This window comes from Aquimarina sp. MMG016 (genome assembly GCF_018100805.1).
In the GTDB taxonomy this organism is placed as follows: domain Bacteria; phylum Bacteroidota; class Bacteroidia; order Flavobacteriales; family Flavobacteriaceae; genus Aquimarina.
Window position 1 is genome coordinate 115,343 of the sequence record NZ_JAGJEA010000009.1, and the last position, 57,671, is coordinate 173,013.

Below are 57,671 nucleotides of genomic sequence, written 5' to 3' on the forward strand. Positions count from 1 at the left end.
ATAAGCTGGTAAACGTAAAGTCTCTTATTTTCATATAAGGTACCAAGTTACCGTTAATCCGTACTTGTTTGCCAAGAGTTTCTAGATTATTTAGCATTATAATAGGACTCTCATTAAACCTAAAATTCTTCACCGGATGCTTTATTTTTCCGTTCTCTATATAGAATGTTCCATCTCTAGTAAGTCCTGTATATAATAAAGTTTGAGGATCTACACTTCTAATATACCAAAGCCGTGTAACCAGGATTCCTTTTTTAGTTCCCTTAATCAGATCTTCTAGTGAAGCATCACCACCTTGCATAATAAAACCATTAGGAAATGGAACAGGGTCTACTCCTTTTTTCTCAGCCCAATAACGGCTATATGCCAAGTTTTTTACAACTCCATTTTCTATCCAACTGGTTTTCTTCAAAGGTTGTCCAGAGCCATTCCAAGTACCAGTAGGCACTTCTGGATTCAAAGGGTCTGACCATATATTTACACGTTCATCTACAATCTTCTCACCCATCTTGGTTCCTCCTCCTTCTTTGGACATAAAGCTCCGTCCTTCGTCTGCAGTACGTGCATTAAATGCAAAGGCCATATTACCCAAAAGACCAACAGACGCTGCTGGTTCCAGGATCACCGTATATTTACCAGGTTCTATTGCTTTAGCTTCTTTAGACATAACTGCTTTCTCTATGGCTACATTAGAAGCTTCTACTGCATCAAATTTACTGATATCATTAAAGTCTCTGGTTACCCAACCAGATCCAGTACCATCATTACTGCGCATAGTGACAGTAAAATTAGCGCTTGTCGATTTATTATACGCAAACAGGCCATTAGAATTCATCATTGCACTAAAGCCATATGAGTCGTTAAAAAAGCCTGCTGCTGTTACTTTTTTAGCTGCTGCTGGTTCAATACTACTATTAGCAACTTGCGCACGATAATCAGGTGTAATTTTTGCCGTAGCATCATCATATGTAATAGATGCATCATATTTTTGTGGACCTAGAGGTGCCATAAACTCAGGGTTTTCCGGAGATAATTTTGCCAATTCCTCTGCTCTTTTCACTACTTTCTTTAAAGATTCATCATCAAATTCATCGATAGTTGCTGTTCCGGATTTCTTTCCAAAATTAGATTGAACCACTAACGTTTGATTGGATCGGTGTCCTGCTGTAGACACAGTATTTCTTGCGTAGCGGATGTTACCGCTTTCGCTTCCGCTTAAATTTATTTCGCAAGCATCTGCAGTAGAAAAGCTCAACGCCTTTTCCATAATCTGCTTTGCTTCTTCTTTAGAATATATTGCCATGATTTTTTTATTTGAATAAGACAGTGAATTAGATTTTTCTACCAGTGTTGATTACATTTACACCATTAAAACGTGTAGTAGAACTTCCGTGAGATACAGCACTTATTTGCGAAGGCTGTCCTTTTCCATCAAAGAATGATCCGAACATTCGATAATCATCTTTGTCACATATCTTGGCACAAGAATTCCAGAATTCTTGTGTATTAGATTGATACGCCACATCATCAAGCATACCTACAATCTTACCATTTTTAATTTCATAAAATACAGTTCCTCCAAATTGGAAATTGTATCGTTGTTGATCAATAGAATACGAACCTCTTCCTGCAATGTAAATTCCTTTTTCTACATCTTTGATCATATCATCAATAGAATATTTTTCTTTACCAGGCTCCAAAGAAACGTTAGGCATACGCTGGAACTGCACATCATTCCAACTCTGAGAATAACAACATCCGTGTGATTCATTTTGATCGATCATATGAACCTGATCTCGTATTGCCTGATAATTGGTCAGAATACCATTACGAACCAAATCCCATTTTTTGGTTTTTACTCCTTCGTCATCATATCCGACAGCTCCCAGTGATCCTACCTGGGTTTTATCAGCTACAAGATTTACAATCTCGCTTCCGTATTTGAAGTTTTTAGTTTTCCACTTATCTAATGTAGCAAAACTAGTTCCAGCATAATTAGCTTCATATCCTAATACACGATCTAATTCTAGTGGATGTCCAACAGACTCGTGAATTGTTAAGCCTAAATGATTCGGTTCCAACACTAAATCATATTTACCGGCTTCTACTGACTTAGCTGTCAATCTTTCTTTAGCTTGTTTAGCAGCAACGGTAGCATCTTCAACAATATCGTAACTATTACGGTATAGATTTAATCCAGCAGGACCTTTCAGTTTTTCTGAAGCTAAACCGTCCATATATTCATACCCCATTCCCATAGGGGCACTCATCGCTTGACGTGATTTAAACTTACCAGTTCCCTTATCTATAGCTGTCACCGTGAATGTCGGCCAAATACGATGTACATCTTGATCAATATATGATCCATCTGTTGAAGCAAAATATTTTTGCTCATTTACCATAAATAATGCTGAATTCACATAATTAGCCCCATTCTTTAAAGCCGCAGCATTGGCAGAAAGTAGAAGATCTACTTTTTCTGAAACTGGAACATCTTTAAAATCTTTAGTGATAGGAGTTTTCCAACTTACCTCACCATGCGATTTTACTGGTGCCAATTTCACTTCTTCTTTTTGAATTTTAGAATTTGCCTTTGCAATTGCTACTGCTTGATCAGTCGCTTTCTTAATTCCATCTTCAGTAACGCTATTGGTAGATGCAAATCCCCATGTACCATTAACAATTACGCGAATTCCTATACCAAACGATTCTGTATTCACTACATTTTGTACTTTATCTTCTCTAGTGAATACATATTGATTAAGGTATCTTCCTATACGAGCATCTGCATAGCTTGCTCCTAAGGATTTTGCAGTATTGAGTGCTACATCTGCCATCTTTTTCTTAATGGCTATGTCCATTCCCGGATTAAGCAGTGCTTCTGCGGGAATATCATTTCCCAGGAGTAATGATGGCATCATCAAAGCGCCCGCTCCTAGTCCTGTGTATTGAATAAAATCTCTACGTTTCATAAACCTCTTTTTTGATTGAGTGAATATTAAAATAAGTCTGATGAACTTTACCCCTTATGTATTATGATAAGGGTTATGATCTATATGTTATTATTCACAAAGTTTAGTTACAAGACTAACCTCTGTTAGCTTTAAAAATAGAAAAATTATAATAAAGGAACATATTTTAAATCCATAGAAAAACCTTATTGTTAAAGTATAAATTCAGAGAAATAAATAAACTTCAAAACACATATAAACCACTGAATGTCAGAATTATAAACTAAAACTTGTTTTTGAATTACATCTAACTAATTAAGTGTTTTTTAATCAAAAACGTACTAAACAATCGTAAACATAAATTTTTGTTAAACTTTTAAGACATATATCAAACAAACCCATAATCAATAGCTTTTCTATAAACCACATCAATCCGACTTAAGTAAATCATAATTTTTTAACACGTATTTCTGTTGCTTCAATTTTATTTGATTTTTTGATGCCATACTAATAGATTGGTTAGGGCTTCTTTTAGATTAATCACAAAACCACTATGAGTAACATTCCCTAAAAGCCTATAAATAAGTGATTAATATGTTCGATATCTTCCTTGAGAGTATTCTTACCGCTCACATTATAAATTTTACCGTTGATCATATTTTGATTTCAGAATAGCTATTGTCATACTACTTTTACCTCAGTAAAGAAAACAAAACAGTAGTATTATGGAAAGTAAAGCAAAAATCAAATTCACAAAAAAAACAGCCTATCTAATCATTGGGGTTTCTATAGGGGCAATTCTTCTTTTTGAAGCTGGGTATGCATTTGGAAAATTCTTATATCACTTTACAAACTAAAATCATTAATCAAAAAAACAAACATTATGAAACATGCAGAGTACATTATCGAAAACAACAAAGTAGAAGTATTTAATACATTATTAGGAAAAGAATCTATCTTTTTAAATGGAACTAAAGTATCAGAAAAATATTCTTTACTTGGGAGTAATCATTATTTCAAAATAGGAAATGACAACTATTCCATAAGACCTTACCCAACATTAGAAAAAATATCAGGAGTAGGATTTATGATACATAAAAACGGGTTACCGATCAAGATTAAAAGCATTTTCAAAATAAAAAGGATAAAAAATACTCTTCGATTATTCACTTCGGTCCTTTTGGGAATCATTATAGGGTTATTATCAGGCGGTGCAATAGGATTTGGAATCGTAAAATTATTCTTTCACTAAAAACAAATACATCATGGTAACTTTAGCAAAAATAATCGTAACAATTATCATCAACATATTATTCTAAATCATAATCGATCATTCTCAGTATTAAATTATATTTGAAAATTATCAAAAAATCTGATGAATACTATCTTATCAAAACACAAGTGGAGCATTATTTTCTGGACTGTACAAATTCTTGGTTGGGGTGGCTTACTATTATTTAGTTTTTTAGTAACTCCTAATACCAATGGCTATCGATACAGTGATACTAATATTATGGGGATGATAGCCTCATTTGTGGCCGGTACATTCACCACTGGTTTATTACGTCTATATTTAAAACGTGTCATCATATTTAGTGAATTTGATTTTAAACAGCTTATAAAATTTGTATTCAGTGCCACTCTTGCTTCATTTTTATATTTTTTCATCACATTTGGAACAGGGTTTATAATGGGATATACCGACACTTCTCATAGTCAGGTAAAAGTTCCTGAAATTCTAGATGTAGGCATAGCTTTTATTATTTTCAGTTCTTTTATAGTCATATTTGGATGGTCTATTCTGTATATGGTGATTAAAATTATTATCAATCTTAGTGCAGATCAACTGGAGAAATCAAAACTGAATGCCTCTTTAAAACAAGCTAAGCTTAATACCTTAAAAAGTCAAATCAACCCACATTTTATGTTTAACAGTCTAAATAATATAAGAGGGTTGATGTTAGAAGATGTGGATAAATCCAGGGAGATGCTTACTAAATTATCAGAAATGCTTAGATATTCATTGACCAAAAATGATGTCAATGCAATTTCACTTGAGGAAGAATTAGAAATGGTGGATAACTATATTGATTTATCCAAAATTCAGTTTGAAGATCGTTTAGAATACAGAAAAGATATACATCCTGAAACACTTACGATTCCAATACCTCCAATGATTATTCAATTATTAGTAGAAAACGGGATCAAACATGGAATATCTAATCTAAAAAGTGGGGGCAAAATAGTTGTTAAAACAAAACTTATAGAGGGCATATTACTGATCAAAGTTATAAATAGCGGTATATTATCTATTTCAAAAAACACTACCCGATTAGGTTTGCAAAATATCCAACAGCGATTACAATTATTATATGGGAATAAAGCTTCTTTTTCTTTAAATGAAATTGAAAGTGAAGTTGTAGCAGATATTAAAATTCCAATAGCACATGACAAGCATTAAAACTGTAATTATAGAAGATTCTAGGTTAGCTCGCAATGAGCTAAAGGAACTTATGAAAAACCATGAAGAACTCCAACTTATTGGTGAAGCGGAGAATGTTGACAACGGATATGAGCTCATTACAAGCGTTCAACCAGATCTTATGTTTTTAGATATTAATATGCCGGAAAAAGATGGGTTTGAATTACTGGAGATGTTAGACAATGTACCTATCGTAGTTTTCACAACGGCTTTTGATGAATATGCTATCAAATCTTTTGAATATAACGCATTGGATTATCTCCTAAAGCCTATAAATCCCAATCGATTTGCTACAGCAATTGATAAGGTAAAAAACAAACTTATAGATAATGGATCGGTAAACCTTCAGCATGAAAAACGCGACGAGAACAGTCAGATATTTATTAAGGACGGAGATAAGTGCTGGTTAGTTAAGATTAGTGACATTTCTCTCTTTGAGATTGTAGGTAACTATACTCGGGTATATTTTGAAGATAACAATCCTTTGATTTATAAATCGCTTAACCAGATCGAAACAAAATTACCTGATGAAAAATTCTTTAGGACAAACAGACAACAAATTATTAATTTACAACATATTCACGACGTTGTTCCTTGGTTTAATGGTAAACTAAAGCTTACGATGAAAAATAATATAGAAGTCGAGGTTTCCAGAAGACAATCTTATAGTTTTAAAGAAAAATTAAGTTTATAGTTTCACTAAACAAAACACAATTTATCTAAGGAATCGTTAATTGTTTTGTTAAAAGCTAAATAAACTTCTTATATTAGCTTCAATATTCAAAGCCCAAGATTTCATTACTATAAAAGCTAGCATTTTTATGATAGCTTATTTACAAACTTAAAGTTACAATTCACAAGGCATATCAATTCATTGATAGAGAGTCCCTTTGTGTAAAAATATTATTACAAACATATTGTGATATAATTTAATTGTAACTAATGAAATTATCAAGTACCTACATCTGTATTATTTGCTTACTACTTAGTATAAGCTGTGCCAAGGAAAAAAAATCCGAGAAAGAATCGATTACCATAGGTACTAAGAAGAAAGAAAAAACAGTTAAACCAAAAGAAACTTCTTCAGTTCCTATAATGTTGGACAATAAAGGTATTGGCCCTATAAAGTCAATTACTTTTGATAATAATATTGATCAAAATTTAGCTACCAGAGGCGAACAACTCTTCAAGTCAAAATGTGTAGCATGTCATAAAGCAAATAAAAAATTTATTGGCCCTCCTATGGTAGGGATTTATCAAAAACGTAGTCCGGAATGGGTCATGAATATTATCATGAATCCTGATGAAATGCTGAAGAAAGATCCTGTGGCAAAAGCATTGTTAAAAGAATATAATAATACAATAATGCTAAATCAAAATATTCCTGAAGAAGAAGCCAGAGCTATGGCCGAATGGTTTAGAACACTCAAATAATAACTTATAAGCAAATCATCTTTTATTATGCAAAAAGAACCACAATATGATGCAATTGTAGTTGGAACAGGTATTAGCGGCGGTTGGGCTGCCAAAGAACTTTGTGAAAAAGGTCTCAAAACATTAGTCCTAGAAAGAGGTCGAATGGTAAAACATATTGAAGACTACACTACTATGAATGATGATCCCTGGGATTATGAACTTAAAGGAGAACCCTCTAAAAAAGAAATTGCAGAGCAAGAAAAACAACACCGTACAGGTTATGTAACCGATAAAGCACATCGTCATTTCTTTGTTAATGATTTAAAACATCCTTATAACGAAACCAAACGTTTTGATTGGATAAGAGGGTATCACGTAGGAGGTAGATCTTTAATGTGGGGGCGTCAAAGTTACAGATTAAGTGATATTGATTTTGAAGCCAATAAAAAAGAAGGAATAGCCATTGATTGGCCTGTACGTTACAAAGATATTGCACCCTGGTATGATAAAGTTGAAGAGTTTATTGGTGTAAGTGGTGAAAACTTAGGCTTAGAACAATTGCCCGATGGTAAATTTTTACCACCAATGGAATTAAATTGTGTTGAGGATCATTTAAAATCTAATATATCTGATAACTATATTGACCGAGTACTTACCATAGGAAGAACAGCACATATTACGGGTACCAAAACTTTTGATGGACGAATGAACTGCCAATACCGTAATCGTTGTATGCGTGGTTGTCCATTTGGAGCCTATTTTAGTAGTAACTCTTCTACTCTTCCGGCCGCTGAACGAACCGGAAACATGGAATTACGCGAAAATTCTATTGTTCATCAAGTGATCTATGATGATAAAACAAGAAAAGCTACTGGAGTCAAAGTAATTGATACTATCACCAAAGAAAAACACGAATTTACTGCCAAAGTAATTTTTCTATGTGCTTCATCAATTGCATCAGCAAGTATTCTCCTTCAATCTACATCAGAACGATTTCCAAATGGAATGGGTAATGACTCTGGAGAATTAGGTTGTAATATTATGGATCATCACTTTAAGGCAGGTGCCATTGGAACCTATAATGGATTTGAAGATAAATATTATAAAGGCAGAAGGCCAAATGGTTTATACATCCCAAGATTCAGGAACATAGGTGGTGAAACTGATCAAAAAACTTTCAAACGGGGGTATGGATATCAAGGAGGTGCCAGTCGAGAAGATTGGCGAGAAACCATCGCAGAACTAGGGTATGGTGCCGAAATGAAGGATGCCATCTTAAAACCTGGTAAATGGAGAATAGGATTAATGGGATTTGGGGAATGTCTGCCATATCACGAAAACAAAATGACATTAGATTATAATCAACTTGATGAATGGGGATTACCCACCATTACTTTTGATGCAGAGTTTAAAGAAAATGAACTCGAAATGCGTAAGGATATGGTAAACCAAGGAATGGAAATGCTAAAAAAAGCAGGGTTTACAGACATTGAACCCTGGGATGATATTGGTGCTCCAGGATTGGGAATTCATGAAATGGGTACAGCTCGTATGGGAAAAGACCCTAAAACATCAGTACTTAATGAAAACAATCAAATTCATGCAGTGCCTAATGTATATGTTACCGATGGTTCATTTATGACATCTTCCAGTTGTGTAAATCCATCTCTTAGCTATATGGCTTTTACCGCCAGAGCAGCTGAACATGCTGCAAAACAAATTCAGAAAAACGCTTAATACTATCACAATGAATAGAAGAGAAGCCATAAAAAATATTGGATTAACAGCAGGATATATTGCTGCTACCCCCACAGTACTTAGTATCTTACAAAGCTGTACCAAGGAAATAAAATTAACCTGGGTTCCTGAATTATTTTCTGAAGATGAAGCTAAAATCTTAGATCAATTAGTAGATCTTATTATACCTGAAACAGATACTCCAGGAGCAAAATCACTTAATGTACCCATGTTTGTAGAAAAATTCATTAATAATGCTATAAAAGATGAAGAAACACAGATGTTCAAAAACATAGCGGGTATTGTTACCAATGAATTTGACGTTAACGAAGATAAACCGGTTAAGAAGATAAAGATTGAAGAGTATGATGCTCTGTTGACAAAATATCTTCGTACATCCAAAGAGCAACAGAAAGCATATCAAAAGGAAATGGAACAAATGAAAGGGCCGGAGGATTTTGAAAATATCTCTAAAGATGCCAAAATATTTCTATACCTATCTGTCGTTAGAGATCTTTCTATTTGGGGATATAAAACTCACGAAGAGATCGGAGAAAATGTTCTTGCTTACTTGCCAGTTCCCGGCGAACAAATTGGGTGCGAATCAATAGAAAAACTTACAGGTGGAAAAGCCTGGTCACTATAAACAGTAAATCATGCTAAAAACAATCACTAAAGCTATTGTCATAACCTTGATAATATGTTCCTGTAAAAACAGCGCTTCAGAAAATACTGAAGCACAACAAGAAAAAGAAAAAATAGCTGTGGCTGAAACCAAAAATGACAAACCATTCTTTAAATTATCATTAGCGCAATGGTCTCTACATAAAGAAATCCTATCCGGTAAAATGAATCCTTTGGATTTTGCACAAAAAGCTAAAGAACTAGGTTTTGAAGGAGTCGAATATGTAAATCATCTCTATTCCAAAGAATTAGAGAAAAACCCCAATCCAGAGATTGGAATGCGACAACTGTTAGAAACCTTAAAATCTAAAAGCGAGGAACATCAAATTCAAAACCTAATCATTATGGTTGACGGTGAAGGTGATCTTGCAGTTACTAATGAGAAGGAACGTAATCAAGCTGTTCAAAATCATAAAAAATGGGTAGATGCTGCTCAGTTCTTAGGCTGCCACTCTATCCGGGTCAATCTATTCGGTACCAATAATCCTAAAGAATGGGTAGAAGTTGCTGTGGATGGATTAGGTAAATTATCTACATATGCTGCAACCAAAAATATTAATGTAATTGTAGAGAATCATGGATACTTATCTTCTAATGCAGCATTACTTATAGAGGTGATTAAAAAAGTTAATAAGCCTAATTGTGGCACACTACCAGATTTTGGAAATTTTTGCTTGGAACGTGAAGGAGGTAAAAGATGGGAGGCTAAATGTATTAAAGAATATGACAAATATAAAGGTGTTGAAGAAATGATGCCTTATGCTAAAGCTGTTAGTGCGAAATCCTATGATTTTAATGCTGAAGGCAATGAAACCAAAATTGATTATAAAAAAATGCTAGAAATTGTGAAAAAAGCAAAATACAATGGTTTTATTGGTGTAGAATATGAAGGGGAAAGATTAGGAGAAATAGAAGGTATTAAAGCTACCCGTGATTTATTACTAAACACAGCGAAACAAATACAATAACGAACATATATATGAAGACTACAACTCAAGTCCAACTTTCCCTAATGATGTTTTTAGAATTCTTCATCTGGGGAGGATGGTTTGTAACCTTAGGGAGTTATTTACCGAACTCTCTAAACACTAGTGGCGCAGAAATTGCAATGGCATACTCAACCCAATCTTGGGGTGCCATTATTGCGCCATTTATTATTGGTCTGATTGCAGATCGGTTCTTTAATGCCGAAAGAATTTTAGGAATTCTCCATCTCATTGGGGCTTTTTTAATGTATCAAATGGCTAACGCTACAGATTTTGGTGCTTTCTACCCCTATGTTCTAGGGTATATGATCGCTTATATGCCAACACTAGCATTAGTAAATTCTGTATCTTTCAATCAGATGAATGATCCTGCTAAACAGTTTTCATTTGTTAGAGTGTTTGGTACTATTGGATGGATTGTAGCTGGGTTATTAATAAGCTATGCCTTTCATTGGGATTCTGAAGAAGGTGTTTCTAGTGGAATGCTAAAAAATACATTCCTGATGACAGCAATAGCTTCAGCTTGTTTAGGAGTTTTTAGTTTTACGTTGCCCAAAACACCTCCAAAGGTTGGTAAAAATCAAAAAGTAACAATCTCAGAAATTTTAGGTTTAGATGCTATAAAACTATTAAAGGATAGAAACTTTTTGATGTTCTTCTTAGCTTCTATATTAATATGTATCCCTCTAGCTTTTTACTACCAACATACGAATCAATTTTTAAGTGAAATCAAAGTGACCGACCCTACAGGTAAAATGACTATTGGTCAAGCTTCAGAAGTTGTTTTTATGCTACTTCTTCCCTTTTTCTTTAAGAAATTTGGATTCAAAAAAACATTATTGGTAGGAATGTTAGCTTGGGCAGTTCGATATATATTATTTGCCTATGATAATGAAGGAGAATTGGCCTTTATGTTAATTATTGGGATCGCTCTACACGGTATTTGTTACGATTTCTTCTTTGTCTCCGGTCAAATCTATACGGATAGTAAGGCAGGAGAAAAGTTCAAAAGTGCAGCACAAGGATTGATTACCTTAGCTACTTATGGATTAGGAATGTTAATTGGGTTTTATGTGGCTGGACAAATTACCGATGCAAATGCATATCTAAAAGGTGATGGTCATGATTGGCAAAGCATTTGGATCTTCCCAGCTATATTTGCGACAGTAGTAATGCTTCTTTTTGCAGTATTTTTCAAAAACGAAAAAATAGAATATAAGGAATGAAGTAAAAAGTATCCAGTTTACAGTAAGCAGTAATTATTTATACCATAAAATACTGCATACTATCAACTGCTTCCTACAATCAAAATAATATAATGATTCTATAAGTTTTAAATACTAAGTATTAGTTTTAATTAAAATAAAATTAAAGAAAAATGACCCGACTTAAAATGGGAATGGTAGGTGGAGGAATTGGTTCCTTCATCGGAGATGTACATAGAAAAGCCGCCAGTATTGATGGAATGATTGATTTGGTATGTGGTGCATTCTCTAGTAGTGAAGATAAAAGTATTGCTTCCGCGGAAGTGCTAGGAATTCCAAAACATAGAACTTATGGTAGTTTTGAACAGATGATTATTGAAGAAGTTAAACTTCCTGAAGAAGAGCGTATGGATTTTGTGTCTATTGTGACCCCAAATCATATGCATTTCCCTCCTGCAAAAATGGCCTTGGAACATGGTTTTCATGTAATTTGTGATAAACCTATGACGTTAACTTTGGAAGAGGCAGTTGAACTGGAAAAGATTGTACAATCTTCAGGAAAGGTTTTTGCGCTTACACATAACTATACAGGATACCCTATGGTCAAACAAGCTAAAGCTATGATTGCTAAAGGAGATCTTGGAACAATTCGTAAAGTAAATGTGCAATATCTTCAAGGCTGGTTGGCAACAGCCGTAGAAAAAACTGGGCAGAAACAAGCTGCCTGGAGAGTAGATCCTAACAAGTCAGGAATCGGAGGTGCTCTTGGTGATATCGGAACACACGCTGAAAATCTAGTAGAATATATTACCGGAATCCAAATTAAAGAGTTAGCTGCTGATCTTTCTGCTTATGGTGAAGGCAGAACGCTGGATGATGATGGTAATATATTATTACGCTTTGATAATGGAGCCAAAGGAGTTATGACCTTTTCACAAATTGCAACTGGAGAAGAAAATAATCTGGGAGTAAAAATCTATGGTACTAAAGGAAGTGTAACATGGTACCAAGAAAATCCAAATGAATTAGTAGTAAAGTGGCTTGACCAACCTAAGCAGGTATATACTCCTGGAGGAAATGGCGGTTATCCCGAAGCATCAGAATATGTTCGTATTCCTGCGGGACACCCAGAAGGATATTTAGAAGGTTTTGCCACCATTTACAGAAGTTTTGCAAAAGAATTAAATCAAATAAAAGATAGTAAGTCTGGTTCTACTCTACCCGATTTTCCAACTGCACAAGATGGTGTGCGAGGAATGAAATTCATTTATGCCGCAGTAGAGAGTAGTAAAAATAATGCAGAATGGACTAAATTAATATAAGTAAATAAAAATCTAAATTCTGTCTTCTCGAGCCGAGTCGAGAGATAAGAAAATGTATTACATTTCGACTCCGCTCAATGTGACAGATTAAAACTATTCAAATGAAAACAATCAAAGGCCCTGCAATATTTCTTGCGCAATTTATGGATGAAAAGGCTCCATTCAATTCATTAGATGGTTTATGCAAATGGGCATCAGACCTTGGATATAAAGGTATTCAAATCCCTACCTGGGAAACCAGATTAATCGATCTTGATAAAGCTGCTGAGAGTCAAACTTATTGCGATGAGTTAAAAGGTAAAATTGCAGACTATGGATTAGAAATCACAGAACTCTCTACACACTTGCAGGGACAACTAGTAGCTGTTCATCCAGCATATGATATTATGTTTGATAATTTCGCACCGGATGATTGTAAAAACAATCCAAAAAAACGAACTGAATGGGCTATCAGACAAGTGAAAAATGCTGCAATTGCAAGTAAACGACTAGGAATCAATGTACATGCTACATTTTCGGGAGCTTTGTTATGGCATACCATGCACCCCTGGCCACAACGACCTGTCGGATTGGTCGAAATGGGTTTTGAAGAACTTGCAAAACGTTGGCTTCCTATTCTGAATCATTTTGATGAACAAGGCGTGGATGTATGCTATGAAATCCACCCTGGAGAAGATCTGCATGATGGTGTTACTTTTGAACGCTTTCTGGAAGCAACAGGGAATCATAAACGAGTAAATATCTTATATGATCCAAGTCATTTCGTTTTACAGCAACTAGATTATATCGAATATATAGATCACTATCACGAGTTTATAAAATCTTTTCACGTCAAAGATTCTGAGTTTAACCCTACAGGAAAAAAAGGTGTATTCGGCGGGTATGGTGATTGGATTGATCGTGCCGGGCGATACCGTTCTCCTGGTGATGGACAAATAGATTTTAAAACAATATTCTCTAAACTTACAGAATATGGTTGTGATGTCTGGGCAGTAATGGAATGGGAATGTTGTATTAAATCTCCTGAACAAGGAGCCCGAGAAGGTGCTCCATTTATACAAAGTCATATTATTGAAGCTACACAAAAAGCTTTTGATGATTTTGCTGGAGCAGATATTGATAAAGAACAGCTCCAAAAAATATTAGGATTATAGCCAACTAAAAACGAAAACCGAAAATGAAGAAATTATCTTTTTTACTACTATTAACTTTAATAGTTTACTCCTGCAAACAAGAAAAAGAGCATACAGATCAAACTGCAATACAGAAAGAAAAACCTGTTCAAGACAATACTAAACCGGAAAAAGAAATTACAGATCCAAAGGAAACCGAAGTTTGGGAACCTGAACCAAAAGCAATCTCTTTTAATGAAAACAACGTTCCATCGGACGCTATAGTATTATTTAACGGTTCTAATTTAGATTCCTGGGTTTCTACAAAAGACCCTAGTGCAACAGCTGGTTGGACTATCAATCCTGATAAAACAATGACTGTAAAACCAGGAACAGGAGATATCCAGACTAAGCAAAACTTTGGAAGTATTCAATTGCATCTAGAATGGAGTGCTCCAGATGTTATTGAAGGAGAAGGACAAGGAAGAGGAAATAGTGGTGTTTTCTTTCAGAATAAATATGAGGTACAGATTCTAGACAGTTATCAAAATCGTACATATGCTAATGGGCAGGCTACTTCAATATACAAACAACATATCCCATTAGTAAATGCAACTAAAGCTCCAGATCAGTGGCAGACTTATGATATCATATTTCATGCTCCTGAATTTGATGCGGATGGTAATAAAACGAAATCCGGATCATTTACGGTAATTCATAATGGAGTACTAGTGCAAGATCATATAGAAATTTTAGGCTCTACAGAATACATTGGTTCACCTAAAAATGAAGCTCACGGAAAAGGTCCTATTAAGTTACAAGATCATAGCAATCCTGTACAATACAGAAATATTTGGGTAAGAGAATTATGATGGAATGGTCTCAAAAAAATATTTGGATTATGGTGATTGCAGCTGCAATCACCATAATTGGTTTATTGACCGGATGGTATCTTTTTATCTTTATAATATTACCCCTAGGATTTCTTTTTAAAAGGAATAAATAAAAAATTACTATTCCTCTATAAACTTAGCTACTACTTCAGAAATATCTTTTTGTTTAGTTTTTATATCCATCCCGAATAAAAATTTATATAGTGGTTTTTCATCCACCGATTTTTTAAGCGAAAGATCTGTATTTCGGTTATAAATATCATCCCACTCTTCTCTAACTGAAGCCCAAAACTTTTGATTGTCCTGCCACCATATCCTTGCAAGTTGGCATTTTTCATCTGCTACTTTAGTATAAATATTATATCCTTTTTCTTTTGCCAGTAGTATATCTTCACCTCCATTCTTACGAATCACTTTATCATTATCTTGTTCGTGTATCCATCCATAATCAGTAATTTCATGGCGATTTCCTCTTACCATCACATTATAATCGCTACGCTTAGTATATTCTCTACGAGGTAATGGCGCATCCGTTTTATTCTCCCAATAGTGACGACCATCTACATGTACCCAAGTAGCAGAACCAGAATATCTAGGACTATCATCTACCTGATATACTTTTTGAGTCCACTGCCCTTTTACATCTTCAGGCATCAGAGAAGTATATTTCCATACATTGTCTTTGTGATAGTGATGTACATCAGTGTTCTCATATAGCCAGTCTTGCCTCCAATGCTTTACAATCATAGAATCTCTTACGATTAATAAATGTTGAATAGATAACTTATCCTCTTTGTCTTCAATTAACTCAGCCCATTCCAACCCTCCTGTAGCGTAATCTTTTGATTTGATATAATCTTCTTTAGGTGAAAATGTTTCCGAATATTTAAATGTCACTTCATAACATCCACACATTGATTTAATGGCTTCTACATCCTGTTTTTTCTTGTCTTTTTGTGCAGAAGTACTGAATGAAATCAATGCCAATAGCCCTACAATTACTTTTTCAATTTTCATTATATGATGATTTATATGGTTAAAAATACAAGGACAAAATTAATTAATTTTATTTAGATTTAATAAAAATAACATTTTATATTTGTTCCAATACTTAATTATTAAGATTCAGTCTAAATAACATGAAGAGAACGGTTATCTTTTTTTTAATCTTAAAATCAACACTTTATAGTCAGGAAGTTTTTATTAAAAAAACTTCAGACTCTTTGTCATCACAACAATTAGAAGAAGTTGTAATCAGTGCTACTCGCACAGAAAGACAGCTTTCCTCTCTCCCACTTCCAGTTACTTTAATTTCTAAAAGTCAAATAGTAAGAAGTGGAAATATTAGACTAAACGAAGTATTAAATGAACAAACCGGAATCATAATGACTCCTGATGCTACTATTGGTTCTAGTGATGGCGTACAAATTCAAGGTATCGCCTCTGATTATATTCTTGTATTAATCGATGGTGTTCCTGTTATAGGAAGAAGTTCGGGCAACCTTGACTTAAGTCGATTTGCTATTGGTAACATAAAGCAAGTTGAAGTGGTCAAAGGACCATCATCCAGTTTATTTGGTTCCGAAGCACTAGGTGGTGTAATTAATATCATCACCGAAAAGCCCAAATCAGATAAAATCAGTGGTCAAGCATCTCATCGTTATGCTACTTTTAATGGGCAAAACACTAATGTAAGCATCAATCAAAAAATTAACAACATTGGATATTCTCTCTTTATAGATAGATTAAGTACCGATGGTTATGACTTAACCCCCGAACAAGAAGGACAAACCATTAACCCTTCTTACAATTACACATTTAACGGAAGGTTTTTCTTTGATATTTCTAAAAAGCTTAAAGCTTTTACTTCGGGTCGCTATTTCTTTCAGGAGTTTGATGTTTCTCCTAATACCAGTGAAGAAAAAGACCTCAATGCTCATTTAAGATTTGATCATAATCCGACAAAAAAAATTGCATTACAATATGAATTGTATTACACCAACTATATAACTGACGAACAAACATTGGATTCTATAAGTGATGAAATTCTATTTGAAAATGATTTTAATCAACGATTATTAAGACCGGAGATAAGATTTAATTATAATGTAAGGACCAACAATACTATAACTTTTGGAGGAGGTTATAATTTTGAAAGCCTAAAGCGCACTCTATTTGCAGATAATGTCACCTTTGATTCTCAATACATTTTTGGACAATATGACTTCAAGCCCTTTGAAAAACTTAATATCATTGCGGGAGCTAGATTTGATAATCATAGCGTATACAATTCGCAATTAAGTCCAAAAATTTCATTTAAATATGATTTTACATCTAATATCTCTATAAAGGCATCGGTCGGCTCAGGTTTTAAAGCTCCGGATTTTAGACAACTCTATTTAGATTTCACAAATGCCTTAGGTGGTGGGTATACTGTATTTGGTAAAGAAGTAGAAGCTGCCGGTATTCAGCGATTGATTGATAATGACGAAGTTAATGAAAGCCAACTCAGAGTAGATATTTCTGAGTTAGGAGAACCTTTGGATGCTGAAAGTTCAATTGGATACAACCTGGGGTTTGTATATAAAAAGGGAAAAACAAAAGTAGATATCAATTTCTTTAGAAATGATTTTAAAAGCTTAATTGACACTCGTATTCTAGCTCCAAAAACAAATGGACAAAATGTATTTGGATATATCAATCGTAATGAAATATATACTCAAGGATTAGAGGTAGATCTAAAACACGAGCCATTTCAAAACCTCTCACTTTCTGCAGGTTATCAATTACTATATGCTTATGACAAAGAGGTAAAAGAAGAAATTAAAAATGGAAAATTTGCCCGAGATCCTTTAACTGGGCAAGATATAAGACTAAGCCAATCCGACTACTTTGGATTAGAGAATAGATCAAGGCATACTGCTAATTTCAAAGTTTTTTATACAATTCCAAAATGGAATGCAAATGCAAACCTAAGACTCGTATATAGGAGTCGATTTGGTCTTACAGATTTCAATGGAAATGGCTTTCTGGATACATTTGACAATTCTTTTATTAAAGGTTTTGCTTTGGTAAACTTAGCCTTAAGTAAAACTTTTTATACACATTATAAATTTCAGGTCGGAGCAAATAACCTATTTGATTACAAGGGAACAAGCCCTTTTTCAAATGAGCAAACCGGAAGAATACTAGTAAACCCTGGCCTTCAACTATTCGCCAGATTTAATTATCAATTTTAACTTAATATCTAAAAATCAAAGCAATGAAAAAACTATCATTCTTATTTTTCACACTTACACTAACTTTCATTTCCTGTAGTGATGATGATGACAATGCACCGGTATTACCTCCTGCAATTGAATCTAAACAAATTACTAATATTTTTGCACCACAAATCGGTGGTCCTGGCTCGGGACAGGATGCATCAGGAGAATTTACAAAGTTTGACTTTAAAACTGGTGAAGTAACCACAAGTGATACAGATTGGGATATCGCTTTTAGAGCAACCGCAATTGCCATAAATGGTGGAGTTGTTACAGGTTCTGCCGATGAACCTATACGTAATGGAAATGCTGGTGCAGCTATTGTCGAAAATACTTTCGCCAGTGTTAATAGTGCTGATGGATTGACATTTAATCAAGATGCAGACGGCGCTTTTGCCATTCCTACAGGGAGCGATAATGGCTGGTATAACTACAATTTTATGACAAATGTAGTATCACCAATTCCTGGAACAGTACTAGTTTTTAGAACCCGGGATGGAAGGTACGCCAAAGTTCAAATAGCGAGCTATTATAAAGATGCTCCTACTACTCCAAACGGATCTACTGATGAGTCGAGGTATTATACCTTTAATTATGTTTATAACCCTAATGAAGGTGATAAAAACTTGTAATAATGAACATCAAAATAGTTAGTATTATATTCATCGTTCTGCGCCTTAGTCTAGGCGGAATAATGATTTACGGTGGAATTCAGAAATTCAAGAATCCTAACCCTACTCCAATTGAAGTTATTGAAAAAGCCAAAAAGTTTCAGGAACCAAATCAGATAAACACGTTACAAAAAGTATTGTATATCAATGGAATGAAACAAACCGGATATTTCTGGCAGGTATTAGGTATTTGTGAATTGTTATTTGGTTTACTACTGATTCTTCAAAGTACTGGGTTTATCGGTGCACTATTATTATTGCCTATTACCTTACATATTTTTTTATTTCATCTGTTCCTAGAACCTGATGAAATCGGAGAACTATTGCTAACAGGAAGCTATCTTTTGGTTAATATCTTACTAATAACCAAAGAGTATCCAAAATGGAAAGGATTGTTGAGAGTCAAGTTTATTTAGAATTAGCAGAAAAAGGAAGTGTTTTTAACAATTCTACAAAGGAATTGTAAAATAAAAAGTACTTCCTTCTCCTTCTTTTGATTCTAACCATATCTCTCCACCATGGGATTCGACAATCTTTTTACAATGTGCTAGCCCGATGCCCGTTCCCTGATATTGTTCTCTAGAATGTAGTCGTTGAAATATAGCAAATATTCGTTCCTGATGTTCTTTAGGAATGCCAATACCGTTATCTTTTACTGAGAACTGCCAAAAACCATTAACCTTAGATGAAGAAATATCAATTTGTGGAATGGTATCCTGATCTCTAAATTTTATCCCATTACTAATTAGATTTTGGAACAACAACCGAAGCTCTATTTCTGAACCATTAACATTTGGGAGGTTTTTGATATTAATCTTTGCTTGTGTTCTTTCTATTACATTTTTTAGATCATCTTTTAATTCTTCTATGACCTTGTTACAGTTTACTTTTACATACTCTTTACTTCGTCCCAATCTAGAGTATTCTAGTAAAGCATCAATAAGGTTTTTCATACGAATACTTGCATCTTTTATAAAGGCTAGACTTTCTTTACCAACATCATCAAAACTATCTCCATAGTCCTCTGCTATCAAACCTATAAAACTCGAAATCGTATTAAGAGGTTCTTGTAAGTCATGACTAGCTATATAAGCAAATTGTTCCAACTCCTTATTTTTGGTTTCCAACTCCAAGGATTGTGCATAAATTGCCTGGTTCTTTTTCTCCAATTCCTTGGTAAACCTCTTTTTAGTAAGATATCCTCTATAGATAAAAAAGCTTGCTCCAAGAATAATTAGAACCAGAGTAATAAGTAATAGATTAATCTTTTTTTGTGTATCAATTTCAGAACTTTGTCGTTTTAAAACATCTTCCTGTTCTTTGATTTGCTTGCTCTGTTGTTTTAAGAACTCATTCCTCTTTGTAATTTCCTCATTACCAGCTATAATTTTTTCCTCCTGTGTTTTTATAAATGCTATTTGTTCCTGAATGTTTTTTTCAAGTTCTGCTTCTATTAAAACCTTTTCTTCATATTTTTTTTGCTGTATTTCGCTTTGAGTATAGAGGTTTTCTATTTCTCTATTTCTTTCTGTAATTTGTTCCTCTCTGGTATAAATTTCGTTCTCTTGATCATCTATTTTCTCTAGTTGATCTGTTATCTTATCTTTTTGAGATTTTATTTGTTTCTCTTTATTTCTAAGTATTGAATCTTGCCTCTTTTTCTCCTGCTGTGCTTGAGTCAAAGACCTTTCTGTTTTTCGGTATAGACGTTTCCACTTTTCTGATGAGGTAACCGCATACCTTTTAAGCGAAGGTGCAATAGCAAACCCCTCTTTCTCCATTCTTGTAACATTGATTTCATACTCAAAAGAATCTTCCACATTAACCATATTGATCATTGAGCTATTGAAATTATAATCCTCACTAACCAAAAGAATATTTTTATCAGAAATTTTATTTAAAATATAATTAATACTATAGTTGTATTTATTATTGACATATAGCAGCTGAATATTTTTTACATTTTTTATTAATTGAAATCTTACTATTTCTACGGGCTTGCCATGTATCTTTCGTTTTTGAGACATTGCTTGCAAATCCAGAATAGTGCGATCCGGACCAAGAACTCCTATTTTAAAGGTTTCTAATTCTTGTAGATTCTGCCATCCTACTTGTTGTGCGAAGTTAAAAACAAAGATAGTTCGCTGTAGTCTTTTTACTTCTGCATCAGAACTACCCTGAGCATTTATTTTTAAAGAAAATAGAACTACAAGTAAGTAAGGGAGTATAGAATTCAAATACAGTCCGAAAATCGATCTATTTTGGTATCTCTTGATCATAACCTAAGCAATAATCGCAAATAATAGTTTGCTCCATTAACACCAAATTGCTGTACTCTTCTACTATACCTGAAATTACCATCTTCTGTATTAGCCGAATGTTTATGTTTATCAGGAAATACATCAAAGATATTATTTCCTCCTAATGTACATTTAATAAAATCATTAAACTGGTAGGAAACAGCCATATCCGTTACTATTTTAGGAGAAAAAGTCTGATCTCTAGTTTCTACATTTCCTGTAAAGTCATTTAATACCCAATTAGCAGCATTTCCATCATCTGGATGAATGAACTTTACTTCTCCAAAAAGTGTATTTACCATTTGCACTCTAAACTTATTCCAATCATATGAAAGTAATGAGTTCATTTTATAATTTGGTTGAGCATACTCAACACGTGCGACCTCTTCTCTATTAAAAAGCACGTTTTCTTGTCCAATTAAGGCTGATGAAACTTTGATAGGTCCTTTTACTCTGGTTCTTGTAATATTAACACCTAAAGAGGAGTTAAATTCTCCGGTACCCAATGCGGTTTTAAAGAATAAGGAGGCGTCTGCCCCTGATGTCTTAGAATCTATTGCATTAGTAAAAAATTGAGCTGCTCCTACATTGAATGGTTCTAATAACGTTTCATATCCTTCAGCAAATCTTCCTGAGAGAACAATTCTATCTTCTATATTTATCAAGTAATAATCGACACTATATGTGATATTTTCATTAAGCTTTCCACTAAAACCAGCACTAAAATGGCTTGACAATTCTGGTTTTAATTTCCCTATCTGAAAAGCTTCTGTAGCAATAGCACTTTCATTATTAAACGTTCCTACTTGTACACTTTCTCCATTTACAAATTGTGTACTAATATTTTGAAAGAATACTTGGTGTAAAGACGGAGCTCTGAACCCGGTGGAGAATCCAGCTCTAATGCTTATTTCTTCTTTAATTCGATATCGACCAGATAATTTCCAGATAGCTTGACCTCCAAAATCATTGTATGACTCATACCTTCCTGCCCCTCTCAATAATAATTTATCCGATAGATTAGCTTCCACATCTAGATAACCGGAAATATTAGTTCTAAAACGATCAAGCTCATTTTCGGGTTGAAAACCTGGAAAAACCTGAGATCCAATTACTCTGGGTAATTCCAATCCAATTTCATTGATATAAGTACTTCCGCCATCAATATAAGAAGCTTCTTCTCCTGCAACAATCTGATAGTTCTCAACTCTTAGTTCTGCTCCAAAGGCAACATTAACTCCGCTAAGCCAATCAAAGGTTCTTGAAATATCCAGATTAGTAGTATTTTGATTATAAACAAAACCACCTGCATAAAAAGTTCTGGGAGAAGCAATTCCTAATGAGGCATTATTAGAATTATTAACCGTATAATCTAATGTATTCGTACCTATTGCGTGACTGAAATCGACATTCCAATCATTTTTAATTCCTTTTATACCTGCGGCAACAGCATCATCTTGTATATCTGTTAAGATTTCTGGAGAAAATCCATTAGGAAACAACTCTAAAACTACCCTGTTTTCGTCTTTGGGAAAACGATAAAACCCTTTAGCTTTGCCTTCTCTATAATTTCTCCCGCCATGCATATAAAAGGTTGCATTGTCAGACATCTTTATTTCTCCATTAAAAGATAAGGTAAGGTTTTGGGTTTCGGCACTTCCAATTTCCATAACCCGTTTACCAGAATAACCTGTTTGTCCAAAAAAATTATTTTGATCAATTAATATTTGATCCTGCGTAGGATCATTAGAATAAATGGACCCTGTATAATTACCTGCTCTGTTAACTGCATCTCTTTCTCTATATTCTGCAGTAACATTAATATACCCTTCTTTTCCTATTTTAAGGCCAAAATTAGCAGATGAGTATACGTTTAGACCGTCTCCTTCGGTATTGACACCTACTCTATTATCTAACTGGATAATCTCTGTCTGTTTTTTCAATATAATATTAATCACTCCCGCTATAGCATCTGAACCATATTGTGAGGTAGCTCCATCTCTAAGAACCTCTATTCGATCTATTGCGGCAATGGGTATTGCATTAAAATCGGTACCTACAGATCCTCTACCAACTGTACCATTTACATTTAGCAAGGAACTGCTATGCCTTCTTTTACCATTAACTAATACTAAAACCTGATCTGGTCCCAATCCCCTGAGCGTAGCGGGATCAATATGATCTGTGCCATCTGCAATCGTTTGGTTTGTTGAGTGAAAAGATGGAATCATATAATGTAGAATATGACTCAATTCTATCTGAGATGAATTTGTTAACTGTTGGGGGGAAACTATATCTACTGCAGCTGTATTTTTGAGAAGCGATTTTGGTTTTGCCCTTGATCCTAATGAAACAGGTTGATCCATCGAAAATCCGGTTTTTAAAACAAAATCTACTCTAACAGTATCCCCCACTTTGACTGATACAGTCTTGGATACGGATGTATACATTACAAATCCTGAGGTAACTACATATTCTCCTTCATCAACATCAAAAATATAATTACCATTTACATCTGTTGTCGTGGTCTTATCATTGCCTTCTATAACCACTCTAGCTCCCGGTAGATTTCCAAATTGATCTGAGACATTTCCTGAAATTACTGCTCTAGATTGTGAAAAACCCAAAGAAACGAAACAAAGAAATATTAAAACAGTAAGATATGATCTATACTGAGCAAACAAAATAAGGGGGATTTTTTTTGTAGCGATTGTAATTTGTTTATGTATTAAACCTTAATTTATTCTGCTTATAAAGCATATTTAAAGGTATGACAAGTTTATCCAAGATATAAACATTTTGATGTTCTCCTTTTAAAGATTAGGAGGCCATATTATCTAATGTAGAGCTTGTAATTGTATCAGCGCTTCCAAAAAAATTGTTTACTATTTTCTGAACAATATTTTTGGTAAGCATTTTTTCTTCAAACCCATGTATTTCAGGAATACTTTCTACTAGTTTTTTTTCTTCTTGATTCAACTCTGCTCCTAACATTAAAATAATAATAGATTTTTTAAACTTATCATCCAACTTTTGATAATTGGAGATAAATTCCCAACCATTCATTACTGGCATATTAATATCTAAAAATATAACTTCGGGAATCATACCTTTTTCAATATAATCTAATGCATCTTTTCCGTTCTCAGCAATTACAACTTTCTCCACACATGCTACTTTTTCAATAATGGTTTTATTAAAAAAATTAGTAGCCTTACTATCATCAATCAGCAAGAAATGTTTCAATTTCTCCATTTATCCAGAATATTAATCACGTTATATATCAGACAATTACAAGTTAATCGCGCAAAAGTAAGATTTCACTTTCATATAAAAAAATAATTACCATTATGTCCATATCTAAACAATCAAAAATGATCTTTCAACACATTATCTAACAAACCTAAAGATAAGGGTTTATTAATAAAATCATCCACTGAATGATTTTTAGCGGATTCTCTTACATCGTCCGGGTTAGAAGATGTGGATAAAAGAATTACTTTAATGCCCTGAGTTACCTCTTGGTCTAGTTTTGAAAATTCAGTTAAGAATTCCCAGCCATTCATAGCCGGCATGTTAATGTCCAAAAAAATAAGGTCGGGTTTTGCTGCTGTATTATCTTCTACAGCAGATAGATATTCGAGAGCTGCCATTCCGCTTTGCACAGTATTAACTTGCTGAAAGCCTTCGTGTTTGGTAACAACTCTTTCATTAAAGAAATTTGTAGCTTTATCGTCATCTATTAATAAGACGCAATTTACCAATTTACTCATATGATTTTTCCAATTACTCTTTAAAGAAAATAAACTTTTTTGGAATAGTAATAATAAAACTATAGTTAATTAAATAGTTTTCGTTTAAAATCAAGTTTTTAACGATTAAATGTTTACTAACCAACTATTAATATGTGTTTTGCTTCTATTAAATTCTGAAATAATCATTATCGTATATTTTTGCTTTGATCAACCTTTAATAAAGGTTAATTAAAAAATAAATGTAACTTTGATAAAAACCAGACGACTTATATCTTACTAATTGTCTGCAAGGGATTCATGATTGAAAAAATAAAACATAAACAGAAAGACTCATCACTTCATTATGAGTTTTATAAAACAACTATTGATATACCTAAAGAAGATTGGAATGTTGTAAATTCTAATCACAATCTATTTCTCTCGATAACATATCTTAAAACTCTGGAAGATACCCTTGCCGAAACTATGAGTTTTAGATATATTATTTTTTATAATAAAAACACACCTGTAGCAATTGCCGCTACCCAACTCATAAAATTTAATTCGGCTAAGCTAAAAGTGCAAGAGTTTCCATGTAAAATAAGCGATGCTATTAGAAATATATTGATGAGAAACCTGGATGTAAAAGTTTTGGTGTGCGGAAACCTTTTTTCCTGTGGTGAACATGGTTTTATGTATAATTCTAATCTTATCAGTTCCAAAAGGGCTTTTGAAAACTTATCCAATGCTTTACGTCAAATAAGAAAATCAGAAAATTCTGATAAACCATCTTTTATTTTGCTCAAAGAGTTTTGGCCAGAATCGTTTAGTCACAGCGATTATATAAAACAACAAGATTTCAGAGAGTTTACAGTTGATGTTAATATGGTGTTACATCTTAATCCTGATTGGAATACTTTTGACGATTATCTGGGTAGCATGAGAACTAAATTTAGAACCAGAGCCAAAAAAGTTTTTAAGAAGTCTGAAATAATTATGGTCAGGGATTTTACTCCTGAAGATATAGAAACATATAAGGAGGATATCAACAGACTCTATTTATCTGTAATTGAAAAGGCAGATTTTAAGATTGGTAAATTAAATGCATCTACCTTTAAGAGCCTAAAAAAATCTCTACATCAAGACTTTATTTTCAAAGGGTATTTCCTGGATCAAAAATTAATAGGATTCACCACCTCCTTTATCCTGGAAAACGCAGTAGATGCTAATCATATAGGAATAGATTATCAATACAATAAATCACATGCTATTTATCAAAAAATGTTATATGACTATGTTGATTTGGCTATTTTAAAAAAGGTTAAACAACTTAGATTGGGTAGAACAGCCGAGATCATCAAAAGCTGTGTAGGAGCTAGACCGGTGGAAATGAAATTATATGTGCGCCACGGTAACTCTATTTCTAATGCCATTTTAAAACCTTTGGTTGAACTCATTTCACCAAGTGAATATGAGGTCAGAAACCCTTTTAAACTTCAATTAGATTAGGTCTTTATATGGATTCATTAACCCAGATTGTATTAGGTGCTGCCGTAGGAGAAGCTGTGCTCGGTAAAAAAGTAGGTAATAAAGCTATGCTTTGGGGTGCAATAGCAGGGACCATTCCCGACCTGGATGTTATATCCAAGCTTTTTGTAGATAATGTTACTGCTAATGAATTACATCGCGGATTTTCGCATTCGATTCTGTTTAGTATTATGGCTGCCCCCATATTTGGATGGCTAATTGCCAAAATATATAATAATGGAGAAACTGATTGGAAAGGTTGGTCTAAACTAATGTTTCTCGGACTCTTTACACATCCTATCCTTGATGCTTTTACTACCTGGGGCACACAATTATTCTGGCCATTAGAGTATAAAGTTGCTATTAATAATATTTTTGTAGCTGATCCATTATATACTGTTCCTTTTCTGATATTTGTAATTATTGCCATGTTTTATAAACGTACACACCCTAAAAGACGGAAGTTTAACAATCTTGGGCTGTATTGTAGCAGTGGGTATTTACTTCTTACATTATTACTCCAGCAAAGCGCCAAGGCAAATTTTACAACAAACCTAGAAGATCAGCAGCTACAATATAAAGAAATACAAACCCGTCCGACACCCTTAAATAGTATTCTCTGGACTGCTAATATAGAAACCGAAGATTCTTTTTTGATTGGTTATTATTCCCTACTGGATGAAGACAATAAAGTAGATTTTTCTGAATTTCCTAAAAACCACCATTTGTTGGGTGAAATGAAAAATGATTCTCTAGTACATAGACTTATTAAACTTTCTGAAGGTTGGTATACTATTGAGAAAAATCAAGATAAGATTTTCTTTAATGATCTTAGATTTGGACAATTAGGAATGGGGCAAGAAGCTAGTCGATTTGTATTTAGCTATGAATTATACTATAATCCAAAAGGTGAGCTCAAAGCAAAGGAAAGAGAACGCAATATGGATGAAGCTTCTCCTCTTTTAAAAAAATTATTTGACAGAGTCCTTGGCAATAAGTCATAAAAAAGGATCCAAAACATTAGACCCTTTTTATACATATTATTTAGTGTTACTATTTATCCAAATTGACAAATTACTCCACCCATCAACATAAGGCAAACGATCCAATATCCAACATTAATAGCGATATACTTAAATCCTTTTCTTTCGAACATTGCATTAGTCCCCATTACAGGCAGCACTACCATTAACCCAACCATAAATCCATGCAACATTCCGTGTTTAAAGGTTCTAAATTCATTACCATACTTTGTCATAAAGTCCTGAGCATATTGATATGTTTCTGTACCTTCTTTCATCAAATCCGGATCATTCATTAATGACGAAAAGAAACCAAATTGGTGAATTACAAAAGTGTTTAATATAAACGCCAGGAAAAAACTAAGTAAATAACTAAGAATAAATATTAAAGGCATATTACCTCCTTTCAGGTCTTCTTCTGTAAAGCCGCAAACATTCATCCAAGCAGTTCCAAAAACTTTTGGGTTATACCAGATAAACCCTAACACCATGGGGATAAGAGCTGCAGCTGCAGTAATTAGAAAATTAAATTCCATATCAGTTTGTTTTAAAGTTGTTAATCAAATATAAACAAAATGTTAATTGTTTTTACAAAACCCAGTATAACAACCTAATAGAGAAGATGATCAGAATAACTCCGGTAACCTTAAAAAAAGTGCTGAGTCGTTTTGGAGAGATAAACCTCTTTACTTTCTTTGAAAGAAACACTTTCAGTAGATCAGTGGTTAAGATTCCTAATAAAACTGAAGTTAAAAAAACAAACAATACCCCCTGATCTGAATATTTTGATTTTCCATATTGGAAAACTCCTATCCATACCGCAAAAACAAATGGATTAAAAAAGTTGACACTAAATCCTTTTATAAAAAAAACATGTAACCCTCTAGTGTTCATAGAAACATTAGCTGTAATTACAGCTTTCTTAAACAAGTAATTAACCCCTAATCCGAAGACAATAACACTACCTATGACGCCTATCCAAAACTCATTTTGTTCTATAGTAATAAATTTAGAAAGTCCATAATAACATAGCAGTACACAAATAATATCACTCACTATAATCCCCAAGGCTACTGCAATACCTTCTTTAGTACCATATTGAAAACTACTATTCAATAATAAAAAGAATACAGGGCCGATAAAAATGATCATCCCCAATCCTATAACATAGCCTTCGATAAATGACATATATGTCTTACTTATGGATTACCAGACAAATATAGTTTTTTTGGGAGTTATTGGTTTATCTTCTTTTTATAATGCGAGCAATCTTGGAAGCTGAATCTGAAGTAATTTTAACTAAATACAATCCTGCCCGCCAGTTAAATACTGAAACGGGTTCTGATCTATAATCTTCAATAGTCTTTATTTTCTGAGCTCCAACATTAAAAATTTCTAACCTATATGTTTCGTTATCAACAAGTCCCCATATCACAAACTGATCTAATACCGGGTTAGGATACAATGTAAATCCATCCAATATATTATTGTCTTCTACATCTAATATTTGATTAGAAAAAGGCTCCTGATGAAATCCCTGAATCAGGATACTATTTCCATCAGTAATTGTAGTTACGGCTTGTTCTCCAACCGTAAAGTCTACGATTACTGATCCATCTGTTATAGTAGTTCCTGCTGCGCCAATAACTTGTCTCTCTATGGTTTGTGCCTTGACCAATGTGACTCCTAATAATAAGGCGATGATTGTCAATTTCATATTCATATATTACTTTATTATTCTTTAGTACTAAATCCGTTAGAAGAAAGTTTCTCTTTTTCCTTTTGTAATACATTATTGACTAAAACTGTCAACTCTTCTATTTTCTGCATCTGAAATTCTAATGCTTTTATTTTAGTCTCTTGTTCCTTATTGACCTGAATTAACAGAGCAGTTAATAATTGATAATTTACATATTTATATCCTTTGTCATCACTATACACGGCTTCTGGCAATATAGATTCTATTTCTTGCGCAATAACCCCCACTTGTCGATTAGGGTCTCTTTTATCTTTCCAATCATAGTAATACCCATTGATTTGATCCAATTTACTTAATGCGCCACTAATAGGAACTATATTTTCTTTCCATCTTTTGTCTGAAGCTCCAGCTTCCGGTATAACCCACTCCAATGCTCCCGCTCCATTTACACCAATCGTTTGTCCTGGAGTAGGGCTATTTGCAGGAAATGTATACCCTGAATCATCATTATTAGCATCAATAGTTAATGTTCCATTAATCTCTGTATTTCCATTTTTCAAAATAACCAAAGCATCACTTCTATTGCTCTCCATATCTCCATTACCAATGGTAAATAAACGATCGGTTGCTACCCAGAAAGTGGTAGTTTGTCCTGTAGCATTGGTATTATATGTTCCTAACACGGTTTCCGCATAAGAAGAGGTATTGCCATTAAAGCTAATTGATTTTGAATAATTTGCGTTTGCTTCAGTATTAGTACCGAAGGCAAATGAAGCAAATCCAGAAGCATTTGTATTACTACCACCAGCAAAAGAGAATTCTCCTGAGGCCACATTTTCCGAACCTATAACCGTTGAAGCATTTCCAGAAGCTATATTTATATCTCCTACTGCAAAGGCGTAATTACCTGAAGATACTGTATTATATCCAAGTGCTATCGACTGATCACCTCTATTTACATCATCCCAAGCTGTACTTGTTACTCTACCTACTCTAAAAGCTCCCTTAGACTTATCAAAAAACATTCTGTAGTCGTGATCAGTATTTGCGTCATCCTCTAATTGTGAAGAACCAAATACAAAATCATCTGTTTCTTCAGTCTGCGAAACATTAGAAGTGACTCCAGAAGTAGTCGAGAACGCTCCCGAACCTCCTAAACCTAATGTATTAGGATCTGTCCAGGTACCAATCCCGTCTGCATCCGACACCAATACTCTGCCATTACCAATATCTGTAGTCCCAATTCTAATTTTTCCATTTACATCTAGTTTTACATTCGGATCCTGATAGGGTTGACTTGTAGCTATCCCAACACGACCTTCTGCGTCTATATGGATATCGTGCTGTAAACGTTCTGCTGACCCTTCTTCGATATAAATGTTGTTATTCTCAGTTTCATCTTCAGAGATTACAAATTGATTATCCTGTATTCTTATATTCCAGGTAGCTGTAGGTACTCCTATTTCAATATTAGAAATACTGGATGCATTGGTATTTTGTATTCTTAAATTAGAAAAAGTATCTGTATCTGTTATTAATACATCACCTCCTGCATTAAATGATATTCCAGCATCAGAACCATCAGGACTGATATAATTGGTTGTCCCTAAATTAATGTTTTGGGTTACCATATGATCTCCCAGATTATCTCCTTCTTCAACCGTATCAGCATGCATGGCATATGGAACTGAAGTCAAAATTGTTGAACCTAATAAACTATAATTAGATCCACCTGTTTCATCTATTGAAATCTCTAATTTATAAGGACCATCAGACCAATCAATTCCGGATAACACTCCTGTCCCTTTTAATTGAAAACTATTACCAATTCTTAGACTTGCCAATCCGTTTTCGGTAGTTGTAACATTTTGTGTTTCGGTAAAAACTGCAGCACCTGTACTGTTTTTAATAATTTCGAATTGAAAACTTACATTTTGATTGGCGATGACATCACCATTATTATCTTTTATTACTGCTTGGTAATTGAATAATTCTGGAGATTGAGCCTGCGCAACTATTCCACAAATTATTGTTAATATTAGTAGTACTTGTTTCATAAATACGGTTTTATTGATTGTTAGTTCTATCCGAATTGACCATTAGCATCGCTTTAATCTCTGCAACTTCTTTTTTCATATTTTGACCATCAATTTCCAGGTTTTTTATTCTTTGATGTTGAGATTGAATACTTTTTTGTTGTGATTTTATACCCTCGATTAGTAATGCTGTTAATTTTGAATAATCAACAGATTTATATCCTTGAGCATCTGTTGATACAACTTCTGATAAAACTGCTTCTATTTCCTGTGCAATAACTCCTACTTGTGTAGTAGTGTCCGGTTTGTTCTTCCATTTGTAGTAATACCCATTTATAGCTTGGATCTTTTGAATAGCATTTTGAATCACTTTAAAATCTGTTTTCCAACGTCGGTCTGAAAAGGTATTCCAAGAATTAGCTCTTGCCTCAGTACCATCTCCAGAAGATCCTACCTGAAGTTTATAAGATGTTCCAGTTACTCCTATTCCTATATTACCATTATTTTCTATTTGTAATCTGGTATCAATTGATGCTGTATTATCGGCTATTCCGGATGCAGCTGTGGCAAACTGAATTGCTCCATTTGCATTATGCCTGAGAACCCATCCGTAATCATCATTTTTATACTTCCATCCACTATCATAATATAGGTTTGATCCCAGATAAGCACCATTTCCATTCATTATATAGTTTTCTGCTTCAACGGTTTCTGTTACCTCAAAATCACCATTAACACGTAACATATCGTTATCAAACTCTCCATAAATCAGTGGTGATGTCGAATTTGAGCTTTCTACATATAGTTTATTGCTTCCTGTTTCCTGACTTCCAGCTTCATTGCCAATGAAAATGTTTCTATCACCATTATTAAGTATTATAGAATTGGTAGCGCTTGTTCCTGCATGATATCCAATGATTACATTATTACTTCCTGTCGTAGATTTTGAAGAAGCACTTGAACCTATAACTACATTTTGGATTCCTGTTGTGTTTTTTTGTAATGCTCTATCTCCGACACCTACATTATTACTTCCTGTAGTTTTAAATAAAGTGGAATATCCTATTCCTACATTAGCGTTTCCTGTTTTGTTATTGTACAAAGAAGCCCTACCGATTGCAATATTATCTGTACCAGTAGTTAGTTCATAAGCCGCCTGAAATCCTACACCAACATTACCTGTAAATTCTGTATTATCAATATTAACACCTGCATCTACACCTAAAAATGTGGAAAAACTATTGTTCACTGGTTCTAATCTGTGTCCGTTGATTCTAAAACGTTCTTCTCCTGCTATGTCAAAACGGATAATATCTTCATCAGCAGTCTCTTCTACCTGAATTTTGGTATCATCATCAGCATCTGTAAGTTCTATAATCGATGGAGTTGTAATTGTATTCCACGATATATTTCCAGCACCATCAGTAGCTAACACCTGATTTAAAGCCCCATCAGTAAGAGGAAATTGATAAGCATTATTGACATCTAACGTTCCATTAATTCGTAATAAATCATTGTCAAACTCTCCGTAAACCAGTGGAGAATTACTATCTGAATTTTCGATATACAATTTATTAGACGACAATTCATTATAGCCAGAATGATAACCTAAAAATAAATTTCCATTACCTGCATTGTTGTAACCGCTTCGATTACCAAGCATCACATTATTATCGCCTGTGATTGCAGAAGAACCACTATGCGCATAAGCACCTAACACAACATTTCTGGCTCCATTAATATTCTTATTAGCTGCTTCACTACCTAAAAAAACATTTTCACTACCCATAGTATTGCTGTATCCAGCATCAAGACCTACAAAAGTATTCTCATCACCAGTAGTATTATTTTCGCCTGCATAAGCTCCTAAAAAAGTGTTGAATCCTGCCGTGGAATTCACTCCTGCTAATGATCCTACAAAAGTATTATGACTACCCGTATTTACTTCTCCTGCTTTATACCCTATAAAGGCATTGTTACTACCTATATTCACGTTTCCTGCATTATGTCCTAAAAAAGTGGATTTATTTACAGATGTAGTATGCAATAGTAAATCTCCGTTAGTATTTGTTCTGATTTGAAGCTGTTCTTCACTTGCTATATCAAAACGGATAATATCCTCATCAGCAGTCTCTTCTACCTGAATTTTGGTATCGTCATCCGCGTCTTTAAAAGATTCTGTATTAGCAGTCATTAATGCATACGGAACAGATAGTAACTGAGAGGTTCCTAGAGCCGAATAATTCGTTCCTCCTGTTTCGTCTATAGAAACTTCTAAAAAATGTGAATGATGCGCCCAATCTATGGCAGAAAAATCATCTGAAGAAACACCTTGACCAAGGATCAAAGTAACCAACCCATTATCACTGGTTGTGACATTATGTGTCTCTGTATATACTGTCGTTCCGTTTATAGCATCTTCGAGAATTCTAAACTGAAAGCTTATATTTTGATTGATCATCACATCTCCATCGGTATTACGCACGATAGATTGATAATTTATGCCAGGTGGTGTTTGCGCGTTTACACTATAAGCACATAAGCAAACGTATAAAAAAAGCAGATATTTTTGATTCATAAAGAGAGATTTGGGGTTAATAAACTAAAAGCTCTTACCTCTTAGCAATCAGGTGCTAAATTATCGCAAACTGTTGTTTTATATGTATCTCAAAGGCGAAATAGTGTTCAAACTTTCTAAGTTCGAACGTTTTTATACTTTAAATGAAAAAATTCAAATACCTTTGATTATATGCAGTTATCAAAAGAGTTTTTCCTTCCTTTTATTGTACTCTCTGGAGCGTTTATTCTCTGCATATTTTGTATTCTATTTGCTCTTTTAGGGCGAATCAAAACCAGTAAATGGATTCTTTTGGTATTTACTGGTATTGCCATGTATGCTTTTGGGGTTATTATGTATAGTTCGGAAGCTATCCCGCAGGATATACTTATTACTCTTGGTACCAATCCTGTAGCTTTCTTTTTGATACCACTGGGATTGTATTTCTTTTTACTTGATATTTTTGGTATACCCATCAAACCTTGGTTTAGATGGTTACATTTTGCTCCATTTGTAATCTTTTATCTGATATTTACTTTTATACAACCTCCTGTACCTCCTCATATTGCAAAAGAAACGGGTAATGTTTTAATGTTGGTATACATCATTACACTGATAATTACCATCATGATATACCTGTTTTTGATTTTTAACTTACTCAGAAAACATCAAAAAAACTATGTAAACCAATTTGCATCAGATAGTATTTACATAACTCTTAATTGGTTTAAAAGACTCATCTTTTTTGTGATTGGTATGGCGGTTTTTTTTGTAATGAGTTCCCTTTTCGATTTTAATGAAAATACCACTTCTATTCTTCTGGGCATGAAAGCTTTTGCCTTTTTATTGATGTTGATGGCATTTGCATTTTTTGGATTACAACAACCTGTTTTATATGCTGTAAGTACAAATACTAAAATGCAGGAATCAATTGTAAAAACAACCGAAACCAAATCAATAACAGCTCCCTCTGAAGCTAAAAAACAAATTGAAGAGGAGCAGTTACAACAATATGTTACGATTTTGGAAAACGAAATGCATACCGATCGCCCTTTCCTAAACAAACAAATCAGATTGAGTCATTTGGCTACTTCTTTAGATATTCCAGGTCATGTATTGTCTTTGATCATTAATCAACATTATGGAATGAATTTTTTCCAATACATTAATTCGTATCGTATCAAGTTTGCTTGTGACTTACTTGTTAATCCAGATTATAAGCATTTTACACTGGAAGCTATTGCGCAAGAAGCTGGTTTTAACTCTAAGTCGACCTTTAATACTCGATTTAAAGAAGTTATGGGTATGACTCCTAATGAGTTTAAGAAGAAAGAAGGAGGCGCTTAGTTAATAGTTTTTGGTCCTTGGTTTCTAGTTATAGTATATGATTCAATTTTCAGAATCTCGATGTACCTTTTTAATCTTTTTATATCTAGCTCGATATCGTTAATACTTATATAGACTTGATGAAGTCATCCAAAGAATCCTCTGCGGTCAAATCCAATTTTCGTTTTAACCTGCGGCGTGTGGCTTTGATGGCATTAATCGTAGTATTACGTAGATTGGCAATTTCCTTACGAGACAATCCAAGTCTGATATAAGAACATACTTCTATATCGGTTTTTGTCAGCACAGGATATAACTCACTTAACTTTTTATAAAACTCAAAACTTACTTCTTCAAGATTGGTTCGAATCATCAGCAAACGAGCATCATCAATATGATCTGCTTTTAGCTCTGCAATCACACTTTTTAATGTCACCTCTGAGTTTTCTTCCTTTGATATCTTTTTCAGGTCTTCTACCAGCTTCTTTTTGGTATTGATATGTTGTATGGATTCTGTAATTAAGCTTGTAATTTCTTCTTCTTTAGTTTCTATCTTTTTTTCACTTTCCTCCAATTCTTCCTGCAATACCTTTTTCTGTATTCTTGTAAGCTGTAATGATTTTCTGGTATACAATACAATTAAAATTGCCAAAACCCCAAGTCCAACAAATACCATCAGGTTTCTAGTTTTTGTAGCTTTTTCTTTATCTAATTGCCCTGCAATACGTTCTTTTTCCTGTACTTGTTTCAGGCTATCCATACGTTTTTCCATATCAAATTTCAAACGTAGTTCGTGCGCCATATTTTTCTTCACATTTAGTTTTTTCTGTAACGTATCTTCGTGTTTTTGATGCAATTGATAAAATTGTAAAGCTTTCTTATCATCAGCTTTTTTCTGGTATATATTGCTTAATGCCAAATACCCCTGAGACATTTGTTTCCTGCTTTTCATGGTTACCGCTAGTGTAATAGCCTTCTTGGCATGATCAATACTTTTCTCAATATCCCCTAACACCTCAAAGCTTTTTGCTAATTGTGAATGTGCCTCTTCCTTCCCTATTGAATTATTAAGCTCTTCGTATATATCCAATGCTTTTTGTATATATGAGATTGAAGCCTTTGAATCATTTATATGTTCTCTTAAAAAGACACCATATAATTGGGATGCAATCGCTATTCCTCTTGGGTATTGAATTGAATCTGCATAAAACAAAGCTTTTTTAAACTGCTCACGAGCTTTTACATATTCTGCTACTTTTGGGTTTGCATAAATATTTGCCTGATAACTCAATGCCTGAGATATACCTTCTACATTACCGGATTTTTTATGTATTTGAAGTCCCTTTTGGATATTCGCTAACGCTTCATCGGTCTCGTTATAATCATTTTGTATGACTCCTGCCAATACGTGTGGGGTACCCAAATGAGCAAGATCTCCCATATCTGTTTTCAACTTAATACTGTGAAAACAATGCCCTAAAGATCTTCTGAAACTGCTTTCGCGATGATATAAATAGGCGAGATATTCAAGAATCTGAGCTTTTTTAAGTAAAAAGTTTCTACGTTTACCTCGAGGCAATTCGCGAATGATTTGATCTAATTCAGTTAAAATAGCTTCAAAATCGAATTCAGCTGTTTTGGGTTTAGTGTACATCAATATCCCAGTAGCATTGATCCTCTTCTCTATTGCCAGTTCTTCAGGAGATTTCGGGAGTTCTCTTTCACCCTGAATTTCCTGAGATTGGAGTACAGAAACTATACAAAAACAAATTATGTGTAAAGCGTATTTTATTTTGGTCATAAAGTGCAAAACTACTTATTTCACAACCAATACAAAATGATATTGAGAAATATAACATAGATTGAAATCATTACTATTTCTATTCTATATCTTTCTAATTTATTAAATAAAAATTCCATTGACAAGGTTTTAAAGAGTTGTTATGTATACTTATAGTTTATTGATCTTCTCTATTATTTTGGGATCATTGGTTTTTGGTGAATAAAAAGCAGTTTTTTCTTCATTTGGGGTGTTTTGGTTAGCATCAAAAAATCATTTAATCGCTTCCTTTAATTTTTCTTCAATTTCTTGTAAAGCTTCTAATCGATTCTTTAATTGTCGTTTTTCGGCTTTCATTTCTCTCAGGGTTCTGTCATTATGACTTCCCTTACTGTTTTTGTCTTCCTTTTTTGAAAACCATTTTAAAAATTGAAACATACCTTTTCTATTTTCAAAGTGACCGCAAGGTATTTTACGGAAGCATTAGTTCAAAAAATATGCGGGGTACAAATGGGGGTACAATGTTAGTTAGTGAGTGTTTTAGAGGTGAGTAAGTGAGTGTTACCTACCATTTCTTTTCAATAAGTATTAGTTTCTGATTATAAACACAAACACCATCCATAAAAAAAACCATCCTACCTAAGGCAAGATGGTTTACTATTGCAAAGAGAGAAATCTACGACCCCTTATCTTCGTATGATCCAATTCGCAAGTTGATTAGAAATCTTATATATTTTTATCTTTTGACTATTTTAAAGGTTTTACTAGCGTCATCCAGTATTAATTTTACGAAGTAAACTCCGGATGATATGTTGGTGATATCCACAACTTCATTAGCAAGTATTGAGCTTTCTTTTAATTGTTGACCATTAATGTTATAGATGGAAACCGTTACCTTTTTTGTAATTCCTGAAATCTGAAACTGATCTATTGCTGGATTAGGTGATATCGTAATACTATTTAATGCATCTACCTCATCCACACTTAATAATGGATCCATCAGATCATAGGTAATCAATCCTGCTGCATTCCCTCCATAATAATCCGTATCCGTGATCGGAACGCCATCAATATCTGCTCCAAAAGAATTAGACAGATCAAAAGCTCCGCCTGTATTGGTCGATAAGTCTACTATCACAGCATCTGTATTCTCTGTTAAGGTAATATCTCCTGTGGTAGGCATATTATCCACTACAAAGGAAAACAGTGGAATCTGCTCTCCTACAGTATGAGAGGCAATTGTTAATTGTGAACTTGAAGTACGACTAAACGTCCATAAATCCCGGGTACCATCTCCTGCTGTAAAACTATTTAAAACAGTAGCTGTAAATGCTGTGTTCTCCTGCCAGTTAGATCCATTAATTTGAGTGAAACTCGTAAGGGTGTTTCCAGTGGAAATAGAAATCGTAATATTTACAGAACCTACTTCTACAGCTCCATTAGCAAAGTCTGGAACAATCACGAACGTATACTCATAATTCTCTCCGGTATTATTAAAATCTTGTACCAAACCATATTGATAGCTTTGAGCAGTCATGGTCATGCTTCCTAAAAGGAATAATAGTATATATAATAGTTGTTTTTTCATCATTATATTGTTAAAGGGGTTCGATTTATTTAGTATTCTTAGCTTCTAATATGTTTACTTTCTTTAGTAAAGCAATATCCAATTCAATTCGTTTGGTGCTTACTTCTTCTGGTAATTGTTCGGTAATATTAAATCCATAAAACTGGATAAATGTATTGATTGGATGGTTCAGAATGTTATCTCTTACCAAATTAGCATCATTATTGGATCCAATGATCTGGGTACCTCCTGTGAGATTGACATCAGCATCATTATATCCTGTTACATTAAATCCATAAAACTGAATTACCTGATTGATTGGATCATTCAAGACTGTATCTCTTACCTCATTGGTATCATTAGCACCGCCGATCAGATTGATAGTACCATCTGCATTCGCATCACCAGCCCACATGGCTATAACACCTTCAGGCATTCCAAAATCAGTTTGTGCGTTTGTACCATAGGTAATCTCGCTGCTGGTATTGGTGAAGTTCAAATTAACAAGATAGTTTGTAGAAAATCTGACTTCTGTGGTAGTCATGATGCCTAAGTGATTTCTATGGTTTACAGTGATATAGTATGAATCACTTTCTAATGCAAATGTTAAATTAGAAACACCATCAATATCCACCACATCTCCGTCACGCTGCAATAAAAATGATTGTGATGTTACTACAATTGTATTGTCTGTAGGATCACGTAATTCTACAAAAACCCAATCTACAATAGCGTCGTTTCCTGTAGTATCAAATACTGCTGCATCACAAGTTGCTGCATCACTGTATGGACTAGTAATAGGAATGTATCCTGCTGTACGTAAGTCATCACGCATTAGGTTTTCTTCTCCTGTATTCGGATTTAAAAGTGCACCTTGTAAAAATACTTGAATGCTAAAGGTATAATCTGTGGTACAGATGGTTTCGCTAAAACTTGCAGTACTATCAATATCTGTCCAATTAGTAGAACTGTAGGTTTCATCATCAACTAAAATACAGGCTAAATCTGGATTATCTGTTGCATTAAAATTAGTTATATTACTATTATTACCATTTTGGACATTTAAAACCGTTAATTCATTATTCTTACAGTCAAGGATTGTAAGCGCCGTATTTAGACTTAGATCAAGTTCTGTAAGATTGTTGTTTTCACAGTCTAGTTGAATTAAGTTTAAATTATTTGACAAATCAAGTGTAGAAATTTCATTTTGAAATATGTCAAGATACTCTATAAGCGGATTTGATGATACGTCTAATGCTGTTATAGAATTCCCGTAAATATCTAGTTGTTTTAGTACTATATTGGTATCGGTATTCACACTTGTTAAATTATTAGTATGTGCTCTAAGAACTTCTAAATTAATTTGCTGTGAAATATCTATACTTGTTAAATCGCAATAACTTGCAGTAAGGTTAGTTAAGTTACTATTTGACAGTGCAAGTGTACCTAGAGAATTTTGACTAACGGTTAACGTTGTTAAAGCGCTAAAATCTTCAATTCCTGTAAGGTCGGTAATACCAGCGTCTTGAACATTCAAAGTGGTTACCACTTCAATTAAAGCAGTTGGAACCTGTCCATCATTGGTAATGTCGTCATAACCCAAGGCATCTAGAGCTGCTTCAAAATTAGCATCAGGAATTGCTGTATAATTACAAAAAGTATCGCTAAAACTTGTATGCGCGTCTACAATTGTCCAATTGGTGGTACTATACGAAGCATCATCCACAAGTATGCAGTTTAGATCAGGGTTATTATTACTTGAATAGGTAAAAATATTTGTATTATTTCCGTTTTGCAGATTTACACTTTCAAGAGCGTTGTCATTCACTAAAAACCATTCCAAAGCCGTATTTGCAGAAACATCTAATGTTGTAATTGTATTATTATTACAGACAAATTCCACAAGTGCCACATTAGTACTGACATCTATATTTGTGAGCTGATTTTCGTTCACCCATAATTTTTCAAGTAGTGAATTGTTCGCAATATCAATCGTTGTCAATTGATTGTTATCTGTATATAACCACACTAACGCCGGATGACTAGAAACATCAATGGAAGATAGGTTGTTATTAGAAGCTAACAAATATTCCAAAGCAGTATTATTGCTTATATCTAAAGTATTTAAATTGTTGGATACCGCATTTAGATAGGTAAGATTTGTATTGTTAGATACGTCTAAAGTAGATATTGCATTATCTTCAAGAACAAGTGTTTCTAGATTTGAAGAAGATGATACGTCTATTGCACTAAGTGAGTTGCTGTTTAACGCTAATGAGTTAAGAACATTTAAGCCACTTACATCTACACTCGTTAATCCATTACCAAGACATTGAATAGTTTCCAAATTTATATTTCCGCTAAAATCTACAGAAGTTAAATTTGTATTGAAGTTACACGTAAATGTGATCAAGTTTCCATTGGTTGGTAACGTCAATGAAGCAAGATCATTTGAACTTACATTTACTGTTTCTAAAAGAGAATTTGTACTCAAATCCAATGTTGTTAATGTATTTGAACTCACATCTAAATCTACTAATGCCCCAAAATCTTGAATTCCAGTTAAATCAGCAATATTCATATTACCGATATCAAGATCTGTAACTGCCTCGATATACAATGTTGGTACCTGACCATCGCTAGAAATATCATCATATCCTAACGCATCTAAAGCTGCTTCAAAGTTGCTGTCAGGAATCGCAGTATATAAAATTTCGCATAGTGTATCATTAAAAGAAGTATGTGCATCAATATCAGTCCAGTTAGTTGAACTGTATGTAGCATCATCCACCAGAATACAACTTAAAAAATTACCATTTGCTCCAAAAGTGCTAATGTTTGTATTATTTCCATTTTGAAGGTTGAACGTAAGTAATTCATTTCCTGAAACTCTTACTTCTTGTAATACAGTATTGTTTGATAAATCAAGCGTAGAAAGTTTGTTGTTATAGACTCTAAACCTAGTAATTGACGGACTGTTGCTTACATCTAAGGAAGTGATTTGGTTATCGTTTACTTGTAAGATGACTAAGTTTGTAAGCGCGCTCAGATCAATTGTTGTAAGTTGGTTTTCTTCCATTCGGATATCTGAAAGCGCTAAATTGTTTGAAATATCAATGGTTGTCAGGTTATTTGCAAGTCCCCATAAGGTTTGTAAATTCACAAGCATTGATATATCGACATCTGAAATGTTGTTATCCGAAAAGTAAAGCTGCTCTAAGGCTACAAAATCTTCAATACCAGTAAGGTCTGTTATACTTAAGCTACGCACATCTAAGCTAGTAATGACTTCTATTAATTCCGTAGGCACTTGTCCATCTCCTGAAATATCATCATACCCTAAAGCTTCTAGTGCAGCTTCAAAATTAGTATCCGGAATGGCAGTATAACGGCAATACATATCACTAAAACTCAATATGTCTTCAACATCTGTCCAATTGTTAGTACTGTAGGTAGCATCATCAACTAATACACAATACAAATTTGAGTTTCCTATAATATCTATGTTAGTGATGATTGTATTATTTTCATTTTTTAGATTTAGAAAATCCAGGTTATTATTATAAATATCAAGATCTACTATTAAAGGATTATTTGAGAAATCTAAACTGGTTATTTGGTTGTCGTAGGCATCTAAATTCGTTAGTTTCACATTAGCAGAAAGATCCAAAGCTTCGAGTTGATTTCCTTCTACATTTAAATAATCTATTTCGGTATTGTGACTAAAGTCAACTTCAGAAAGTTGATTATCACTTAAAGAGACAGTCTCGAGTAAAACATTGTTTGAAAGATTAACCTCCATTAAATTGTTACTATTTGCTAGTAAAGTTGTTAAGGAAGTAAAATCTTCTATACCTGTTAAATCTGAAATAGCTTTAGCGCTGACAGATAAATAAGTAATGGTCTCTATATTAGCTGTAGGCACTTGTCCGTCTCCAGATATATCATCATAACCTAAAGTTTCTAGCGCCGCTTCAAAGTTACTGTCTGGAATAGTGGTATAATCGCAATAGGTATCACTAAAAAACATTTGTGCATCAATATCTGTCCAAGCAGAATTTGAATGAGAAACATCATCTACTAAAATACAGGTTAAATTATCATTGTTTTGTACTTGAAAATCTTCAAGCCCTATGCGATTGTTGTTTCCATTTTGAATATTTAGACTCATTAAGTTATTGTAGGTTGCTCCAAGCGTATCAAGGTTTGTATTATTTGATAAATCGAGCGTGGTAAGGTTATTGCCATCACATTCTAATATTTGTAGGTTGGTTAAAGCGCTTACATCTAAACTGCTTAGTTCATTTTGAATAAGACTTACAAAGATAAGATTGGTTAAAGAACTCAAATCTACAGAGGTCAGCGAATTATTTTCACAATACAGCACTGTTAAGGAAGTAAAAGCCTCAATTCCTGTAAGATCAGCAATTGAATTACTAGATACATTCAAAGAACTTACACCTTCAATCAACGCTGTTGGCACTCGTCCATCGCCAGAAATATCATCGTAACCCAATGCATCTAAAGCGGCTTCAAAATTAGCATCTGGAATGGCTGTATATGCGCAATAATCTGTTTCTGTAAAACTCGTTTGACTGTCAATATTTCCAGACCAATTTGTAGTACTGTACACTTCATCATCTACCAAAATACAGTTTAGCGCCGAAGTATTGGTTGTATTAAACGTCGTAAAATTGATGTTATTTCCATTTCTTACGTTAAGCGCACTTAGTGAGTCATTACTGGACACATCCAGTGCAACGAGTAGTGTATTTGCAGAAATATCAATACTTGTAATATCTGTGTTGGTAGCTTCTAACTCGGTTAAGCTGTTTAATCCGCTTAAGTCTAAGCTCGCTAAAGGATTATTATTTAAGCTTACTTTTTCTAATAATGTATTACTAGATAGATCGATAGATAACAAGCCTATTTGATAAAAATCCAATTCTGTCAATGAAACAAAGTCTTCTAAACCAGTTGCATCTGTTATGGTATTTTCGCCTATTTGTAAACTTGTTACATTTTCAATTAACGCGGTTGGCACTTGGCCGTCTCCAGAAATATCATCGTAGCCTAGAGCCTCTAGTGCAGCTTCGAAGTTAGCATCGAGAATAGCAGTATATCTGCAATAAGAGGTTTCTGTAAAACTAGCAGTGGCATCTATATTTGTCCAGTTTGTTGTACTGTAATCGGCATCGTCTACAATAATACATGTTAAATTAGAGTTACCAGTAATGTTAAACTGAGTAATATTTGTATTATTCCCATTTCTTAGGTTTAGGTAAGATAAATCATTGTCTTGTACCGTTAAAACTTCTAATGCTGTATGTGAACTTAAGTCTAACGAGGTAAGCAAATTTCCATTCAGTCTTAATTCAGATAAAAGTGTATTATTACTCAAATCTAATTCAGTAAGTCCTAAACTACCAACATGTAAAGTTGCAAGCAAAGGGTTGTTCGTCACATCAATACTAGTAATATTGGTATTATAACATTCTAATTTTTGTAAACTTGGATTATTAGAGGTGTCTAAAGATGAAAGGTTGGTACCAAATGCAGTTAAATAGCGTAGAGCTGTATTATTGGAAATATCTAAGGTAGAAATATCTGTATAATAGCAATCTAAAGTTTGTAATTGCGGGTTACTACTTATATCTAAACTTTCAAGAGAATTATTACCTGATATTTTTAAGCTTGTTAAATTAGAACTATTCGAAACATTGATTGATGTTATACTGTTGTCTCGACAGTCTACTGATGTTAATGCTGTATTATTTGAAAGATCTAAGGTTGTTACACTATTTAATTTACAGTCTAATGATTCTAAAGCAGTAAAATCTTCAATACCCGTTAAATCAGAAATTGATTTTGAAATTACACTTAATGTAGTGATACTATTAATATAACTGGTTGGTACCTTTCCGTCTCCAGATATATCATCATAACCTAGTTCATCCAATCTTGCTTCAAAATTTGCATCAGGGATCGTTGTATAGTTACAATCGATATCACTAAAAAAAGTTTGAGCATCAATGTTTGTCCAATTGGTGTTACTATAAGATACATCGTCTACTAAAATACAGCCCAGATTAGGATTAGTGCTTAAATCAAAACTGGTCACATTTGTGTTATTTCCATTTTGAAGATTCGCATAAGTTAAATCATTATTTCCCATTTGTATTACTGTTACTAATGGGTTGTTAGAAATATCAAATGATGTAATAGCATTATTTCCACACCAAATTTTTTCTAATAACGGATTGTTACTTACATCTAAAGCAGTTAAATTATTGTCTCGACCCGATAAAAAATCTAATTCTTCATTAGCACTTAAGTCAATTGTTGTAAGGTTGTTATTATGAAATTGGAAGTCTTCTAAGAGTACATTATTAGTAACATCTATTGCTGTTAATGAATTATTTATGAGATATAGTTTAGTTAATTCTGTATTATTAGAAACATCAATTGCTGCAAATTGATTGTAACCAGCATACAAAATACGTAAATCAGGATTATTACTTACATCTAAGGTGGTAAGATCGTTATCGCTCACGTTTAGATGTTCTAAGAACGAAATACTTGAAACATCTATGCTCGTCAAATTGTTTACATAGACTTCCAGTGTTTCTAAAGCGATAAAATCTTCAATCCCAGTTAAATCACTAATGGATTGATAGGACACATTTAAACTCGTCACAGTATTAATATTTTCTGTTGGTACTTGTCCGTCTCCCGAAATATTGTCGTAACCCAAAGCTTCCAGAGCAGCTTCAAAATTAGCATCAGGAATAGCTGTATATGCAGTCACACTTAGCGTAGCAGCATTTGTTGCTACCGTATCACTGCAAATATTCGTAAAGTACGCGGCATATTGGTAGCCATCAAAACTTAAAGGTGTATTGCTTATGGTTAAGGTCTCAGTATTCGTTCCTGAGTAATTTGAATCATCTGAAATTACAGCAAAATTACTTCCGCCATCAGTACTTACATACCATTGTACCGTATCGTAATCAGAAGCACTGGGTGTAAATTCTAGGGTGTCTCCTTCTCCCCCTTCAGCATCTTGAGGATCACTGTTAATTGTAATATCGTCACAACAATCTAATTTTTCACTCATCGCTGTATTTCCACAACCCGTAGATTCAGTAAAAACACCCATGGTGTAGAGTGCACCATCAATATCGTTTTGATCTAATGCGTACTTTTCTTCTCCAGGACCTAAACTATAATGCATGATTACATCTGAATCGATAACATGACCTAATTGATGGGCATGCCCTAATTCGTGTAGCGCTACAGTTTTAAAATCATATTCTGTAGCGGAAGGTGTACCACTACCGTAGTACCAGTTAGTATCGTCATTCCATGTAATGTCCATTTCATCTACTCTTACCCTATTAGTTGTGCCACAATACGTTGTAAAACGAGTAGTTACACTACCTAAAACACCCGAAGATAACTCGCTACCATTATCAAAACGTACAACATTTATACCATCAGAAACAGACTCATCTAGTGTTGTTGTACTGCCAAATGAGAAATTGATGTTAGACTCACAGTTCCATAAACCAAAAGCCTCTTCAAAATAAGATTTGGCGTTACTTGTATTAAAATCGGTATGATATTCAAAGGTATATCCTCCATTTCCATCAATATCCTGAAGTGCCATCGATAAAATGGTTCCCGAATTGTCCAAGTTATTATGACTATAAGTAATAGTTAATGGTACGGTGGTTTCATGTATAGATCCATCTGAATGTGTAATTGCAATAGTACCCGTACCTGCCTGGTATGGTATTTCAACTTCTATAAGGGTATCAGACCAACTCAGTATTTCCGAATCTACGGCATCAATCATTGTGGCACCGCCATCATTAGCATTTGCAAAACTTACGGTTCCTGTTTCTGTTCCAAAATTATTACCTGTAATGGTAAATACCGTTTGAGTACCTGCCGAAGCTGTTAATGGAGAAAAACTATAGACTATAGGGTTAGCAAGTCTCGCCGCAGTATTTTTATTATATACAGGAAACTCCTGAATAATCTGTGCATTATATCCCGTGGCCTGTTGAATCTGCGTATATAAATCGTTTTCTTTTGATGTATATTTATTAAAAACATCTGATACTTTGCCTGTAAGTTTATTATACTTAACAACACCTTGGACTGCTCCAACTAATTCGTATAGACTTTCAGAAACAGCTATTTGACCTTTAAAGCTTTTCATGAAAAATGTGCCAACCATTCCTGGTTGAAGGTATGCTGAACTAGAAGTAAGCTGAAAATGATTATCAACCTGTCCTCCTATGGTTACTACCTTAAAAGTAGTGTTGCCTTTGCCTTTAAAACTTTTATATGTGGTCACCGTATGTACCGTATAGATGTTATGTTTATTAACATCCCAGTAACCATCACTAGCGATAACTTTTCCTTCAATAATATGAGTTGCTTCATTAACACGTTCTTGAATAGAAAGTGGTGTTATTAGAGCACCACATTCCTGGGCTGAACCAAAAACGCCATTCATAATAAATAATAGAAGCAAGTAGGTATGCTTTTTCATAGGTTGTAGATTTAAGGGATTATAGTTTCTTATTAGTTGGGTTAATGGAAATGTTTTGATGGGTATCCATTAACAAATTTTAACACTTGCAAAACTATCTTAATGAGGTGGTTTTTGGAAAGAAACGGTGCGGACAATTAGGGGGACAACCAATGTAGACAAAGGGTAAAGCTCTCTTTATAAAGATAAAATATACTCTTTATATACACTTAAATAAACATTGCCGAAAAGTGAATTCTATGATCAAATACTTTTCAGATAATCTTCTAAGTCATCATCTGCAGCTAATTCTAGTTTTTTTCGAATACGGTAACGAGATTTTCTTATAGCTTCTATGGACGTACTTCGTAAGCGAGAAATTTCTTTTCTATTGAGTCCCATATAAATGTATGAACAAATTTCTAGATCCGTATCCGTTAGATGTGGAACTTTGGTTTTTAAACGCTGAATAAAATCATAATTCAGAATTTCAATATCATTTTTGATAGTGTTAAGCTGATTGTCCTCTAGCAATTCAGACCTTAGATTTTTAACTATTGTATTTATAGAAACTGTGTTATCTTCATGACTAATTTTCTTTAAATTATCAGCTAATTCTCTTTTTGACTTTAAATGATAATAGGATTCATGGAGTAATTTAGAAATCCTGGCTTCATTCATTTGTATTTGATGATTCATATCCCCAATCTCTAAAGTCATATTAGTAAGCATTTTTTCCCTTTGTTTAACAATTTTGCTATTCAAATACATTTGAAAAACCACATAAGCAAGTAAACCCATATTAACAACAAAGCCAGTTTGCCTTAGCATCATTGCATTCAAAATATCATTGGCAAATGTTGCTGATAGAATTACTAGATTCAGCAATATCAGTTTTGCAAAAGGCTTTTTATCATTAATCGCTTTTATAATTAACCAAAACCCAGCAATGACATTCAAAAAACCAAATACATGAAAAACCGGTACGCTGTAGGTTCCGAAAAAAACAGGGGTTAATACAACATAAGCTACACCTAAACTAGGTACAAGCGTAAAAAAAAGCACTACTTTCCGAGAAAAGTAGCTTGGAAACAAGTAATGATGGTATAAGAAAATAAATCCAAGTCCTGCATAGAAACAGATATATCGCAATCTCTGAACAATTTCAAAAGAGATTCCCGGGAAAATGTTATGAATAAAAGCTTCACCAACGAACAACTGCCTGGCTCCGCCCAATAAACAAAAAAACCCAAAGTATAAGAAATATTTTTCGCGGTGAATATTAGCATAAATAAATATTTGGTAACCACCGAAAATTAGAATTAAAAGGGTAATTAAACCTTCAAAGGCAAATTTTCTTTTTTTAGTTAAATAAAAACTCTCTTTTTCATGAATAGAATTTTGAAGTGGAAAACCACCTCCAAGACGTGAATTGGAACTCGAAACTAAAAGCATCACATCCAAAAGTTCTTCTTTTGGAAGCTCGACAGTAAGAGCCGGTATACCATCCATAGAATCTTCAAGATTTTTAGATAGGTTTCCATGAGTTACTAGTTTTTTTCCATTAATCCACACTTCACATGCTCCTAAAACCCTAGATAAATTAAGAACGGCTTCACTTTTTGGGTTTTCTTGTTTAATAAAAAATCGATAGGTTCCAAAACCTTTTGGAGGATGTCCTCTACGCGTCCAAACTGCAGAAGTCGTCTTTAGGGTATCAGGCTTGGTAAGTATATGTTTATCAAAAGTATTTTGATCAGTTAAGGGCCATTGTTTCCAATAGAACAATAGTTTTGTTTTTAAAACAAGCTTCTCTGTTTTTTGAGTATCCCAGGAAGAAAGTGTTACATATGCATCATCAGATTCAACAATACTATGTTTTTTTGATAGACAACTTCTAAATAAAAAAAGAGTGATGCCTATTAAAAGTATTTTTAAAAAAAGAGAACCTTGTTCTTTCAACTTCATTTTTTAAAAAAATATTGCTTGCTGCAAAAATACTTAAAAAGTAAGCGTTAAGCAGAAATCTAATTCATAAGTAATGATCAATTCATTGAGTCTCTATATTTGTTTACCAAAGAGTGGTTTTACACAATGTTTTGAGACCATAAAAACCCACCCTAAAATCTTAGGATGAGTTACTTTTGCAAACAGAGAAATCTACGACCATTAAATGCATAACATCCATTTTACGAATAGTTCATAAACAATTGTTTGTACTTATTGTTTAATCATTTTTACTGTTTGATTTGTATTAACAATAGCTTGTTTCACTTCTTTTTGCAGACGAGCCAATATAGTATCTTGTTCCTGGGATGATAAGAACAATGAAAATAAAAATATGATTGGGATAGCGATTTTTTTCATTTCATATAAACTTACTAATAAAGTTCTTATGAAAAATGTAGATAGATCTTAACATTATAGGTATTTTAAAACTAAAACGGAAACAGATGCCCACATCTTTTTAAAACTCTAAAAACCTTTTCGACTATAAACCAGAATTCATTTATTTCAAATTTTTATAGACATAAATGATAATACAATAATTTAAAGAGCTAATAGCATCACTTTTCATCAATTTATGACTTATATAATTACCTTTGATAAGAGCATATATATAATTTTATCATTTTTAGTGGGCTGATTACATGAGTACGTTTCTTACAGATTCAAACGAAGTAAAAATCACAAGATTTTCTTGTTGGGTGACATTCGTGCTTGGGATGGGTTATCTTATCACCACAATTTTAGGTTTTATCTCTCTTGATTCACCTCAAGATCCAATAGCAGATCCGTTTTTTACAATGATGGAAATTTTAATACTATTAATTGTTCTTTTTACCGTTATCAGTTTGATCGGAATTCATTATTGCAACCCAAAGAAAGTCAAAATATTTAGTTTCATTTCTGTAGTATTTATGCTTTTGGTAGCTGGCATAAGTTCTTGTGTACATTTTACAGTTTTGGCATTAGGAAATCAGGCCAAAATCCAAGAGCTTCCTGATTTTGATATGGTTTTTTCATTTAAATGGCCTTCTGTTGTGTATGTCTTGGATATTCTTGCCTGGGATTGGTTTTATGCTATCTCCATTTTATTTCTTGCTCCAATTTTTAAAAGAAATGGTATTGAGCAAGTAATACAAATATTAATTATACTATGTGGAATTTTATGTCTTGTAGGACTTTTAGGAATTCCTTTGAATAATATGCAGGTAAGAAATATAGGGGTAATAGGTTATGGCGTTATATCACCTTTCATTTTTTTAATGATCGCAAAATATATAGGAAAGAAAGTAGGATTGGACAAAATACAAACACAATAACACATAAAACTCATTCGATTATATAAAATTTCAACTACAAAAAATTAAAGCACATACAATGACAAAAGAATCGCTTCAGCAAGAGGGACTTCAGAAAATAAAAGTTGATTTTCAGTTTTTGGTATCGTTATTTACCGAAATGCTGGAATCTATTGGAGAAAAGGATTTGGCAAAAGCAATACCATTTAACAATCAAGCATCACCAAATAGAGAGCATCTTTCCAATCAAAAGTTAACACAAGCCATTGGGATTTGTTTCGAGTTACTCAATCTTGCTGAGGAAAATGCTGCTACGCAATACAGAAGAAAAACAGAAACACAATTTGGTATTCGATCTACACGAGGTTCTTGGGGAGAAACTTTATACCAATGGAAAACTGACAAAATAGATGAGCAAGAAATAGCTCAAAAGCTTCGACAATTGAAAGTTATACCGGTTTTAACGGCTCACCCAACCGAAGCAAAACGATTAACAGTATTAGATATCCATCGGGAATTATATTTATTGTTGGTTCAGATAGAAAATCCAAATTGGTCTACAGCAGAACAATCAAGACTTAAAGAGGAAATGACCAGTCTATTGGAGCGTTGGTGGCGAACAGGAGAAATCTATCTTGAAAAACCACACCTTGAAGATGAAAGAAATAATCTAATGCACTATTTTGAAAATGTTTTTCCTGAAGCAGCACGCTTAACAGATCAGCGTTTGCGTGATGCCTGGAAAACGCTTGGTTTTTCTGAAGAGTTGCTAGAATGGCCAGAGCATTTCCCGTTGATTCAGTTTGGTAGCTGGGTGGGTGGTGACCGTGATGGTCATCCATTTGTGACTGCTGATTTTACTGCTTCTACACTACGATTACATCGCCAGACCGTTTTAAAAATGATACAAAATCAACTGGTTGGACTAGCAGCAAAATTGAGTTTTTCGGGTTATCAAACTTCTATACCAGAAACTTTTTTAGTTGAAATTGAATCTACTGCAAAATTATTTGGAGAAGAAGGGCAAAAAGCCTTAGATCGAAATCCATCTGAACCTTTACGGCAATTTCTAAATTTACTTTTACTAAGGCTAGAAAATACTATTACCGATAATCGTGTATTAGGAGAAGACGGCTTTTTTACATCTTCAAATGATTTATGGACCGAACTTAAAAAACTTAGACAGCTATTAATCGATTTAAACGCAGAAAGAATAGCAAAACAATGGTTATTTCCGGTAGAAAGGATGGTGCAGAGTTTTGGCTTTCATTTAGCAAAGCTCGATATCAGACAAAATAGTGCTTATCATGAAAAAGCAATCAGTCAAATTTTGATTGCTACTGGTTATGAAGATTCGGATTATGGTTCGTGGAATGAGGAAAAGCGATTGGCTTTTCTTGATCAAGAACTTAAGAGTAATCGTCCATTTTTGGTGGCCGGAACTTCCTGTGGACCAGAAGCTGATAACGTTCTTGGGTATCTACATGAGGTTAAAATCTATATCGACCAATACGGAACAGAAGGTATAGGTTCTATTATTGTGAGCATGACCAGGAGTGTTAGTGATTTGTTACTCGTTTTTTTACTGTTAAGAGAAGTAGGTTTACACGAAGCTAATCTTCCTGTAGTACCACTATTAGAAACCATTGACGACCTAATTGCCGGACCTGAAATTTTAACTACTTTTTTGCAGCATCCTATCATGCTAAAACAGCGACAGGCTTCTGAACCGTTTATACAAGAAGTAATGCTGGGATATAGTGATAGTAATAAGGATGGTGGTATCTTAACCAGCCGGTGGAATATTTACAAAGCTGAAGAAAACCTCACAAAAGCTGCTAAGAAATTAGGTGTTGAACTATGCTTTTTTCACGGTCGTGGAGGAACCATTAGTCGTGGAGGTGGTAAAATTCATCGATTTTTGGATAGTATGCCTCCAGGTTCTATGAGTGGTCATATTAAGATGACTGTACAAGGCGAAACCATTGCTAACCAATTTGCCAACCTCCTTACTGCAACGTATAACCTCGAAATGTTTGTAGCAGGAACCGCAAGACAAGCATTAATACCTTTGAGCAAAACCAAAGATGACCAGCGTTATGAAATAATGGATCAACTAGTAAATCTAGCACGACAAACGTATCGTAAGTTACTGGATCACCCCAATTTTATTGATTTTTATGCTAGCGCCACACCAATTGATGTTCTTGAACAGAGTAAAATTGGTTCCAGACCTGCACGTAGAACAGGGCAACGCTCTTTGGATGATCTCCGTTCAATACCTTGGGTATTTAGCTGGAGTCAGTCACGATTCAATTTAACCGGGTGGTTCGGAGTTGGAACGGCTTTTGAAGAATTTCAAAAACAACAGCCTAATAATTTTGAACGATTAAAACAATTAGCCAAGGAATGGCCTTTCTTAAAATATCGACTTATTCAAATAGAATCCAATCTATTAAACTCAGACATTGATATTATGAAAGGTTTTGCTAATCTGGTAGAAGAACCTAAAACCAAACAGGAACTCATGGACTTGATCCTTACGGATCATCATACCTGTTTGAAAAAGATAGAAAACCTAATGGGAGAATCTGTTGAAGCAAGAAGAATTTCTAAACTAGAAAATAACAAGTTGAGAAATAATGCTTTACAAGTACTTCATGAGATACAAATTGAATATTTGACCAAATGGAGAAGCATTAAAAAGACTGATAAAGAACTAAGTGATACATATCTATTGCATCTCTTAATGCTAGTTAATGCACTTTCTGGTGGGTTAAAAAGTACAGGGTGATTCGTTATTTTAAACTAATGCACACTTATTTATTGCTTATAATGCCACTACTCGTATCTTACTGTTAGAAACTGGGTAGCTGTCAAAATAGTAAGATAGTTCCAATGTATCTTAGAAATAACTATTTCCTATTTGGGAAACAGCTGCAAAGTATCTCTGAAATAGGACTAACCTATTTTCGATATACCTCCTAAGTATATTTGACTTAATACATAGGATATTCCTACATAGTTCCGAGGTGCTTTCAAAATCACCTAGAGGTCTTAAGAGAACTTGTCTACCTCAACAATCATTAGGATCATACGACTTGGAAATATTATATATTTAGACTTATCGTAGGGTTACGTATTCCAAAATATATGGCTATACTTATTATTCTATCACCATCTTTTTGGTATCGATCAAGCTCCCTTCTACATACAACGAATAGAAATAGGTACCAGATGCTAATCCATCCCTATTAATAGCCAAGGTTCCGTCTCCTCTTTTGTCTAAAGTAACCGTAGAGATTACCTGTCCACTGGTATTGCTAAATACCATAGCTGCTTTGGATACAGAAGATGGTAGGTAGTATTTAATAGAAGAGGTTCCGTTAAACGGGTTGGGTATGTTTTGATATAAAATAGCTGTTTTTGCCTTGTTAAGATTATTTTCTTGTACTCCCAGCGTTTGTTCTAAGAGAGCTAACCTGTTTTCGATATCTGTTAATAATGGTGAAAGATCCACTGTTACCGATGCTCCGTTCTCAATAGCTATGGTAAGATCTGTTCCACTAAGACTTGCTGAACTTAAATCCTGCCCATCCGTATTTACATAGGCAGAAAAATCTACTGTGTTTCCATTACTGATACTCAATACATCATTGGTTAAATCTAATGTTTGACTGTCTGTACCAGTACCATCCTGTAATGTTGAAAGATCTACGGTATTACTTCCTCCCGAAATACTAAGAATAGCATTGCTAAGTGATAATTCCTGATTGTCAGTATTATCTAAGTACCCTGAAAGATCAACTGATGTAGCATCGTTAGTTAAACTCAATATATTTGAGGACAATTGTAAATCTTGTGCATCTGTATTATCTAAATAACCAGACAAATTAATAGTATTCGTTCCACCAGAAATACTTAAGATATTAGTAGCCAAGGAAAGTTCCTGACTATCTGTATTATCTAAAAAGGACGATAAATCTACAACTTGAGTTACCGTTGCATCATCTTCTAAGGATAATTCTAAATCATTACCATTCAACTGAAATACATCAATGGTTTGGTTATCAGTATCCGTATCGGTATCTAATGTAGAATTGATCCATTGTGTCCCATCCCATATAAATAAAGCAGAAAGATCGGTATCATACACCATCATTCCAGCTTCTGTGGTGGCCAAAGGGTTTCCATTAGCAGCAGCGGTTTCCATATCAGTACGTTGTACCGTAGTCACTCTATTGATCAAAAATCCTTTGTCGGTATCAGCCAATTCTAAAGAAGCATTTTGATTGGCTGCTATAGTACCAATACCTACACTAAATCTATTGGTAGTTGTATTTCCTCCAAGTGCCATCGTATTAGCCTGAGTAACATCAACATCGTATCCTATAGCTGCCGAATAAGAATCGGCAGTACTACTTAATGAACCAATAGTTATGGATCCTTGATTTCCTGTTGATCGAGCTTGGTGACCTATAATGACTTGATCATCCCCAAAAACGCTAACTGAATTTCCTAGAAATATATTTCTATTATTTCTATTAGCAGAAGATCCAAATGATCCATTTCCAATAAAATCTGCTTTCCATCCCATACCTACATTATCCGATCCTTCTCTATTGATACCACCAGTCAATACCCCAACATAGGTATTTCTGTTGGCATCATTACGGTTATTGCTACGGTTATTATCCCAACCTGCACCATATCCAAGAAACGTATTACCATCTGCATGCTGGCTATTAGCACCTGCAGCATAACCCAGAAACGTATTCGCAAAACCATCCACATTATCTAGACCAGCTCCCGATCCTATAAAAGTATTTGCTTGACCAGTAGTATTTCGTTCTCCTGCTCCACTACCATTATTTACAAAATCATAATCAACTCCATTACCCAGAGATCCCGGTATTGAACTACTGCTTTCTCCACCTACAAAAGTATTACCATTTGCGGTAGTAGTATTTGCTCCTGCCCTGCTTCCTACAAAGCAATTATCATTACCTGTTGTTAAATCAAATCCTGCATCTTCACCTATAAGTACATTGTCATCGCCATCGGTAAGACTTCTTCCTGCTTGTTCTCCTATAATCACATTATCAACACCTGTAGTCAATTGTTGTCCTGCTCTGTGTCCGACAACCACATTATCATTTCCAGTAGCGTTCCTCGCTACATAATTACCAATGAATACATTATCAGAAGCACTTAGCGTTAGATCGGCAGCAAATGTTCCGATCACAATGTTATCTTCTGCGTCAACACCTGTTGTACTTTCATTTAATAATGCACCAGCCATACCACCTATCAAAATATTACTATACGACACTCCCAACGAAGCTCCAGCACCAGGGCCTACAGAAAGGTTCCAATCACCAGTAGTCAATGATGGTCCTGGAGTAAATGTTTGAGTTCCATCATAAGGAAAAGGAGTGTGACTGTCACCGGATTGATTTGGGGTAATTGCAGATCCCGTAGTTTGATTTCCTGTCTGTGCTATTATACTATTAAAGGATACGAGAAGTAATACGAAAACTAAAGGTAATTGTTTTATCATAATAAGGGGTTTATAGATCTTATTGCAAAAATAATAGGCTATTTTCTTTTGTAGATAATTTTAACGGTGTCAAAAGGTGTCAAAAGTAGTAAGCTACGCTTTGAGGGCTGAGTGGTGAGGGTGCTTTCTACGAAAGCTGTGAGGTATGATTAGTGAGTCGTTAGGAAATTTGCCTTGCTCATTTTGAGCAATAAAGTGCTTTATGCAAAAGATAGATATTAAGAAAACTATTACTAAACAAGTCTTTGAATAAATTGCTCTAATTCTTTCCCTTCGGGAACATTCATTTTTTTTCGAATACGACGACGCATGGATTTTACCGAGTCTACAGAAACATCACGAACGGTCATAATTTCTTTGATGGATAGATTTAATCGTAACAAGGCACATACTTCTCTTTCGCCTTTTGTCAATTCGGGATATAAATTTTGCAGCTTTTCTGTAAAGTCCTTATTGACCTGATCAATTTTTTCTTGTAGACCTGATAGTTTTTGTTCGGTAGTAATTTGCCTTTTTAATTGTGAAATAAGAGATTGTAGGGATTTCGAAATTTGTTCGGGTTCGGCATCAACTACGTCATTCTTTATCTTATCTAATAATTCTTCTTTAAAAGAAAGGCGCATGGTGTTATCAGCAATCAGCTTTTTAATATCTTCTTCTTTGGCATTGATCTTTTGTTGCAATACTTGTTTTTCATTTTCGTGTTCTAATCGAGTCATCTTACTACGATGCTGGTGATTTCGTTTTAGTAACCAACCTACTACAACTGCTGCTCCTAAAGTCACAAATAGTAAAATTAGATATAACCATTTTTTGGAAGCTTCAGCATCGGCTTGCAATTCTACCTCTCGTTTTTGCTGTGCAAATTGTAAACTATCGGCCTGTTTTTCTTTCTGAAATTGATAGTTCAATTCCAAAGCCTGAATTTTTTTTTCATTTTCTAGATTAAAAATCTCATCTGATGTTCTGTTAAATTTACGGTAGTTTTCATAAGCGTTTTCAAAATCACGCATTTTAGAATTGGCATAACTTTTTCTGAGATATGCTTTCGAGACTCTTTCTTTAAAACCCTCTTCTATAGCCACCTGAAGCGAAGAATCTGCATAGCTTAAACATTTATCCCAGTCCTTCAATCGTTTGTAGTCTTGAGAAAGATTGAAATATTCTACACATATAGAAAGCCGTTTTCCTATTTCTTTATAATATGCCAGGTTTGCTTTTTTTAAACCAATCGATTTATCATATTTTCCTTGTACTCCATATACTACAGCAAGATTACCATATACTCCGTGTAAGTCTTCTTTACTATTAATCGAGGTAAAAAAATCCTTAGCCTTTTGATAACAGATCAGCGCTGAATCCAGTTGTTTATTTTGACGATATGAAACTCCCAGCATATTATACCCAGCTCCTAATCCGTGCGTATCCTTTACTTTCTCCTTTAAAACAATTGCTTTTTTATAATTCTCTATAGCCTTTCGATGCTCTTTTTGATATCTGTACACTAGCGCCATATTATGGTATACATCACCAATTTTTGAGTCATTTTTTTGTGCTTCATAATATTGCAAGGCTTTGATGTAATATTCTATTGCCTTTGGATAATTTGCTTCTCTACGATTTACAACGCCCATTTGCACATAAATGGCTGCACGAAATTTTTCATAATATCCTTCTGATTTATCCTGGATCAGTGCTAATGCATCTGTAAAACTACCTTCTGCTTTATTAAAATCCCGTTTTAATTGATACTCTCCTAACTCCAGCAAAGCTTTAACTTTTGCAGTATCAATTACAGTTTTCTTTACCTCTTCATGTAAATGGATTAAGGTAGTGTCTAGTTCTTGCGAAAAAACAGTTAGACAGGAAAAAAAGGCGAATAGGGGTACGTAGTTTTTCATTATATACAAACTTACTAATTAATGATCAAAAGATGTTTGAAATCTAATCTCTCAGAAATTATAGCATATCTAATTACAAATACTTCATTTTTA

General features: G+C 33.9%; 39 protein-coding genes (1 of these 39 cut by a window edge). 20 read left to right on the top strand and 19 right to left on the bottom strand.

Annotation, left to right across the window (positions count from 1 at the left end):
* Together J8M14_RS16585 and J8M14_RS16590 are read right to left on the bottom strand one after the other, a co-directional pair.
* Positions 1-1,303, bottom strand: the 5' portion of a protein-coding gene (locus J8M14_RS16585; RefSeq protein WP_211075931.1) for a TldD/PmbA family protein. It extends 14 nt beyond the left edge of the window; 1,303 of the gene's 1,317 nt are visible here — the first part of the coding sequence; it begins with the start codon at positions 1,301-1,303; its stop codon lies off the left edge, out of view.
* A 28-nt stretch (positions 1,304-1,331) separates the two neighbouring features.
* The gene (locus J8M14_RS16590) at positions 1,332-2,972 is read right to left on the bottom strand and encodes a TldD/PmbA family protein (protein WP_211075932.1); all 1,641 of its coding nucleotides are present in this window, start codon (positions 2,970-2,972) and stop codon (positions 1,332-1,334) included.
* A gap of 704 nt (positions 2,973-3,676) precedes the next feature.
* Between J8M14_RS16590 and J8M14_RS23315 the strand changes: the two genes are divergently transcribed.
* From J8M14_RS23315 to J8M14_RS16645, 12 genes are all read left to right on the top strand, one after another.
* Positions 3,677-3,808: a hypothetical protein gene (locus tag J8M14_RS23315; protein ID WP_282100265.1), complete on the top strand. Its 132-nt coding sequence runs from the start codon at positions 3,677-3,679 to the stop codon at positions 3,806-3,808.
* A 26-nt stretch (positions 3,809-3,834) separates the two neighbouring features.
* Positions 3,835-4,203: a hypothetical protein gene (locus tag J8M14_RS16595; protein ID WP_211075933.1), complete on the top strand. Its 369-nt coding sequence runs from the start codon at positions 3,835-3,837 to the stop codon at positions 4,201-4,203.
* 123 nt (positions 4,204-4,326) lie between these two features.
* Positions 4,327-5,412 carry a histidine kinase gene (locus J8M14_RS16600; RefSeq protein ID WP_211075934.1) on the top strand — a complete coding sequence of 362 codons (1,086 nt, stop codon included), beginning with the start codon at positions 4,327-4,329 and terminating at the stop codon, positions 5,410-5,412.
* A complete protein-coding gene (locus tag J8M14_RS16605) occupies positions 5,399-6,127 on the top strand; it encodes a LytTR family DNA-binding domain-containing protein (RefSeq protein ID WP_211075935.1) in 729 nt (242 codons plus the stop codon). The genes J8M14_RS16600 and J8M14_RS16605 overlap by 14 nt, the downstream gene beginning before the upstream one ends.
* Positions 6,128-6,375: 248 nt before the next feature.
* A complete protein-coding gene (locus J8M14_RS16610; RefSeq protein WP_211075936.1) occupies positions 6,376-6,867 on the top strand; it encodes a cytochrome c in 492 nt (163 codons plus the stop codon).
* Between the two features lie 27 nt (positions 6,868-6,894).
* The gene (locus J8M14_RS16615) at positions 6,895-8,586 is read left to right on the top strand and encodes a GMC family oxidoreductase (RefSeq protein ID WP_211075937.1); all 1,692 of its coding nucleotides are present in this window, start codon (positions 6,895-6,897) and stop codon (positions 8,584-8,586) included.
* Between the two features lie 10 nt (positions 8,587-8,596).
* Positions 8,597-9,232, top strand: coding sequence for a gluconate 2-dehydrogenase subunit 3 family protein (locus J8M14_RS16620; RefSeq protein ID WP_211075938.1), 636 nt, complete (start codon positions 8,597-8,599; stop codon positions 9,230-9,232).
* Positions 9,233-9,242: 10 nt separating this feature from the next.
* Positions 9,243-10,238, top strand: a complete 996-nt coding sequence (locus J8M14_RS16625) for a sugar phosphate isomerase/epimerase family protein (protein WP_211075939.1) — start codon at positions 9,243-9,245, stop codon at positions 10,236-10,238.
* An 11-nt stretch (positions 10,239-10,249) separates the two neighbouring features.
* Entirely contained in the window at positions 10,250-11,482 is a 1,233-nt protein-coding gene (locus J8M14_RS16630) for a nucleoside permease (protein ID WP_211075940.1), read from the top strand.
* 152 nt (positions 11,483-11,634) lie between these two features.
* Positions 11,635-12,783 (top strand): Gfo/Idh/MocA family oxidoreductase, encoded by a 1,149-nt coding sequence (locus tag J8M14_RS16635; protein WP_211075941.1) that lies wholly within the window; start codon positions 11,635-11,637, stop codon positions 12,781-12,783.
* A gap of 101 nt (positions 12,784-12,884) precedes the next feature.
* Positions 12,885-13,937 (top strand): sugar phosphate isomerase/epimerase, encoded by a 1,053-nt coding sequence (locus J8M14_RS16640; protein ID WP_211075942.1) that lies wholly within the window; start codon positions 12,885-12,887, stop codon positions 13,935-13,937.
* Positions 13,938-13,960: 23 nt separating this feature from the next.
* On the top strand, positions 13,961-14,767 hold the full coding sequence (locus J8M14_RS16645; RefSeq protein ID WP_211075943.1) for a DUF1080 domain-containing protein: 807 nt from the start codon (positions 13,961-13,963) through the stop codon (positions 14,765-14,767).
* 141 nt (positions 14,768-14,908) lie between these two features.
* Here J8M14_RS16645 and J8M14_RS16650 read toward each other — a convergent pair whose 3' ends face one another.
* Positions 14,909-15,805, bottom strand: coding sequence for a DUF6607 family protein (locus tag J8M14_RS16650; RefSeq protein ID WP_211075944.1), 897 nt, complete (start codon positions 15,803-15,805; stop codon positions 14,909-14,911).
* 122 nt (positions 15,806-15,927) lie between these two features.
* On the opposite strand from J8M14_RS16650, the gene J8M14_RS16655 reads away from it, so the two are divergent.
* The 3 genes from J8M14_RS16655 to J8M14_RS16665 are packed head-to-tail and all read left to right on the top strand — an operon-like array spanning position 15,928 to position 19,138.
* Entirely contained in the window at positions 15,928-18,027 is a 2,100-nt protein-coding gene (locus tag J8M14_RS16655; protein WP_211075945.1) for a TonB-dependent receptor, read from the top strand.
* A 23-nt stretch (positions 18,028-18,050) separates the two neighbouring features.
* The gene (locus J8M14_RS16660) at positions 18,051-18,683 is read left to right on the top strand and encodes an HmuY family protein (protein WP_211075946.1); all 633 of its coding nucleotides are present in this window, start codon (positions 18,051-18,053) and stop codon (positions 18,681-18,683) included.
* Between the two features lie 2 nt (positions 18,684-18,685).
* Positions 18,686-19,138, top strand: coding sequence for a DoxX family membrane protein (locus tag J8M14_RS16665; RefSeq protein ID WP_247672677.1), 453 nt, complete (start codon positions 18,686-18,688; stop codon positions 19,136-19,138).
* 33 nt (positions 19,139-19,171) lie between these two features.
* On the opposite strand, the gene J8M14_RS16670 is transcribed toward J8M14_RS16665, so the two are convergent.
* The 4 genes from J8M14_RS16670 to J8M14_RS16685 form a co-directional block, all read right to left on the bottom strand.
* The gene (locus J8M14_RS16670; RefSeq protein WP_211075947.1) at positions 19,172-21,001 is read right to left on the bottom strand and encodes a YfiR/HmsC family protein; all 1,830 of its coding nucleotides are present in this window, start codon (positions 20,999-21,001) and stop codon (positions 19,172-19,174) included.
* Positions 20,998-23,706: a TonB-dependent receptor gene (locus tag J8M14_RS16675; RefSeq protein ID WP_247672678.1), complete on the bottom strand. Its 2,709-nt coding sequence runs from the start codon at positions 23,704-23,706 to the stop codon at positions 20,998-21,000. The genes J8M14_RS16670 and J8M14_RS16675 overlap by 4 nt, the downstream gene beginning before the upstream one ends.
* Positions 23,707-23,842: 136 nt before the next feature.
* The gene (locus J8M14_RS16680; protein WP_211075948.1) at positions 23,843-24,277 is read right to left on the bottom strand and encodes a response regulator; all 435 of its coding nucleotides are present in this window, start codon (positions 24,275-24,277) and stop codon (positions 23,843-23,845) included.
* A 113-nt stretch (positions 24,278-24,390) separates the two neighbouring features.
* Positions 24,391-24,795 (bottom strand): response regulator, encoded by a 405-nt coding sequence (locus J8M14_RS16685; RefSeq protein ID WP_211075949.1) that lies wholly within the window; start codon positions 24,793-24,795, stop codon positions 24,391-24,393.
* Between the two features lie 279 nt (positions 24,796-25,074).
* Between J8M14_RS16685 and J8M14_RS16690 the strand changes: the two genes are divergently transcribed.
* Together J8M14_RS16690 and J8M14_RS16695 are read left to right on the top strand one after the other, a co-directional pair.
* On the top strand, positions 25,075-26,265 hold the full coding sequence (locus J8M14_RS16690) for a hypothetical protein (RefSeq protein WP_211075950.1): 1,191 nt from the start codon (positions 25,075-25,077) through the stop codon (positions 26,263-26,265).
* An 8-nt stretch (positions 26,266-26,273) separates the two neighbouring features.
* Positions 26,274-27,287, top strand: a complete 1,014-nt coding sequence (locus J8M14_RS16695) for a metal-dependent hydrolase (RefSeq protein WP_211075951.1) — start codon at positions 26,274-26,276, stop codon at positions 27,285-27,287.
* A 53-nt stretch (positions 27,288-27,340) separates the two neighbouring features.
* On the opposite strand, the gene J8M14_RS16700 is transcribed toward J8M14_RS16695, so the two are convergent.
* From J8M14_RS16700 to J8M14_RS16720, 5 genes are read right to left on the bottom strand one after another with little or no spacing between them, the layout of a single operon-like run.
* Positions 27,341-27,841: a DUF1761 domain-containing protein gene (locus tag J8M14_RS16700; RefSeq protein WP_211075952.1), complete on the bottom strand. Its 501-nt coding sequence runs from the start codon at positions 27,839-27,841 to the stop codon at positions 27,341-27,343.
* 52 nt (positions 27,842-27,893) lie between these two features.
* Positions 27,894-28,493 carry a LysE family transporter gene (locus J8M14_RS16705; protein WP_211075953.1) on the bottom strand — a complete coding sequence of 200 codons (600 nt, stop codon included), beginning with the start codon at positions 28,491-28,493 and terminating at the stop codon, positions 27,894-27,896.
* Positions 28,494-28,548: 55 nt separating this feature from the next.
* Positions 28,549-29,022 carry a T9SS type A sorting domain-containing protein gene (locus J8M14_RS16710; protein WP_211075954.1) on the bottom strand — a complete coding sequence of 158 codons (474 nt, stop codon included), beginning with the start codon at positions 29,020-29,022 and terminating at the stop codon, positions 28,549-28,551.
* Positions 29,023-29,039: 17 nt separating this feature from the next.
* Positions 29,040-31,061, bottom strand: a complete 2,022-nt coding sequence (locus tag J8M14_RS16715; RefSeq protein WP_211075955.1) for a tail fiber domain-containing protein — start codon at positions 31,059-31,061, stop codon at positions 29,040-29,042.
* Between the two features lie 10 nt (positions 31,062-31,071).
* Entirely contained in the window at positions 31,072-33,618 is a 2,547-nt protein-coding gene (locus J8M14_RS16720; RefSeq protein ID WP_211075956.1) for a tail fiber domain-containing protein, read from the bottom strand.
* A 171-nt stretch (positions 33,619-33,789) separates the two neighbouring features.
* Between J8M14_RS16720 and J8M14_RS16725 the strand changes: the two genes are divergently transcribed.
* Positions 33,790-34,944 carry a helix-turn-helix domain-containing protein gene (locus J8M14_RS16725; protein ID WP_211075957.1) on the top strand — a complete coding sequence of 385 codons (1,155 nt, stop codon included), beginning with the start codon at positions 33,790-33,792 and terminating at the stop codon, positions 34,942-34,944.
* A gap of 106 nt (positions 34,945-35,050) precedes the next feature.
* Here the strand turns inward: J8M14_RS16725 and J8M14_RS16730 are convergent, their stop codons facing one another.
* From J8M14_RS16730 to J8M14_RS16750, 5 genes are all read right to left on the bottom strand, one after another.
* Complete coding sequence (locus J8M14_RS16730) at positions 35,051-36,724, bottom strand: hypothetical protein (RefSeq protein WP_211075958.1); 1,674 nt, start codon at positions 36,722-36,724, stop codon at positions 35,051-35,053.
* 252 nt (positions 36,725-36,976) lie between these two features.
* Positions 36,977-37,141 (bottom strand): hypothetical protein, encoded by a 165-nt coding sequence (locus tag J8M14_RS16735; protein WP_211075959.1) that lies wholly within the window; start codon positions 37,139-37,141, stop codon positions 36,977-36,979.
* A gap of 298 nt (positions 37,142-37,439) precedes the next feature.
* Complete coding sequence (locus tag J8M14_RS16740) at positions 37,440-38,291, bottom strand: T9SS type A sorting domain-containing protein (RefSeq protein ID WP_211075960.1); 852 nt, start codon at positions 38,289-38,291, stop codon at positions 37,440-37,442.
* A 25-nt stretch (positions 38,292-38,316) separates the two neighbouring features.
* A complete protein-coding gene (locus J8M14_RS16745; protein WP_211075961.1) occupies positions 38,317-46,833 on the bottom strand; it encodes a matrixin family metalloprotease in 8,517 nt (2,838 codons plus the stop codon).
* 243 nt (positions 46,834-47,076) lie between these two features.
* Complete coding sequence (locus J8M14_RS16750; protein WP_211075962.1) at positions 47,077-48,780, bottom strand: 7TM diverse intracellular signaling domain-containing protein; 1,704 nt, start codon at positions 48,778-48,780, stop codon at positions 47,077-47,079.
* A gap of 683 nt (positions 48,781-49,463) precedes the next feature.
* On the opposite strand from J8M14_RS16750, the gene J8M14_RS16755 reads away from it, so the two are divergent.
* A complete protein-coding gene (locus J8M14_RS16755) occupies positions 49,464-50,138 on the top strand; it encodes a hypothetical protein (RefSeq protein ID WP_211075963.1) in 675 nt (224 codons plus the stop codon).
* A 58-nt stretch (positions 50,139-50,196) separates the two neighbouring features.
* On the top strand, positions 50,197-52,911 hold the full coding sequence (locus tag J8M14_RS16760; protein ID WP_211075964.1) for a phosphoenolpyruvate carboxylase: 2,715 nt from the start codon (positions 50,197-50,199) through the stop codon (positions 52,909-52,911).
* A 372-nt stretch (positions 52,912-53,283) separates the two neighbouring features.
* Here the strand turns inward: J8M14_RS16760 and J8M14_RS16765 are convergent, their stop codons facing one another.
* Entirely contained in the window at positions 53,284-55,677 is a 2,394-nt protein-coding gene (locus tag J8M14_RS16765; RefSeq protein ID WP_211075965.1) for a T9SS type A sorting domain-containing protein, read from the bottom strand.
* A gap of 233 nt (positions 55,678-55,910) precedes the next feature.
* Complete coding sequence (locus tag J8M14_RS16770; protein ID WP_211075966.1) at positions 55,911-57,578, bottom strand: tetratricopeptide repeat protein; 1,668 nt, start codon at positions 57,576-57,578, stop codon at positions 55,911-55,913.
* Positions 57,579-57,671: the final 93 nt, after the last annotated feature.

What these genes read in the sequence shown, in the direction of transcription:
- J8M14_RS16715 (WP_211075955.1), bottom strand. Translation starts at nt 31,061, where the DNA reads ATGAAACAAGTACTACTAATATTAACAATAATTTGTGGAATAGTTGCG.
- J8M14_RS16650 (WP_211075944.1), bottom strand. Translation starts at nt 15,805, where the DNA reads ATGAAAATTGAAAAAGTAATTGTAGGGCTATTGGCATTGATTTCATTC.
- J8M14_RS16615 (WP_211075937.1), top strand. Translation starts at nt 6,895, where the DNA reads ATGCAAAAAGAACCACAATATGATGCAATTGTAGTTGGAACAGGTATT.
- J8M14_RS16750 (WP_211075962.1), bottom strand. Translation starts at nt 48,780, where the DNA reads ATGAAGTTGAAAGAACAAGGTTCTCTTTTTTTAAAAATACTTTTAATA.
- J8M14_RS16765 (WP_211075965.1), bottom strand. Translation starts at nt 55,677, where the DNA reads ATGATAAAACAATTACCTTTAGTTTTCGTATTACTTCTCGTATCCTTT.
- J8M14_RS16635 (WP_211075941.1), top strand. Translation starts at nt 11,635, where the DNA reads ATGACCCGACTTAAAATGGGAATGGTAGGTGGAGGAATTGGTTCCTTC.
- J8M14_RS16640 (WP_211075942.1), top strand. Translation starts at nt 12,885, where the DNA reads ATGAAAACAATCAAAGGCCCTGCAATATTTCTTGCGCAATTTATGGAT.
- J8M14_RS16665 (WP_247672677.1), top strand. Translation starts at nt 18,686, where the DNA reads ATGAACATCAAAATAGTTAGTATTATATTCATCGTTCTGCGCCTTAGT.
- J8M14_RS16710 (WP_211075954.1), bottom strand. Translation starts at nt 29,022, where the DNA reads ATGAAATTGACAATCATCGCCTTATTATTAGGAGTCACATTGGTCAAG.
- J8M14_RS16620 (WP_211075938.1), top strand. Translation starts at nt 8,597, where the DNA reads ATGAATAGAAGAGAAGCCATAAAAAATATTGGATTAACAGCAGGATAT.
- J8M14_RS16695 (WP_211075951.1), top strand. Translation starts at nt 26,274, where the DNA reads ATGGATTCATTAACCCAGATTGTATTAGGTGCTGCCGTAGGAGAAGCT.
- J8M14_RS16605 (WP_211075935.1), top strand. Translation starts at nt 5,399, where the DNA reads ATGACAAGCATTAAAACTGTAATTATAGAAGATTCTAGGTTAGCTCGC.
- J8M14_RS16755 (WP_211075963.1), top strand. Translation starts at nt 49,464, where the DNA reads ATGAGTACGTTTCTTACAGATTCAAACGAAGTAAAAATCACAAGATTT.
- J8M14_RS16625 (WP_211075939.1), top strand. Translation starts at nt 9,243, where the DNA reads ATGCTAAAAACAATCACTAAAGCTATTGTCATAACCTTGATAATATGT.
- J8M14_RS16660 (WP_211075946.1), top strand. Translation starts at nt 18,051, where the DNA reads ATGAAAAAACTATCATTCTTATTTTTCACACTTACACTAACTTTCATT.
- J8M14_RS16730 (WP_211075958.1), bottom strand. Translation starts at nt 36,724, where the DNA reads ATGACCAAAATAAAATACGCTTTACACATAATTTGTTTTTGTATAGTT.
- J8M14_RS16735 (WP_211075959.1), bottom strand. Translation starts at nt 37,141, where the DNA reads ATGTTTCAATTTTTAAAATGGTTTTCAAAAAAGGAAGACAAAAACAGT.
- J8M14_RS16740 (WP_211075960.1), bottom strand. Translation starts at nt 38,291, where the DNA reads ATGAAAAAACAACTATTATATATACTATTATTCCTTTTAGGAAGCATG.
- J8M14_RS16760 (WP_211075964.1), top strand. Translation starts at nt 50,197, where the DNA reads ATGACAAAAGAATCGCTTCAGCAAGAGGGACTTCAGAAAATAAAAGTT.
- J8M14_RS16685 (WP_211075949.1), bottom strand. Translation starts at nt 24,795, where the DNA reads ATGAGTAAATTGGTAAATTGCGTCTTATTAATAGATGACGATAAAGCT.
- J8M14_RS16690 (WP_211075950.1), top strand. Translation starts at nt 25,075, where the DNA reads ATGATTGAAAAAATAAAACATAAACAGAAAGACTCATCACTTCATTAT.
- J8M14_RS23315 (WP_282100265.1), top strand. Translation starts at nt 3,677, where the DNA reads ATGGAAAGTAAAGCAAAAATCAAATTCACAAAAAAAACAGCCTATCTA.
- J8M14_RS16680 (WP_211075948.1), bottom strand. Translation starts at nt 24,277, where the DNA reads ATGGAGAAATTGAAACATTTCTTGCTGATTGATGATAGTAAGGCTACT.
- J8M14_RS16630 (WP_211075940.1), top strand. Translation starts at nt 10,250, where the DNA reads ATGAAGACTACAACTCAAGTCCAACTTTCCCTAATGATGTTTTTAGAA.
- J8M14_RS16645 (WP_211075943.1), top strand. Translation starts at nt 13,961, where the DNA reads ATGAAGAAATTATCTTTTTTACTACTATTAACTTTAATAGTTTACTCC.
- J8M14_RS16600 (WP_211075934.1), top strand. Translation starts at nt 4,327, where the DNA reads ATGAATACTATCTTATCAAAACACAAGTGGAGCATTATTTTCTGGACT.
- J8M14_RS16705 (WP_211075953.1), bottom strand. Translation starts at nt 28,493, where the DNA reads ATGTCATTTATCGAAGGCTATGTTATAGGATTGGGGATGATCATTTTT.
- J8M14_RS16745 (WP_211075961.1), bottom strand. Translation starts at nt 46,833, where the DNA reads ATGAAAAAGCATACCTACTTGCTTCTATTATTTATTATGAATGGCGTT.
- J8M14_RS16610 (WP_211075936.1), top strand. Translation starts at nt 6,376, where the DNA reads ATGAAATTATCAAGTACCTACATCTGTATTATTTGCTTACTACTTAGT.
- J8M14_RS16725 (WP_211075957.1), top strand. Translation starts at nt 33,790, where the DNA reads ATGCAGTTATCAAAAGAGTTTTTCCTTCCTTTTATTGTACTCTCTGGA.
- J8M14_RS16770 (WP_211075966.1), bottom strand. Translation starts at nt 57,578, where the DNA reads ATGAAAAACTACGTACCCCTATTCGCCTTTTTTTCCTGTCTAACTGTT.
- J8M14_RS16655 (WP_211075945.1), top strand. Translation starts at nt 15,928, where the DNA reads ATGAAGAGAACGGTTATCTTTTTTTTAATCTTAAAATCAACACTTTAT.
- J8M14_RS16700 (WP_211075952.1), bottom strand. Translation starts at nt 27,841, where the DNA reads ATGGAATTTAATTTTCTAATTACTGCAGCTGCAGCTCTTATCCCCATG.
- J8M14_RS16595 (WP_211075933.1), top strand. Translation starts at nt 3,835, where the DNA reads ATGAAACATGCAGAGTACATTATCGAAAACAACAAAGTAGAAGTATTT.
- J8M14_RS16670 (WP_211075947.1), bottom strand. Translation starts at nt 21,001, where the DNA reads ATGATCAAGAGATACCAAAATAGATCGATTTTCGGACTGTATTTGAAT.
- J8M14_RS16590 (WP_211075932.1), bottom strand. Translation starts at nt 2,972, where the DNA reads ATGAAACGTAGAGATTTTATTCAATACACAGGACTAGGAGCGGGCGCT.
- J8M14_RS16720 (WP_211075956.1), bottom strand. Translation starts at nt 33,618, where the DNA reads ATGAATCAAAAATATCTGCTTTTTTTATACGTTTGCTTATGTGCTTAT.